This is a genomic window from Oerskovia sp. USHLN155 (assembly GCF_037145535.1).
Taxonomy (GTDB): domain Bacteria; phylum Actinomycetota; class Actinomycetes; order Actinomycetales; family Cellulomonadaceae; genus Oerskovia; species Oerskovia rustica.
In genome coordinates this window covers 169,441-220,886 of sequence record NZ_JBBCXG010000010.1, presented here as the reverse complement: position 1 = coordinate 220,886, position 51,446 = coordinate 169,441, and the positions used below count along the sequence as shown (strand labels likewise).

General features: G+C 73.7%; 51 protein-coding genes (1 of these 51 running past the window's edge). 19 read left to right on the top strand and 32 right to left on the bottom strand.

The genetic code is table 11. The features are described 5' to 3' along the window. Nucleotides 1–458: 458 nt before the first annotated feature. On the bottom strand, nt 459–1,640 hold the full coding sequence (locus tag WFH32_RS15815) for a helix-turn-helix transcriptional regulator (protein WP_336708266.1): 1,182 nt from the start codon (nt 1,638–1,640) through the stop codon (nt 459–461). A gap of 85 nt (nt 1,641–1,725) precedes the next feature. Between WFH32_RS15815 and WFH32_RS15810 the strand changes: the two genes are divergently transcribed. Beyond that, nucleotides 1,726–2,778 carry an ATP-binding cassette domain-containing protein gene (locus WFH32_RS15810; RefSeq protein ID WP_336708265.1) on the top strand — a complete coding sequence of 351 codons (1,053 nt, stop codon included), beginning with the start codon at nt 1,726–1,728 and terminating at the stop codon, nt 2,776–2,778. Continuing rightward, a complete protein-coding gene (locus WFH32_RS15805; protein WP_191794927.1) occupies nt 2,775–3,662 on the top strand; it encodes an ABC transporter permease in 888 nt (295 codons plus the stop codon). Before WFH32_RS15810 ends, WFH32_RS15805 begins: the two co-directional genes overlap by 4 nt. 23 nt (nt 3,663–3,685) lie before the next feature. Here the strand turns inward: WFH32_RS15805 and WFH32_RS15800 are convergent, their stop codons facing one another. After that, nucleotides 3,686–5,191 (bottom strand): hypothetical protein, encoded by a 1,506-nt coding sequence (locus tag WFH32_RS15800; RefSeq protein WP_191794924.1) that lies wholly within the window; start codon nt 5,189–5,191, stop codon nt 3,686–3,688. Between the two features lie 136 nt (nt 5,192–5,327). Then, on the bottom strand, nt 5,328–5,627 hold the full coding sequence (locus WFH32_RS15795) for an MTH1187 family thiamine-binding protein (protein WP_138827129.1): 300 nt from the start codon (nt 5,625–5,627) through the stop codon (nt 5,328–5,330). 163 nt (nt 5,628–5,790) lie between these two features. Here WFH32_RS15795 and WFH32_RS15790 point away from each other — a divergent pair, with 163 nt between their 5' ends. Continuing rightward, nucleotides 5,791–6,573, top strand: coding sequence for a deoxyribonuclease IV (locus tag WFH32_RS15790; protein ID WP_336708263.1), 783 nt, complete (start codon nt 5,791–5,793; stop codon nt 6,571–6,573). 165 nt (nt 6,574–6,738) lie between these two features. On the opposite strand, the gene WFH32_RS15785 is transcribed toward WFH32_RS15790, so the two are convergent. From WFH32_RS15785 to WFH32_RS15765, 5 genes are all read right to left on the bottom strand, one after another. Further along, a complete protein-coding gene (locus tag WFH32_RS15785) occupies nt 6,739–9,417 on the bottom strand; it encodes a phosphoenolpyruvate carboxylase (RefSeq protein WP_191794919.1) in 2,679 nt (892 codons plus the stop codon). 157 nt (nt 9,418–9,574) lie between these two features. Beyond that, nucleotides 9,575–10,375, bottom strand: a complete 801-nt coding sequence (gene thiD, locus WFH32_RS15780) for a bifunctional hydroxymethylpyrimidine kinase/phosphomethylpyrimidine kinase (RefSeq protein ID WP_336708262.1) — start codon at nt 10,373–10,375, stop codon at nt 9,575–9,577. Nucleotides 10,376–10,542: 167 nt separating this feature from the next. Beyond that, nucleotides 10,543–11,328, bottom strand: coding sequence for a response regulator (locus WFH32_RS15775; RefSeq protein ID WP_191794914.1), 786 nt, complete (start codon nt 11,326–11,328; stop codon nt 10,543–10,545). Then, nucleotides 11,325–12,512 (bottom strand): sensor histidine kinase, encoded by a 1,188-nt coding sequence (locus WFH32_RS15770; protein ID WP_336708260.1) that lies wholly within the window; start codon nt 12,510–12,512, stop codon nt 11,325–11,327. The genes WFH32_RS15775 and WFH32_RS15770 overlap by 4 nt, the downstream gene beginning before the upstream one ends. A 535-nt stretch (nt 12,513–13,047) precedes the next feature. Further along, a complete protein-coding gene (locus tag WFH32_RS15765; protein WP_191794910.1) occupies nt 13,048–14,385 on the bottom strand; it encodes an ion channel protein in 1,338 nt (445 codons plus the stop codon). A 176-nt stretch (nt 14,386–14,561) separates the two neighbouring features. Between WFH32_RS15765 and WFH32_RS15760 the strand changes: the two genes are divergently transcribed. Both WFH32_RS15760 and WFH32_RS15755 read left to right on the top strand, forming a co-directional pair. Further along, nucleotides 14,562–15,074, top strand: coding sequence for a hypothetical protein (locus tag WFH32_RS15760; RefSeq protein ID WP_336708259.1), 513 nt, complete (start codon nt 14,562–14,564; stop codon nt 15,072–15,074). Further along, entirely contained in the window at nt 15,071–16,225 is a 1,155-nt protein-coding gene (locus WFH32_RS15755; protein WP_336708257.1) for a hypothetical protein, read from the top strand. Before WFH32_RS15760 ends, WFH32_RS15755 begins: the two co-directional genes overlap by 4 nt. Here WFH32_RS15755 and WFH32_RS15750 read toward each other — a convergent pair. The 5 genes from WFH32_RS15750 to WFH32_RS15730 all read right to left on the bottom strand — a co-directional run bounded on the left by WFH32_RS15750 (nt 16,146) and on the right by WFH32_RS15730 (nt 19,995). Continuing rightward, the gene (locus tag WFH32_RS15750; protein WP_191794904.1) at nt 16,146–16,652 is read right to left on the bottom strand and encodes a DoxX family membrane protein; all 507 of its coding nucleotides are present in this window, start codon (nt 16,650–16,652) and stop codon (nt 16,146–16,148) included. The genes WFH32_RS15755 and WFH32_RS15750 overlap by 80 nt on opposite strands. A 252-nt stretch (nt 16,653–16,904) precedes the next feature. Beyond that, the gene (locus tag WFH32_RS15745; protein ID WP_191794902.1) at nt 16,905–17,528 is read right to left on the bottom strand and encodes an FMN reductase; all 624 of its coding nucleotides are present in this window, start codon (nt 17,526–17,528) and stop codon (nt 16,905–16,907) included. A gap of 157 nt (nt 17,529–17,685) precedes the next feature. Then, the gene (locus WFH32_RS15740) at nt 17,686–18,897 is read right to left on the bottom strand and encodes an LLM class flavin-dependent oxidoreductase (RefSeq protein WP_191794899.1); all 1,212 of its coding nucleotides are present in this window, start codon (nt 18,895–18,897) and stop codon (nt 17,686–17,688) included. 190 nt (nt 18,898–19,087) lie between these two features. After that, the gene (locus WFH32_RS15735) at nt 19,088–19,612 is read right to left on the bottom strand and encodes a GNAT family N-acetyltransferase (protein WP_336708255.1); all 525 of its coding nucleotides are present in this window, start codon (nt 19,610–19,612) and stop codon (nt 19,088–19,090) included. Nucleotides 19,613–19,659: 47 nt separating this feature from the next. Then, nucleotides 19,660–19,995, bottom strand: coding sequence for a YnfA family protein (locus WFH32_RS15730; RefSeq protein ID WP_336708254.1), 336 nt, complete (start codon nt 19,993–19,995; stop codon nt 19,660–19,662). Nucleotides 19,996–20,119: 124 nt separating this feature from the next. Between WFH32_RS15730 and WFH32_RS15725 the strand changes: the two genes are divergently transcribed. After that, a complete protein-coding gene (locus WFH32_RS15725; RefSeq protein WP_191794893.1) occupies nt 20,120–20,851 on the top strand; it encodes a hypothetical protein in 732 nt (243 codons plus the stop codon). Between the two features lie 151 nt (nt 20,852–21,002). Here WFH32_RS15725 and WFH32_RS15720 read toward each other — a convergent pair whose 3' ends face one another. Then, nucleotides 21,003–22,190 (bottom strand): SLC13 family permease, encoded by a 1,188-nt coding sequence (locus WFH32_RS15720; RefSeq protein WP_336708253.1) that lies wholly within the window; start codon nt 22,188–22,190, stop codon nt 21,003–21,005. A 149-nt stretch (nt 22,191–22,339) separates the two neighbouring features. Between WFH32_RS15720 and WFH32_RS15715 the strand changes: the two genes are divergently transcribed. After that, nucleotides 22,340–23,341: an NAD-dependent epimerase/dehydratase family protein gene (locus WFH32_RS15715; protein WP_336708251.1), complete on the top strand. Its 1,002-nt coding sequence runs from the start codon at nt 22,340–22,342 to the stop codon at nt 23,339–23,341. 168 nt (nt 23,342–23,509) lie between these two features. Here the strand turns inward: WFH32_RS15715 and WFH32_RS15710 are convergent, their stop codons facing one another. The 5 genes from WFH32_RS15710 to WFH32_RS15690 form a co-directional block, all read right to left on the bottom strand. After that, entirely contained in the window at nt 23,510–24,445 is a 936-nt protein-coding gene (locus WFH32_RS15710; RefSeq protein ID WP_336708250.1) for a hypothetical protein, read from the bottom strand. Nucleotides 24,446–24,539: 94 nt separating this feature from the next. Then, nucleotides 24,540–25,205 carry a response regulator gene (locus WFH32_RS15705; protein ID WP_191794885.1) on the bottom strand — a complete coding sequence of 222 codons (666 nt, stop codon included), beginning with the start codon at nt 25,203–25,205 and terminating at the stop codon, nt 24,540–24,542. Continuing rightward, the gene (locus WFH32_RS15700; RefSeq protein ID WP_191794883.1) at nt 25,202–26,314 is read right to left on the bottom strand and encodes a sensor histidine kinase; all 1,113 of its coding nucleotides are present in this window, start codon (nt 26,312–26,314) and stop codon (nt 25,202–25,204) included. Before WFH32_RS15700 ends, WFH32_RS15705 begins: the two co-directional genes overlap by 4 nt. Nucleotides 26,315–26,442: 128 nt before the next feature. After that, complete coding sequence (locus tag WFH32_RS15695) at nt 26,443–27,279, bottom strand: CPBP family intramembrane glutamic endopeptidase (protein WP_336708248.1); 837 nt, start codon at nt 27,277–27,279, stop codon at nt 26,443–26,445. Between the two features lie 142 nt (nt 27,280–27,421). After that, nucleotides 27,422–27,904, bottom strand: a complete 483-nt coding sequence (locus WFH32_RS15690; protein WP_191794879.1) for an Lrp/AsnC family transcriptional regulator — start codon at nt 27,902–27,904, stop codon at nt 27,422–27,424. 190 nt (nt 27,905–28,094) lie between these two features. Here WFH32_RS15690 and WFH32_RS15685 point away from each other — a divergent pair, with 190 nt between their 5' ends. Further along, entirely contained in the window at nt 28,095–29,432 is a 1,338-nt protein-coding gene (locus WFH32_RS15685; RefSeq protein ID WP_336708247.1) for an NAD(P)/FAD-dependent oxidoreductase, read from the top strand. 81 nt (nt 29,433–29,513) lie between these two features. Here the strand turns inward: WFH32_RS15685 and WFH32_RS15680 are convergent, their stop codons facing one another. After that, on the bottom strand, nt 29,514–29,900 hold the full coding sequence (locus WFH32_RS15680; protein WP_191794874.1) for a MerR family transcriptional regulator: 387 nt from the start codon (nt 29,898–29,900) through the stop codon (nt 29,514–29,516). 66 nt (nt 29,901–29,966) lie between these two features. On the opposite strand from WFH32_RS15680, the gene WFH32_RS15675 reads away from it, so the two are divergent. Next, nucleotides 29,967–31,343, top strand: coding sequence for an MFS transporter (locus WFH32_RS15675; RefSeq protein ID WP_336708245.1), 1,377 nt, complete (start codon nt 29,967–29,969; stop codon nt 31,341–31,343). 155 nt (nt 31,344–31,498) lie between these two features. Beyond that, a complete protein-coding gene (locus tag WFH32_RS15670) occupies nt 31,499–31,873 on the top strand; it encodes a hypothetical protein (protein WP_336708243.1) in 375 nt (124 codons plus the stop codon). Nucleotides 31,874–31,991: 118 nt separating this feature from the next. Here the strand turns inward: WFH32_RS15670 and WFH32_RS15665 are convergent, their stop codons facing one another. Beyond that, a complete protein-coding gene (locus tag WFH32_RS15665) occupies nt 31,992–32,831 on the bottom strand; it encodes an aldo/keto reductase (protein ID WP_336708241.1) in 840 nt (279 codons plus the stop codon). 28 nt (nt 32,832–32,859) lie between these two features. Further along, entirely contained in the window at nt 32,860–34,152 is a 1,293-nt protein-coding gene (locus tag WFH32_RS15660; RefSeq protein WP_191794866.1) for an MFS transporter, read from the bottom strand. Nucleotides 34,153–34,312: 160 nt separating this feature from the next. Between WFH32_RS15660 and WFH32_RS15655 the strand changes: the two genes are divergently transcribed. After that, nucleotides 34,313–34,795, top strand: coding sequence for a MarR family winged helix-turn-helix transcriptional regulator (locus WFH32_RS15655; RefSeq protein WP_191794864.1), 483 nt, complete (start codon nt 34,313–34,315; stop codon nt 34,793–34,795). A 168-nt stretch (nt 34,796–34,963) separates the two neighbouring features. Further along, complete coding sequence (locus WFH32_RS15650) at nt 34,964–36,157, top strand: RDD family protein (RefSeq protein WP_336708239.1); 1,194 nt, start codon at nt 34,964–34,966, stop codon at nt 36,155–36,157. A 58-nt stretch (nt 36,158–36,215) separates the two neighbouring features. Here WFH32_RS15650 and WFH32_RS15645 read toward each other — a convergent pair whose 3' ends face one another. Further along, nucleotides 36,216–37,079, bottom strand: coding sequence for a UbiA family prenyltransferase (locus WFH32_RS15645; protein WP_336708238.1), 864 nt, complete (start codon nt 37,077–37,079; stop codon nt 36,216–36,218). A gap of 106 nt (nt 37,080–37,185) precedes the next feature. Here WFH32_RS15645 and WFH32_RS15640 point away from each other — a divergent pair, with 106 nt between their 5' ends. The 4 genes from WFH32_RS15640 to WFH32_RS15625 all read left to right on the top strand — a co-directional run bounded on the left by WFH32_RS15640 (nt 37,186) and on the right by WFH32_RS15625 (nt 40,420). Then, nucleotides 37,186–38,355, top strand: coding sequence for a type III polyketide synthase (locus WFH32_RS15640; protein WP_336708237.1), 1,170 nt, complete (start codon nt 37,186–37,188; stop codon nt 38,353–38,355). Continuing rightward, nucleotides 38,355–38,903 carry an isoprenylcysteine carboxyl methyltransferase family protein gene (locus tag WFH32_RS15635; RefSeq protein WP_225227667.1) on the top strand — a complete coding sequence of 183 codons (549 nt, stop codon included), beginning with the start codon at nt 38,355–38,357 and terminating at the stop codon, nt 38,901–38,903. The genes WFH32_RS15640 and WFH32_RS15635 overlap by 1 nt, the downstream gene beginning before the upstream one ends. Beyond that, complete coding sequence (locus tag WFH32_RS15630) at nt 38,900–40,069, top strand: NAD(P)/FAD-dependent oxidoreductase (RefSeq protein ID WP_318243964.1); 1,170 nt, start codon at nt 38,900–38,902, stop codon at nt 40,067–40,069. Before WFH32_RS15635 ends, WFH32_RS15630 begins: the two co-directional genes overlap by 4 nt. Before the next feature lie 195 nt (nt 40,070–40,264). After that, the gene (locus WFH32_RS15625) at nt 40,265–40,420 is read left to right on the top strand and encodes a hypothetical protein (protein ID WP_191794856.1); all 156 of its coding nucleotides are present in this window, start codon (nt 40,265–40,267) and stop codon (nt 40,418–40,420) included. Nucleotides 40,421–40,438: 18 nt separating this feature from the next. Here WFH32_RS15625 and WFH32_RS15620 read toward each other — a convergent pair whose 3' ends face one another. From WFH32_RS15620 to WFH32_RS15590, 7 genes are all read right to left on the bottom strand, one after another. Continuing rightward, entirely contained in the window at nt 40,439–40,813 is a 375-nt protein-coding gene (locus WFH32_RS15620) for a cytoplasmic protein (protein WP_191794854.1), read from the bottom strand. Between the two features lie 129 nt (nt 40,814–40,942). Beyond that, on the bottom strand, nt 40,943–41,194 hold the full coding sequence (locus WFH32_RS15615) for a helix-turn-helix domain-containing protein (RefSeq protein WP_138827093.1): 252 nt from the start codon (nt 41,192–41,194) through the stop codon (nt 40,943–40,945). Nucleotides 41,195–41,361: 167 nt separating this feature from the next. Next, complete coding sequence (locus WFH32_RS15610; protein ID WP_336708236.1) at nt 41,362–42,024, bottom strand: response regulator transcription factor; 663 nt, start codon at nt 42,022–42,024, stop codon at nt 41,362–41,364. Continuing rightward, entirely contained in the window at nt 42,021–43,127 is a 1,107-nt protein-coding gene (locus tag WFH32_RS15605) for a sensor histidine kinase (RefSeq protein WP_336708234.1), read from the bottom strand. Before WFH32_RS15605 ends, WFH32_RS15610 begins: the two co-directional genes overlap by 4 nt. A 140-nt stretch (nt 43,128–43,267) precedes the next feature. Then, nucleotides 43,268–45,388: a hypothetical protein gene (locus WFH32_RS15600; RefSeq protein WP_336708232.1), complete on the bottom strand. Its 2,121-nt coding sequence runs from the start codon at nt 45,386–45,388 to the stop codon at nt 43,268–43,270. Between the two features lie 184 nt (nt 45,389–45,572). After that, nucleotides 45,573–46,769, bottom strand: coding sequence for an MFS transporter (locus WFH32_RS15595; RefSeq protein WP_336708231.1), 1,197 nt, complete (start codon nt 46,767–46,769; stop codon nt 45,573–45,575). A gap of 116 nt (nt 46,770–46,885) precedes the next feature. After that, on the bottom strand, nt 46,886–47,536 hold the full coding sequence (locus tag WFH32_RS15590; RefSeq protein ID WP_191794846.1) for a GntR family transcriptional regulator: 651 nt from the start codon (nt 47,534–47,536) through the stop codon (nt 46,886–46,888). A gap of 134 nt (nt 47,537–47,670) precedes the next feature. On the opposite strand from WFH32_RS15590, the gene WFH32_RS15585 reads away from it, so the two are divergent. Continuing rightward, entirely contained in the window at nt 47,671–48,093 is a 423-nt protein-coding gene (locus WFH32_RS15585) for a hypothetical protein (RefSeq protein ID WP_191794844.1), read from the top strand. 24 nt (nt 48,094–48,117) lie between these two features. On the opposite strand, the gene WFH32_RS15580 is transcribed toward WFH32_RS15585, so the two are convergent. Beyond that, entirely contained in the window at nt 48,118–50,040 is a 1,923-nt protein-coding gene (locus WFH32_RS15580) for a cation:proton antiporter (protein WP_191794842.1), read from the bottom strand. 62 nt (nt 50,041–50,102) lie between these two features. Continuing rightward, nucleotides 50,103–50,735, bottom strand: coding sequence for a TetR/AcrR family transcriptional regulator (locus tag WFH32_RS15575; RefSeq protein WP_191794840.1), 633 nt, complete (start codon nt 50,733–50,735; stop codon nt 50,103–50,105). A gap of 144 nt (nt 50,736–50,879) precedes the next feature. Here WFH32_RS15575 and WFH32_RS15570 point away from each other — a divergent pair, with 144 nt between their 5' ends. Continuing rightward, on the top strand, nt 50,880–51,266 hold the full coding sequence (locus WFH32_RS15570) for a DUF1304 domain-containing protein (RefSeq protein WP_336708228.1): 387 nt from the start codon (nt 50,880–50,882) through the stop codon (nt 51,264–51,266). A gap of 122 nt (nt 51,267–51,388) precedes the next feature. Then, nucleotides 51,389–51,446, top strand: the 5' portion of a protein-coding gene (locus WFH32_RS15565; protein WP_191794836.1) for an NADP-dependent oxidoreductase. 944 nt of this gene lie beyond the right edge of the window; 58 of the gene's 1,002 nt are visible here — the first part of the coding sequence; its start codon is at nt 51,389–51,391; the stop codon falls past the right edge of the window.

Genomic DNA, 51,446 nt, shown 5'->3' with positions numbered 1-51,446 from the left:
ACAATTGGCATTAACTATCAAGCACACTGTTGAGTTCTCAAGCAACCGACACGCACCGACTCCAACCCACCAGGGGCCTTCACTCGGGGCAACTTCTCTAACCTACCAGACCGGCTTCTTCGTTTCAAACCCGGCGTACCGGGTCAAACTCGGAGGTCGATCCCCGACGTCAGGCTCTGGAGGCGCGAGGCATCCAGATCAAGATGTCGGATTTCAGTCCGGGGCAACAGCCACTTCGCGGCGGCTCCGAAGAGCTTCGCAGTGGTGTCTGTCTCTCCCTGCCGGGCTGACTTCGAGAACATTACGGGGAGGTGAACGCTCCGGTCAACCCGGCCCCGCGTGACCCCGGTCACCGAGCAAGGCCGCCGAGCAAGGCCACCGAGCAGGGGTCGTCAAGCAGGTCACCACCTCACATCACCACACCACCGACAGGCCGCCGCCTGCGCACCTCGACCAGGTCACCGACCTGCGCCACCGTCCGAGTCACCTTCCGAGCCGCCGACGGCCCCCCGGTACCGCTCCCCCATCTCGCGGACCGCGGTGCGCAGCTCGGCCGGCCCGACGACCTCGAACGGGACGTCGAACATGCCGACCCACGCGGCCAGCCCGCGCCACGACCACGACCCGGCGACGAGCCGGGACCGGTCGGGCCCGAGCGGCTCGATCAGTCCCTGGTCCCCCACCCACGGCGCGAGGTCGTCCGCCCGGGCGTGCAGGACGACCTCGCCCTCGGCGGGCCACCGCGGACGGGAGAACTGGTGCGCGACGTACGCGGCGACGTCGGGCACAGGGCCCGGCACACGGGTGCGCCGCGACCTCCCCGCACCGTCCCCCCACGCTCCCCCGCCGTTCCCCGGACGCGCACCCGGCGCTCCGTCCGCACCACCGCCCGCCGGTCCGCCACCGCGCGACGTCCCGGCCGCTCCTCCACCGGCGGCCCCACCGCCCGCCGGCACCGCCGGCAGCTCCCGCGGCGCGAACCGCGGCCCCGTGGGCGTCCGCGGGGTCATCCGGTCGACGCGGAACGTACGCCAGTCCTGGCGCTCGAGGTCCCACGCGACGAGGTACCAGCGCCCGCCCCACGTCACGAGGTGGTGCGGCTCGGCGCGGCGCGGGGGCCGGAAGGCCGCGTCGCCCGAGCCGAGCAGCGGCGTGGACCCGCCGTCGTAGTCGAAGCGCAGCACCTCGCGCGCCCGCACGGCGCTCCCCACCGCGACCAGCACGGCCGGGTCGACGTCGGGTCGCGCGGCCTGCGCGGACGACCGCACCACGGTCACCTCGAGCGCGTCGATCCGACCCCGCAGCCGCGCGGGCATGACCTGGCGGATCGTCGCGAGCGCCCGCTGCGCCGGTTCCTCCAGTCCGCCCACCTGGGAGGTCTGGAGGGCGACGGCGACCGCGACGGCCTGCTCGTCGTCGAACAGCAGGGGCGGGAGGTCGGCACCGGCGTCGAGTCGGTACCCGCCGTCGGGCCCCTTGGTCGCGCGCACCGGGTAGCCGAGCTCGCGCAGGCGGTCGACGTCGCGCCGCACCGTGCGCGGGCTGACGCGCAGGCGCTCGGCGAGCGCCTCCCCCGGCCAGTCGCGGCGGGCCTGCAGCAGGGAGAGGAGGGCGAGGAGCCGGGCCGAGGTCTCGAGCATGGTCCCAGCGTCGCACGAGGTAGCGGACAGAACCTGACCGCTACCTCCACCAGGGTGGAGTCATCACCCACTCCTGGAGGACACCGTGATCCACACCCGCTCCCTCACGAAGGACTTCGTCGTGAGCCGCCACGAGACCGTGCACGCCGTGCGCGGGATCTCGCTCGACATCGAGCCGGGCGAGCTCGTCGCCGTCCTGGGCCCCAACGGGGCCGGCAAGACCACGACCCTGCGCATGCTCACGACGCTCGTCGCACCCACCTCGGGCAGCGCGACCGTCGCGGGGTACGACGTCGTCGCGCACCCCGCGCAGGTCCGTCACCACATCGGGTACGTCGGGCAGGGCAACGCCGCGGGCCACAACCAGCGGGCCGTCGACGAGCTCGTGACGCAGGGCGTCGTGTACGGCCTGGACCGCCGGGCCGCGCGCCGCCGCGCCGACGAGCTGTTCGAGGCGCTCGACCTGACCGCGCTGCGCACACGCAAGGTCGCGGACCTCTCGGGCGGGCAACGTCGCCGTCTCGACGTCGCGATGGGCCTGGTCCACTCGCCCTCGCTCCTGTTCCTCGACGAGCCCTCGACCGGGCTCGACCCGCACAACCGCGCCAACCTGTGGGAGCACGTCCTGCGCATGCGGGCCGACGCGCTCGCCACCACGGGCGACCCCATGACGATCGTCCTGACCACGCACTACCTCGACGAGGCCGACACCATGGCCGAGCGTGTCGTCGTCGTCGACCACGGCGAGGTCATCGCGGACGACACCGCGGAGGCGCTCAAGTCGAACCTCGCCGGGGACCGCGTGGTCCTCGACGCCACGACGCCCGACGACGGCGCCCGCCTCGCGCAGCTCGTCTCCCGCGCGGACGGGGTCCGGGAGGTCGAGGTCGTCGGCGCCCAGGTCACGGCCCGCGCCGCGGACGGGCCCGCGCTGCTCCCGGCGCTCCTGCGCGCGGCCGACCACGGGGGCGTCGTCGTCGCCACGGCCCAGGTCCACCGCCCCACGCTCGACGACGTGTTCCTCGCGCTGACCGGTCGCAGCCTGCGCGAGACGGGGACGCCGGACGTCCCCGGCGCGACCTCACCCTCCGCACGAACCACCGAGAGCGCGACGCTCTCCGGGAAGGACGCAGCATGAGCACCGTCGACACCACCACGGGCCACGGCCCTTCTCCCACGCGCACGCAGCGCGGCACCGGCCCGACCGCAGGACGCCCCGGCGCCCGCCCCCGTGGGCGGCTCGCGAACCTCGCGCGCGACACCTCGATCGTCCTGGTCCGCGAGCTGCGCCCGCTGCTCCACGACCCGTTCTCGGTCGTGTTCGGCCTCGTGCAGCCGCTCGTGTTCCTCGCGCTGTTCGGCCCCCTGCTCGTCGGCACGCTCAGCGGGCAGGACGGCGGCGCGGACGGGACGCTCGGAGGCAGCGTCTGGCAGTGGTTCGTGCCGTCGATCCTCGTGATGACGACGCTCTTCGGCACCTCGACCACGGGCGCCAACCTCCAGCAGGAGCTCAACACCGGCGCGCACGAACGCATGCTCGTCTCGCCGCTCTCCCGGCCGTCGCTGCTCGTGGGACGTGCCCTCAAGGAGATGGTGCCGATCGCTGCGCAGTCCGTCGTGGTCGTGCTCGTGATGCTGCCGTTCGGGTTCGAGCTCTACCCCGTGGGCGCGGTGCTCGGGCTGCTCATGCTCGCGATCTTCGGGATCGGGGTCGGGTCGCTCAGCTACGCCCTGGCCCTCGCCGTCCGCAAGCAGGAGTGGATGTTCTGGCTCGTGCAGCAGACGCTGCTCTTCCCGCTCATGATCCTGTCCGGCATGCTGCTGCCCCTCGAGACCGGCCCGTCGTGGATGCGGGCCGCGGGCCACCTCAACCCCCTGACCTACCTGGTCGACGCCGAGCGCTCGCTCTTCGCGGGCGACCTGACCTCGTCGACCGCCGCCTGGGGCTGGGTCGCCGCGCTGGTGACCGCCGCCGTCGGGCTGGCCGTGGGGATCCGGACCATGGTGCGCAGCACGGACTGACGCCGCCCGGGACGACGGAGGGTTCAGGCGTACTGCTCGCGGAACGCGTCCGTGAGCGTCGGCCCGCCGTCGCCCAGGCGCCACACGCTCCACCCGTCGGCCGTCGCCGTGCCCGACGCCGCGATCGCCGCCGCGTCCGGGTGACGGAACCGCGCGCCGTCGGTCAGCTCGATGAAACCGTCCGGGTACAGGACCGCCTCGAAGCGCTGCCCGCGGCGCGGGCGCGACCACACGAGCGACACGGGCGTGCCGAAGGCGCGGGCGAGCGCGTGCAGGTCCGGGTCGTCGTCCGGGTCGTCGTCCAGGTCGAGGCCGTGCGCCGAGACGGACGCAGCGGGTGGAGCCGGCACGAGGTCCTGGCCCAACGGGTCGATCGTGCTCAGGGCGTCGACCACCGGGACGTTCACGGGCGGCTGGTACGACAACGGGTCGTACGCGGGCGCCTCGGCCTCGTACGACTCCCGCGTCAGCACCGACTCCCGGGTCCGGATCGACTCGCGCGTGCGGATGGACTCGCGCGTCAGGATCGAGGCGCGGCTCGGCGTGCGCGACGACAGGGCGTCCTCCGCCGACTGCGTCGACGAGTAGCGGCCGAACTCCGCCGCCTCGTCCGCGGGCGGCGACGCGAGCAGGGGCACGGGCGGCACCGGCGGTACCTCCGGGACGGGCGGCACCGAGAGCTCGGTGGGCAGACCGCGGTCCGCGCCGAGCAGCGGTTCGTGGATCGGTTCGAGCGGCCCCGTCACGTCCGTCGAGCCCGCGGCGCTCCCGTAGACGGTCGCGGCGGCCTCGAGCTCCGAACCTCGACGACGGTCGGCGCGCGAGCGCTGCGTCACGATCGGCAGCTTGCCGGTGAGCGCGCGCCCCACCGCGACGCCCTCGGCGAAGTCCGCGGTGCGCTGCGCCGAGCGCGTGGGCTCGACCGCCGCCCGGCGAGGAGCGGCCGGGGCTGCAGGACGCGCCGTGCGCTCGGGCACCAGGGGCGAGACGTCGACGAACCGGCGGCCGTCCGCCCCGTGCATCACGCCGAGCTTGAGGACCGACACCGACGACCCGGGCTGACGCAGGAAGTCGAGGGCGTCGACGATGCCGTCCTCCGCGCTCGAGCAGATGACGATCAGGCGGGCCCCCGTGGCCCGCGACGTCGCCTGCGAGCGTGTGAGCGGCACGTTGTCGTAGAACGTCGTGACGTCCTGCTGGAACCGCGCTGCGCCCCCGACGTAGCGGCTCGCGAGCTCGGCCCGCGTGAGCTGCCCCGCACGGCCGGCGTGGTTCATGGCCCGGGTCAGGGTCTCCTCGGTCAGCTCCGAGACGACCTCGATCACGACGGGCAGGCCCGCGGCGTCGAGCGCCAGCAGGTGCGGCTCGTCCGTCGACGACCCCTGCCTGACGGGGAAGATCTGCTCGCCGAGCAGGCCGTCCAGGTGGCCGTCGACCACGCGCTGCGCGACCGTGCCGAAGCCCCCACCCGCCGGCTGCGACGGGCGGACGAGAACTGGACGCTCGGCGTCCACCTCGAAGAGGGGCATCTGGGTCTCCTGCGGCTCGGGAAGCGACCTCGAACGCTGCCCGGGACGGCGGCGTTGCCGCATAGCCTACGACGCCCGTGCGAGCGACTCGAACGAGCCCGTTTCACCCACTGGGACGAGGCCGTCCCGGCCGGTCTCAGTCCTTGGCCAGGCGCTCCTCGACGCGCTCGACCTTGCCGGTCAGCTCCCCCGTCCGACCTGGGCGGATGTCCGCCTTGAGCACGAGCGAGACGCGGTGCCCGCCAGCCCCCACGGCCTCGGTCGCTCGCTTGACGACGTCCATGACCTCGTCCCACTCACCCTCGATCTCGGTGAACATCGACGTGGTCCGGTTCGGCAGCCCTGAGGCGCGGACGATGCGGACGGCCTCGGCGACGGCGTCAGTGACGGACTCGCCGGCACCGAGCGGGGCGACGGAGAAAGCGAAGATGGCCATGAGGCCATCATGCCGCTTCTCGGGGGCTGGGCGGGGGCGGAGGTCACCGAGCGTGCAGTTCGGGTCGTCCCTGCGCCGAGAAGACGACCCGAAGTGCACACTCGGCGACACGTCTCGTCCCCCGCCGAGCCGAGCGTCGCCCGCTGCACGTAGCGTGGGCCACATGCGTATCGGAGCACACGTCGACCAGGCCGACGCCGTCAACCAGGCACGAGCGATCGGCGCCGACCAGGCCCAGGTCTTCCTGGGCGACCCCCAGGGCTGGAAGGGCGCCGAGTTCACGTACCCCGGCGGCGCCGAGGCCCTGCGCGCGGACGCCGCGGCCGCGGACCTCGACCTGTACGTGCACGCGCCGTACGTCATCAACGTCGCGAGCACCAACAACCGCATCCGGATCCCGAGCCGCAAGTCGCTCCAGAAGATCGTCGACGGTGCGGCCGAGATCGGTGCCAAGGGCGTGATCGTGCACGGCGGCCACGTGACCGCGACCGACGACGTCGCGGTCGGCTACGACAACTGGCGCAAGGCGATCGACGCGCTCGACGCCAAGGTGCCCGTCCTGATCGAGAACACCGCGGGCGGCGCCAGGTCGATGGCCCGCACGGTCGAGAGCATCGGGCGGCTGTGGGACGCGATCGGTGCCGCGGAGGGCGGCGACCAGGTCGGCTTCACGCTCGACACGTGCCACGCCTGGGCGGGCGGGATCGACCTGAGCACCGCAGCGGACCAGGTCCGCGCAGTGACGGGCCGCATCGACCTGGTGCACGCGAACGACAGCCGGGACACGTTCGACTCGGGCGCCGACCGGCACGCCCACTTCGGTGACGGGCTCATCCCGCCCGACGAGCTGGTCGCGGTCGTCGCCTCGGCCGGGGCGCCCGTGATCTGCGAGACGCACGGCGACATGGGCCCGGACATCGCCTGGCTGCGCGCGCGCCTGGGCTGAGCGGCCCGACGGCGTCACCTGAGCCAGGCAGGGCGGGTACGGCAGGAGTCGAGATCGACCGCGCGGCGAACTCGCGGGTGGCGTCGCCCGAGCATGCGGTGGGCGTCCGTCTCAGGGTAGAGACGGACGCCCACCGCATGTTCGGCACCGAGAGGGCAGCGCAGGTCAGCCCGTGTTCTGCAGGCCCGCCGCGACGCCGTTGACCGTGAGCAGCAGCAGGTGCTGCAAGCCGTCCTTGTACTGGCCCTCCGCGCCCGAGCGCAGACCGCGCAGAGCACGGAGCTGGAGCAGCGACAGCGCGTCGACGTACGGGCTGCGGAGCTGGACCGCGCGCCCCAGGACCCGGCGGCCGGCCAGCGGCCACTCGTTCCCGGAGATCTTCAGGACCCACTCGCGCGTCAGGCGCAGCTCGTCGAGGATCTTGGCCGCGAGGTCGTCGCGGTCGCCGAGCGCGAGGTAGCGCTCCGCGATCCGCTCGTCGGCCTTGGCGAGCGACATCTCGACGTTGTCGATGAGCGTCGCGAACAGCGGCCAGTCGCGGTGCGCCTCGCGCAGGCGCTCCAGGTCGCCGAACTCCTTGAGCGAGGTGCCCAGGCCGTACCAGCCGGCGAGGTTGATGCGGGCCTGCGACCACGAGAACACCCACGGGATGGCGCGCAGGTCCTCGAGCGACTCGACGGAGAGCCCGCGGCGGGCCGGGCGCGACCCGATCGGCAGCAGGCCGACCTCCTCGAGGGGCGTGACCTCGGAGAACCACTGCGGGAAGCCCTCGCTGCGGACCAGTGCGTGGAAGTGCTCGCGCGACGACGCATCCAGAGCGGCTGCCACGTCGGCGAAGCGCGCGGTCGCCTCGGCGTTGCGGCGCTCGACCGACGGTGCGGAGGCCAGCAGCGTCGCCGCGGCCACCTGCTCGATGTGGCGGGCCGCGATCGTCGGGTCGCCGTACCGGGCCGTGATGACCTCGCCCTGCTCGGTCAGCTTGAACCGGCCGTCGACCGAGCCCGGGGGCTGGGCGAGGACGGCACGGTTCGCGGGACCGCCACCACGACCGAGGGCACCGCCGCGGCCGTGGAACAGCGTCAGGTTGATCTCGTGGCGCTGCGCCCACTGCGCGATGCGGCTCTGGGCGGAGTGCAGCGCGAGGGTCGCGGAGACCGGTCCGACGTCCTTGGACGAGTCCGAGTAGCCCAGCATGACCTCGACCTTGCGGCCGTTCTCCGCGAGGCGGCGCTGGACCTGCGGCAGCTCGAGCGAGGCCTCGAGGATCTCGACGCTCGCCTCGAGGTCCGCGAACGTCTCGAACAGAGGGATCGCGTCGATCACGGGTGCGTCGTCGGCGCCCTCGAACGCGAGCTCGGCGAGCTGGTAGACCGCGGCCAGGTGCTCGGGCTTCTGCGTGAACGACACGATGTAGCGGCGGGCGGCTCGCACGCCGTAGCGCTGCTGGATCGAGCCGATCGCGCGGTACGTGTCGAGCACCTCGCGCGTGCGGTCGGACAGCGCGCCGTGCACGCCGTGCTCCGCGATCTCCGCGAGGGCGGCCTCGTGGACCTGCGAGTGCTGGCGCACCTCGAGCTCGGCCAGGTGGAACCCAAAGGTCTGCACCTGCCACACGAGCTGCTGCAGGTCGCCGTACGCGGCACGGGGCGCGCCCGCCGCGATGAGCGAGTCCTGGACGACCTTGAGGTCGGTCTCGAGCTGCTCGGGCACCGTGTACGCGAGGTCCGCGTCCCGCAGCCTGGTCGCGGCGATGCGACGGGCCACGACGAGCATGACCGCGCGGTGCGGCTCGGCGGGAGACTCCGCGGCGGCCTCGGCCGTGATGGCCTCGGAGAGCTGGCGCTGCTTCTGCCACAGGGAGCGCAGCCCGTCCGACGCGGGCGTGCCCTGCTCGTCGAGCGTGAGCGTGCGCCCGATGCGCTGCGCCGCACGCTCGAGGGCCTGGAGAGCGTGGTCGGCCGCGATGGCCGCTGCCTGGCGCGTGGTCTCCGCGGTGACGTTCGGGTTGCCGTCGCGGTCGCCGCCGATCCAGGTGCCGAGGCGCACGAACGGTGCCGCCTGCGGGCGGTCGTGGCCGGCCTTGTCGGCCAGCAGCCAGTCGTCGAGGCGGCGGTAGACCGTCGGGAAGACCGTGAAGAGGGTGGCGTCGAACACGCTCATCGCGGTGCGGACCTCGTCGAGCGGCGAGGGCTTCGCGGCGCGGATCGGGGACGTGCGCCACATGCCGTCGATCTCGGCGAGGAGCTTGCGCTCGTTCTCCGCGAGCGACGCACCACCGGACGGCAGGGAGTCGCGCTCGGTGAGCAGCCCGGACAGGCGGCGGATCGAGGCCGAGATCGCCCGACGCCGGGCCTCGGTCGGGTGCGCGGTGAGGACCGGGCGGAACTCGAGCCGCTGCAGGCGGGCGAGGGCCTCCTCGTGACCCACCTCGTCCGCGAGCTGCGTGAAGGCCTCGGGGAGGGTGTCGTCGACGACCGACGGCGCGAGCTCGGCCTCACGGTCGTGCAGGACGCGCACACGGTGGTGCTCCTCGGCGAGGTTCGCGAGGTGGAAGTACACGGTGAACGCGCGGGCCACCTGCTCGGCGCGCTCGTGGCTGAAGCCCTCGACGAGGCGCTCGGCCTCCTCGAGCGCGGCGTCCGCGTGCTCGCCGTACGCGCGGATCGAGAGCTCGCGCAGGTGCTCGACGTCGTCGAGCAGCGCGGGATCCCCCGACTCCGTCAGGACCGTGCCGAGCAGACGGCCGAGGAGCCGGACGTCGTCGCGCAGCGGCGCCGGGACCTCGTGCCGGGCGCCCGTGCGGCCGTTGCCGTCGGTGGATGCGGAGGAAAGGTTGTCGGTCACGGGTCCGTAGCCTAGGCGCTCGACGGCTCGGCATGTCGAGGGCGTCTGCCTGGTGGTCGATCCGTCGGACCGGACGGCGAACGCCGGGCTGCTGAGATCGAGCACGACGCCCGGGCGAGAAGACCTCGCCCGGGCGCGTGACGTCGTCGGGCCGGGGTCAGTGCGTGAACGCGCCCTGCCACACCGTGTCGAACGGCGCGTGCGAGCTCACGCGCGCCTCGATGGCCTCGGTGACCATCTGCTTCGCGACGCCCACTGCGCGCTCGACGTCGTTGCCCTTGGCGAGCTCGGCCGTGATCGCCGCCGCGAACGTGCAGCCCGCTCCGCTCACGCGCTCCTCGCCGACCTTGGGGACGGAGAAGACCGTGATCTCCTGGCCGTCGAACAGGACGTCGACCGCGTCCGGGCCGGGCAGCTCGACGCCCCCCTTGACGACCACGAAGTCCGGGCCCAGGGCGTGGATGCGCTCGGCGGCCTCGACCAGGTCGTCGACCGACTCGATCTTCTCCATGCCGGACAGGATCTTCGCCTCGAACACGTTCGGGGTGATGACGGTCGCGAACGGCAGGATCTTCTCGCGCAGCGCGGTGTCGGTGTCGAGGGCCGCGCCCGGCTCCTGGCCCTTGCAGATGAGGACCGGGTCGAGGACCACGTGGTGCCAGCGCTTGCTCGCGAGCGACTCCGCGACCACGTCGATCGTCGCGGGCGTGCCGAGCATGCCGATCTTCACGACGTCGAGGTCGTACGTGGCGTTCGCGGCCTCGAACTGGTCCGCGATGACCTGCGGCTCGACCGGGGCGAACCGGTGGCCCCAGCCGTTCTTCGGGTCGAACGACACGATGCACGTCAGGGTCCCGACGCCGTAGACGCCCAGCTCCTGGAACGTCTTGAGGTCGGCCTGGATACCGGCTCCCCCGGTGGCTTCCGATCCGGCGATGACGTACGCGAGGTTGACCATGGTGCTGCCTGTGTCCTTCGAGGAAGAGTGGTGGGACCGGGCCTGGCCCCCGGGAAAGCGTACGCCGCACCGCCGGGGCGGCGGTGGTGGGGCGGCGGTGGTGGGGCGGCGTCGGCGCCCGCTCGCGCCCGTCGGCGCCGTCAGCGCCGTCAGCGCCGTCGCAGCCCTCACCGCCCCGGCCGCACCAGCTCCGCCTCGTACGCGAGGATCACGAGCTGGACCCGGTTCGTGAGCCCCACCTTGGTCAGCAGCGAGCGGACGTGGCTCTTGACGGTCGCCTCCGAGAGGAACAGCTCGTCCCCGATCTCCTTGTTGGACAGGCCACGAGCGACGGCGAGCAGCACCTCGCGCTCGCGCGGCGTCGCGAGCTCGAGCCCGGCCCCGGCACGCGGGGCCGCCGCGACGCCCGAGCCGGCGTGCCAGTCCGAGAGCTCGACGTACCGCTCGATGATCCGCCGCGTGACGCCCGGGTCCAGCAGGCTGTCCCCCGCCCGGACGCGGTGGACCGCGTTCACGAGGGCCTCGGGGTCGGCGTCCTTGAGCAGGAACCCCGCGGCCCCCGCGCGCAGGGCGCCGTAGACGTACTCGTCGTCGTCGAACGTCGTCAGGACGAGCGTGCGCACGCCCGCGAGCGCCGGGTCCCCGGAGATCTGCGCGGCGGCGTCGATCCCGTTGAGGTGCGGCATGCGCACGTCCATGAGGACGACGTCGGGCCGCAGGGCGTGGGCCATCCTGACGCCCTGGGCGCCGTCGGCGGCCTCGCCCACGACCGTGATGTCGGGCTCGTTGTCGAGGATCATGCGCAGGCCCAGGCGGATCGTCGCCTGGTCGTCGACCACGACGACGCGCACGGGCTCGCTGAAGGCTCGGCTCTCGGCGACGACGTGGCCGAGGACGAGCCCGGGCAGGGCGCCGGGCTCCGGAGGGGGAGGCGGGACGGGGGCGTGGGTCATGAGGCCTCTCGGGGCAGGACGGCCTGGACGCGCCAGCCGCCGTTGTGGTCGGGTCCGGCGGACAGCGTGCCGCCGCACGACAGCGCGCGTTCGCGCATGTTCAGCAGCCCGTTGCCGCCGTGCAGGTCGGGGTTGTCGGGCAGGGGCGGGCCGGGGTCGCTCACGGCGACGCGCACGTACCCGGGCGTCGCGACGACCTCGAGGCTCAGGCGCGGGGCGAGCGAGTGCAGCAGCACGTTGGTCAGACCTTCCTGGGCGATGCGCACGACGGCGAGGCTCACCTCGGGTCGCAGGTCGCCCAGGTCGTCGGGCAGGTCGAGCTCGACGTCCCGTCCGGACGCGGTCAGACGTGCGGCCGCAGCCCGGACGTCGACGAGCGCCGGGGCGGGCGCGAGCTCGAGCGCCTCCCCGGTCTCACGACGCAGCACGTGCACGACCGAGCGCATCGAGGTCAGCGCCTTCTTGCCCTCCTCCGCGATCCACGTGACCGCCTCTGCCGGGGCCCGGGGCTGGTTGGGGGCGACACGGTCCGCGGCCTGCGCCCGGACGACGATCGCGGACATGTGGTGCGCGACGACGTCGTGCAGCTCGCGTGCGATGCGCGTGCGCTCGGCGAGCACCGCCTGCTGTGCCAGCACCCCCTGCAGTGCCGTGAGCTCCTCGTTGCGCGCGCGCAGCTCCTCCCCCGTCACGGCGATGCGCCGGACCATCCACCCGAGCGCGACGGCCGCGAGCGCCAGCGCGACCGTGGAGAGGACGTCCGAGGGGGTCGCCCACGAGTTGATCTTCCCGTACCCGAGCAGGGACTGGAGGTACAGGTTGAGCGCCCACCCCGACAGGACGGCCCCGATCGCCGTGAGCGCCGGCGGCACGGCTCCCTGCCGGGTCGCGCAGAAGCCCGCGACGAGGAACGGTGCGAGGTGGAACAGGCTCGACGAGACGCCGGACTGGAACAGGGGGTAGAACATCGCGGTGCCCCAGAACGCCCACCCCGGCGCGACGCGCCGCAGGGCGAGCACCCCCACGAGCCATGCCCCCGTCCACCAGTACGGCTCGATGAAGTGCGGCCTCCAGTAGTCGCCCCGGTACATGTACCCGACGAACCCGAACCACACCGCACCGACCGCGAGGGCCGCGAGGAGGTCCTGCGCCCAGACGGGCGCGCGGCGGAGGGCGAGGTGCACGGACCCACCGTAGCGAGGCGGGGTCCGCTCCGGCACCGCCCTGGGGCGGGGGCCCGACGGCGTCGCGTCCGCCCTGGGAGGGAGCGCGCCCGGGCGGGACGCGCCCTGCGGCCAGGGGCAGGGCCGCCCCGGGGTCGATGCCCGGGGGGCGTGGGCCGGGAGAGGGTCGGGACATGTCCCGTGCTGCGTCTCCCCCACCCCCGGCCCACCGATGCCGACCGTCCCTCGCGGACCGCGTGTACGCGGCGGTCATCGGGGCCGGGATCCTCGCGAGCGCCGTGTCGGCGTACGAGCTCGTGGCGCAGGGCGCCCCGGTGTCGACATCGTCGATGTCGGTGCTGTCGGTGCCGGCGGACCCGGCGGAGCCGGTGGGACCTGCGGGACCGTCGGTGCCCACGTCCACGCCCGGGACCGGGGACACGTCCGGTGGGACGTGCCCCGCGCGCGGCGACGGCTCGTCCGGCGGGTGAACCGTCGGGTGACCTGTGGAACCGGCGGGTGCACTGCGGCGCCGACCCCTGAGGCCGACGACCCGCTACGCGACGCCGGGCTCGCGCCGCGGCACGGCGTGGTCGGTCACCTCGGGGGCCGCGAGCATCTCCGGTGCGCCTCGCACGAGGAGCCAGGCCGGCAGGATCGCGAGGCACAGCACGGGCAGGACCCCGACGTCTCCGACGACCGCGACCGCGACGAACAGCGCGATCCACCCGTCGCGTCCCACGGCCAGGACCACGCCCAGGACGCCGCTCGCGACCGAGAGACCGAGCGGCGCGCCCGGGAAGGCCGCGTTGACGGCCACCCCGGCGGCGACCCCGATGAACACCGCGGGGAAGATCCGCCCGCCCCGGAACCCCGCCGCGGCCGCGATCACGAGCGCCACGAGCTTGACCGCGAAGATGAGGACCAGGTTCCACGTCGAGAAGTCGGCGCGCTGCTGGACGAGCTCGAACGACTGCTGGGAGCCCTTGAACAGCGTGAGCGGGCCACCGATCGCGCCCAGGACGCCCAGGAGCACGCCGCCGAGCGTCACGTACAGGACCGGGTTGCGCATGCCGTGGAAGAACCGGTGCACGTGCGGGAACGCGAGCACGCCCAGCAGGGCGGCGCCTGCGGCGAGCGTCGCGACCGCGAGCGAGATCCCGACGTCGCCGATGTCCGGCACCCCGAGGTCGGGCAGGTCCATCGACGCGAACGGGCGACCGAACGCGTCCATGGTCATGGCCCCCGCACCGGCCGAGACGAGCGGGAGGAACAGCCGGTCGAACAGCGGGCCGCCCCGGGGGAAGCCCGCGACGACCCCGGTGAACACGAGCGCGGCCGCGACGGGCGTCCCGAACAGCGCGCCGATCGTCGCGGCCGCCGCGAGCATCACCACGAGGTCCGTGGGTACCTGGGGCCACAGCCGCGCGACCAGTGCCACGAGCAGCGCGGTGTTGATCGCGATGATCGGGTTCTCGGGCCCCAGGCTCACTCCCCCGGCGAGGCCCAGGACCGTGACGACCACGAGGCTGGGCAGCACGCGCAGCGGCAGCGGGGGCGCGATGAGCTCGGTCGTCGCGGAGTCGCGGCCGCCGTGCCCCGGGACGAGCCACACCACGAGCCCCACGAGCAGGCCCGCACCGGTCAGCATCGCGAAGATCCACCAGCGCGAGTCCGGGTCCATGCCCAACGACCCCGGCAGGTCCGTCCACAGGAGGTCCTCGGCCTCGGCCGACAACCAGTCGAGGGCGTAGAGCACGAGCGCCGAGATCATCCCGACGAGCACCGCCGGGACGCTCAGCCGCAGCAGCGTGCGCAGCGCAGGGGCGTCCGGCTGGCCCGCGGCGGCAGCGGGCACCGGGTGGGGGGTCGCATCCTCGTCCCGCGCGGGCATGCGCCCAGCGTGGCACGCACGAGGTCGGTGCGCGCCCCGGGGCCGACGCCGGTCGCCCGACGGCGACGCATCAGCCCCAGGGCTGAGCCCACCCCGCGAGGTCCGCGCCCTGAGGCGAGGGCGCGTGCCGCCGTCGGGCCGATGTCCCTGGCGCGAAGCCTTGGGAAGGTCGACGGGTGCCCCTCCGCAACGACGCCCGCACCGCGCGCGGCCACCGCCCCGCATGGACCGCGCCCTGGCCCGACGCCGCCACCCGCGCCGCGCAGGCGACGCGCCACGACCTGCACCGAGCCCGCGCCGTGACGTACGGGATCGTGCTCACGCTGCTGGTGACGGCCGCCGTCGAGGCCGAGGTCTGGCCGCTCACCGCGTACCGGCTCTTCAGCACGGTGCGGACCGGCACGACCGTGAGCCTCGAGCTCGTGGCCGCGACCGACGACGGCGACGTCCTCGTCCAGCCGGCCGACCGCTCCGAACCCCTCGCCACGACGGCCCGCCAGTACCCGGACCTCTCCCCGGCCACGCCCGAACGGCGCCGCGAGATGGTGACCGCGTGGCTCGCCCTGGCCGGGATCGACCCTGCGGCCGTGACCACGGTGCGGCTCGAACGCGCGGTGCGGACGCTGCCCGACGGGACCAGCACCTGGGTCGAGCGGTCGCGCGAGACGGTCCTGGAGGTCGTGCCGTGAGCGGCCCCGCGGGCTCGTCGCTGTGCCGGGCGGCGCGCGTCGTCGACCGCGCCCTCGTGGCCCCCGGGCCCGCCCACCGGCTGCTCGAGGTGCGCACGCTGCTCGCTCTCGTGATCGGGCTGCGCCTGGCCACCCGCGACTGGACCAGGATCGCCGACCGACCGGCCGCACTCACCGACCACGGGACCGTCATGGGCTGGCTGCTCCTCGCCCCGCCCGCGTGGCTGCTCGTCGTGGTGCAGTGCGCCGGGCTCCTGGGGGTGGCGCTCGTCGTGGCGCGCCGCTCCGGACGCGCGGGGTTCGTGCTCGCCTGGTGCGCGTACACCGCGCTCGCTGCCCTGTGGGGCAGCTCGGGCAAGGTCCTGCATCCCGACGTCCTGACCGTCACGGTCGGGTTCGTCCTGCTCCTCGCCGCCGACCCGCCGCAAGCGCTGCCCGCCACCGGGCGGAGCCCGCACTGGGGATGGCCACCGCGTGCCGCGCTCGCGGCGCTCGCCACCGTGTACTTCCTCACCGGCGCGCAGAAGCTGCGGCACAGCGGCACCGGGTGGGTCTTCAGCGACAACATGTCGTGGGTCCTGCGCCAGGGCGGGAGCGGGTCCCCGTTCGGGGAGGCATGGGTCCACGCCGTCGCCGACCAGCCGTGGCTCACGCAGGCGCTCGCGGGCGGGGCGCTCGTGCTCGAGCTGACAGCTCCGGTGTGGCTCGCGATCCGGGTCACGCGCGTCCCGTTCGTGCTCGCGGTCGCCGCGATGCACGGCAGCATCTGGGCGTTCCTCGGGCTGGACTACTCGGCGTGGGTCCTGACGGCCGCGGCCGTCGCGGTGCCGATGGCGCTGCGGCCCGGGCGACGGCTGCCGGGGCGGTGGTTGTCGGGGCCGGGGTTGTCGGGGCCGGCGCACGAGGACGGGGCGCGCCCCGCTGCGGGAGCCGTCGTGGGGGTGGGGGGGAGGGGGGGGGGGGCGCGCCCCCGGGCCCCCCCCGCCCCCCCCCCCCGGGGGGGGCCGGCCGGGGGGCCCCCCCCGCCCCCCCCCCCCGCGGCCCCCCCCGTCGCCGCATCTCGCGTCGGGCTCAGGCCGTGCGGCGCAGCCGGGCGCCCAGCGCGTAGGCCCCGACGACGGTCGCCGCGGCGACCAGCACCACGTCCTTGAGGACGTACTGGCCGAGCAGCGTCATGCCGGAGCCGAACAGCTCGTCGAAGAACAGCACGGTCGGGGCGAGGATCCCGACGAACGCGCCGGCCATGACCACGAGCCCCGCCCGCAGCCAGTACCCGCTGACGAGCGTGAGGCCGATGAAGCACTCGACGACCGCGGTCACGACCACGGCGACCGTGCCGTGGACGAGCCCCAGGGTCAGGGTGTCGATCGTGCGCTCGGCGACGACCTCGGCCGGGCTGGCGCCGGGGAAGAACTTCAGGACCCCGAACCCGAGGAAGACCAGGCCGAGCGCGACCCGCAGGGCCGGGACGGACCAGCGGGTCAGGAAGCGTGCGAGGGCGTCGACGGCGTCGCTCACGTGGGTCGAGACGGAGCCTCGGCGGGAGATCGCCGGACCGTTGACGGAGAGGGTGGACATGGACGTGCCTTTCGGGAGGTGGTGGGTTGTCGGCGCCTCGTCGTCGGGCGCACACCCAGAAGGAGCCCTCCCGGGCGACGGGTGATGCGGGTCACACCACGTTTCACCCACCCGCCCGCTCCGGCACCACGAAGGCCTCGACGGCTCGGCCGTCGAGGCCTTCGTCGCCCGCACCGCTGCGGGTCCCCGGCGCGCACCCCGGTCCCTCAACCGGGTCCACCACCCGGCGCGCCGGTGGGTCTTCGGGCGCCCCTACTTGCCGAACATCTGCGCGAACGACGGCACGCCGTCGAACATGCCCGTCGCGGTGCGCGGCTCGCGGGCCGCGACCGTGGTCGCGAGCTCCTTGGCCGCCCGGCGGATGCGGGCCGGGAGCGGGCCTGCGTCGTGCGTGCTGTCGCCCTCGGCCGCCCAGTCGTCGGTGGCCGCGAAGACCGAGGTCGTCGCGACGTCGGCGTGCAGGTACGTGAACAGCGGGCGCATCGAGTACTCGACGGCCAGCGAGTGGCGGGACGTGCCGCCCGTCGCGCCCAGCAGCACGGGCACGCCCTGGAGCGAGTCCTTGTCGAGGATGTCGACGAAGGACTTGAACAGGCCCGAGTACGTGGTCGTGAACAGCGGGGTGACCAGGACGAGCGCGTCGGCGCCCGTGACCTTCTCGTTCACCTCGGCGAGGTCACCGCTCGCGAAGCCCGTGAGCATCGCGTCGGTGATGGCGTGGGCGACGTCGCGCAGCTCGACCGTCGTGACCTCGGCGGCGACGCCCAGGTCGCCGAGCTCGGCCACCGTGGCGGCGGAGAGCCGGTCGGCGAGGAGGCGGGTCGAGGACGGCTGGCCGAGGCCGGCGGAGATCGCGACGATCTGGCGAGCGGTCATGAGGTGGTGCTCCTGGTTCGTGAGGGTTCTTCGAGTGTGCCGCACGGTGCGTGCGGCGGGTGGTGCGTGGTGCGTGGCCGGTGGTGCTGAGGAGCCGGGCCGCCCCTGGCCACAAGGGCGGCCCGGCCCGCCCGGGTCACCCCGGGCGGACGGTCGGTCAGAGACCGAACGCGGAGCCCTTGCGGGCGGTCCCCGCACCCTCGGCGGCCTCGGCCGCGAGGATGTCGTCCTCGGCGGTCTTGCCCGTCCAGTGGTCCGCGGCCGCGACGACCTGCTCCGCGATCTTGCCCTCGGCGCGGGCCTTGGCGACGCGCTGGGCGTGGCTCGGCGGGTCGCTCGGGACGTGGGCGGGGCGCTTGGCCTCCATCTCCTTGCGGAGCACGGGCACGACCTCGCCGGCCAGCAGGTCGATCTGCTCGAGGACCGTCTTGAGCGGCAGGCCCGCGTGGTCCATGAGGAAGAGCTGGCGCTGGTAGTCGCCGACGTGCTCCCGCATGGCGCCGTAACGGTCGATGACCTCCTGCGGGCTGCCCACGGTCAGGGGGGTCTGCGCGCTGAAGTCCTCGAGCGACGGGCCGTGCCCGTAGACGGGCGCGTTGTCGAAGTAGGGCCGGAACTCGCGGACCGCGTCCTGGGAGTTCTTGCGCATGAAGACCTGGCCACCGAGCCCGACGATCGCCTGGTCGGCCTTGCCGTGGCCGTAGTGCTCGAAGCGCTGGCGGTAGTACTGGACCATCTGCTTGGTGTGGCTCATGGGCCAGAAGATGTTGTTGTGGAAGAAGCCGTCACCGTAGTAGGCGGCCTGCTCGGCGATCTCCGGGGTGCGGATCGAGCCGTGCCAGACGAAGGGCGCGACGCCGTCGAGCGGGCGCGGCGTGGCCGTGAAGCCCTGGAGCGGCGTGCGGTACTTGCCCTGCCAGTCCACGACCTCCTCCTCCCAGAGGCGGCGCAGCAGCGCGTAGTTCTCGATCGCGAGGTTGACGCCCTCACGGATGTCCTTGCCGAACCACGGGTAGACGGGGCCGGTGTTGCCGCGGCCCATCATGAGGTCCATGCGACCGTCCGAGATGACCTGGAGCATCGCGTAGTCCTCGGCGATCTTCACCGGGTCGTTCGTGGTGATGAGCGTCGTGGAGGTCGACAGGATGATGTTCTTCGTCTGCCCGGCGAGGTAGCCGAGCATCGTCGTCGGGGACGACGGGACGAACGGGGGGTTGTGGTGCTCACCCGTGGCGAAGACGTCGAGGCCTGCCTCGTCCGCGTGCTTCGCGATGGTGAGCATGGACCGCACGCGCTCGGTGTCGTTGGGCGTGCGACCGGTGACGGGGTCGGTGGTGACGTCGCCGACGGTGAAGATTCCGAACTGCATGGGGGTTGCTCCCTCGTCCTTCAAGTTGATGCATTTGCATGTACTTGGAGGAGAACCGGGAAGGTCCCGGGGTTATTCCCCGAACCTGGAGGTGGCGTGGGTCACGCGACACCTCTCCCCGCGGCCCGACGGCGGAGCGCACCCGGGGCGATCGGGCGCCCCGCGCCGTCGGGCCAGGGGTGGGCGGCGGCTACGGGCGCAGCGCGAACGAGTGCATGCCGTCCTCGTCCTGGGGATCGGGCTCGGCCGCGTGCTCCCAGCCCAGTGCCGAGAAGAACGCGAACGCGGCCAGGTTCTCCCGGTCGACGAACGCGACCCAACCGTCGGGGGCGTCCCGCTCGACGTGAGCCACGACCTGGTCGAGGGCCACGCGCCCCAGGCCCGTCCCCCGGCGCGCCGGGTCGACGGCGATGTCGGTGACGGCGTGCGCCGTGCTCTCCCCGTTCGCCCACACGATCCCGACCACCGCGACCGGGACTCCGTCCGACAGGACGACCAGCTCCTCGCCCGTCTCGTCGGCCAGGACGTACTCGAGCCACTCGTCGTCGAGCGGGCCGAGCTCCTCGTCGAGCACCGGGTCCTCGTACCAGACCCGTAGCCACGAGTAGTCGGCGGCCGCGAAGGCGCGGACCGAGAGCGCGGCGCCCTCGCCCCCCACGGTGCTGGTGGACCCGTCGGTGCCGGTGGACGAGGGACGCGGAAGGCGGGAAGGCATGGCCGACATCCTGGCGAACGCCGCCGTGGCCGTCGAGGACATTTCGTTCACTGCGGACGCGGGGCGTACATGATGACCGCGACGCCCACGAGGCACAGGAGCGCCCCGAGCACGTCCCAGCGGTCCGGCCGGAAGCCGTCGACGGCCATGCCCCACACGAGCGAGCCCGCGACGAACACTCCCCCGTACGCCGCCAGGATCCGCCCGAAGCTCGCGTCGGGCTGGAGCGTCGCGAAGAAGCCGTACAGCCCGAGCGCCACGACCCCCGCCCCGATCCACACCCACCCCTTGTGCTCGCGGACCCCCTGCCAGACCAGCCACGCGCCACCGATCTCGAAGAGGGCCGCAGCCCCGAAGAGCAGGATCGAGCGCAGGACGGTCACGGTGGTCTCCTCGGGCGACGACGGGTGAGTGCAGGGTCGCGCCCATCCTCTCGCGCACAGCCCCCTCACAGGCGGACGGGCGAGACTGGCAGGAGGTCGCAGTCCCCGAAGGATCGGAGCCCCGATGCCCACCCCAGAGACCGAGCATCCCGAGCAGGGCGACGCGCACGACGTGGCACCCTCACGGGCGGCGCAGGTGACCGTCAGACGCGCACGCTTCGTCGACGTGCCCGGCGTGGCCCGACTGCTCACCGCGGACCACCCCGTGGTCGACCTCGACGGCGACGGCACCCCCGACGCCCCGGTCGACCCCGAGCAGCTCTCGTCCGCGACCCGGCTCGTCCTGAGCCACGGGATCATGGAGCAGGGCGAGATCTGGGTCGCCGAGGACGCCGACGGGCTGCTGGCCACGACCGTGTGGCTCCCGCCCGAGGTCCCGGCCTTCGAGGACGAGCTGCGCGGGGTCCTGGTGCGCGAGGTGGGCGTCGACCCGCTCGACGAGCCCGCCGACGACGAGCCGGTCCGCGTCGCGACCCGTCAGGCCCTGGACGTCGCCCAGTCCGTGATCGCCGACGCGCTCGACGCCGTCCGTCCGCGCCTCATCCTCGTCGCCGCGGCCGTCGCGCCCGACGTCGAGGGCACGGAACGCGCCGCCACCCTGCGCCTGCTCGTGGACGCGCCCGCGCGCGCCGAGCGCACGCCCGACGGCGTCCCGGTGGCGCCCGCGGACGGTCCGCTGCTGACGGCCGTCGTCGACCCCGCCCGGGTCGAGGGGATGCAGCGCATCGGCTTCGAGGAGCACCGGAGCGTGGACCTCGTGCCGCACGGGAGGCTGTGGATCGGCGTGCGCGCCTGAGGGGCGGCTCGCGACGACCTCGCGTCGTCGACCCACGGGTTCCGTGCGCGCGAGAACGGGGCTGAGGTCGCCAATCCCTCGATGACGGCCTCAACCCCGTTCTCGGCACCGGGACGCTCGGCACCGGGGGCGCGCAGCGCGGGACGCTCAGCTACACGACCGCCGCGACCGCGAGCGCCCCGGCGACCACGGCGAGCGGCGCGAGCACGAGACCCTGCCGGACGAGCGGCCACCAGCCGACCTCGCGGAACCCCATCCAGTGCCGGGAGCACTGGACCCACCACAGCACGGTCGCGACCGACGCCCACGGCGTGATCAGCGGACCGGCGTTCACGCCGACGAGCAGGGCCGCGAGCCGTGCGGGGTCGTCCGCAGCGGCAGGCTCGAGCGCGAGGTAGGCGGGCAGGTTGTTGACGACGTTGGCCGCGACGGCGCCCGCCCCCGCGACCTGGAGCAGGTCCCCCGTCCCGGTCCCGGTGCCCGCGAACCGTGCGAGCAGGTCCCCGAGGCCGTGCACCTGCCACGCCTCGACGGCCACGAAGAGCGAGGCGAGGACAAGGACGGTCCGCCAGGGCACGAGCTCGCCCACGGGCGCCACGAGGTCTCGGCGCCGCGCGAGAGTCACGGCCAGCAGCACGACCGCGCCACCCACCGCGACGGCGGCCACGGGCAGCCCGACGGCGAAGCACACCCCGAGCGCGAGCGTCACGAGCGCGGCGAGCGGCAGGAGCACGCGGTCGCGCTCGGCGACCAGGGGGAGCGCGTCGAACGTCCCGCGCAGGTCGCGGTGGTGGACCACGAGCAGGTAGGCGACCGTCACCGCGACGACCACGAGCGCCGGCAGCCACATGGTCGCGGCGTACGGTACGCCGGGCTGGAGCCCTGCGAGGCGGTGGGCGGCGAGCAGGTTCGTCAGGTTGGAGACGGGCAGCAGCAGCGAGGCCGTGTTCGCGAGCGCGAGGACGGTGAGCGCGAACGGCAGCGGCCGGGATCCCGTGCGACGCGCGATCGTCAGGACCACGGGCGTGACCAGGACGGCCGTGGTGTCGAGCGACAGGACGACCGTGCACGCGCTCGCGAGGATCACCACGAGCCCCCACAGGCGCAGGCGGCCGCCCCGGGCGAGACGCAGCGCCCAGGAGGCTGCGGCGTCGAACAGGCCGGCGGCCGCGCACATCTCCGCGACCACCGTGATCGCGACGAGGAACAGCAGGATCGGCCCGACGCGGGCCGCGAGCCGGCCTGCGGCGTCGAGCGGGAGCCACCCGACCGCGACGACGGACGCGGCCACCACGACGGCCACCGCCCACAGCGGCACCCGCACCCGTCGACCTGCCACGACGTCCTCCCTCCCGGCTCACAGCCTGCTCGTCCCGCCCTGCGAGCGCCCGCTGGACGAGCGGCCGGGTCACTATCGCACGCGCCCGGGCCCGTGCCCTGTGCGGCGTGCGCTTTCGCACCACGCCCGCAGCGGGCAGAGTCGTGGGTATGACGGACGGGACACGGTTGCTGGTGCTGGGCGGGACCGAGTTCGTGGGCCGGGCGGTCGTCGACGACGCCCTGGCCCGCGGCCGGGACATCACGACGTTCCACCGGGGCACGCACGAGGCCCCGCACGGGGTGCGGGTCCGGCACGGCGACCGCACCGCCGTCGGGGGCCTGGACGCCCTCGCCGACGGCGAGTGGGACGTCGCGGTCGACACGTGGTCCGGGGCCCCGAGCGCGGTGCGCGACGCCGCGCACCTGCTCTCCGACCGCGTGGGCCGCTACGTGTACGTGTCGAGCCGGTCGGTGTACACCTACCCGACCGAGGCAGGCGCAGGCGAGGGTGCTCCCCTCGTGGACGCGTCGCCCGACGACGGCGCCGACGTCGACTACGCGCGCGCCAAGCGCGGCGGCGAGCTGGCCGTCGAGGACGCGTTCGGGCACCGCGCGGTCCTCGCCCGGGCGGGACTGATCCTGGGGCCGCGGGAGAACGTCGGGCGCCTGCCCTGGTGGTTGCAGCGGATCGCCCGCGGCGGCCCCGTGCTCGCGCCCGGGCCCAGCGCGCTGCCCCTGCAGTACGTCGACGCGCGCGACCTCGCCGCGTTCGTGCTCGACGCGACCGAGCAGGGCCTGAGCGGGCCGTTCAACGTCGTGAGCCCCAGCGGGCACGCGACCATGGGCGAGCTGCTCGACGCGTGCGTGGCCGCGACCGGCTCGGACGCCGAGCTGCGCTGGACCACGCCCGAGCTGATCGAGGCCGCGGGCATCGCGCCCTGGACCGAGCTCCCCGTCTGGCTCCCCCCGGGCGAGCTGCACGACACCCTGCACCGCGGCGACGTGTCGCGCGCGGTCGAGGCGGGCCTGCGCAACCGGCCCGTCGAGGAGACGGTCGCGGACACCTGGGCCTGGCTGGAGACCCTGCCCGACGGCGCCGCTCCCCAGCGCGCCGACCGCCCCCGGGTGGGTCTCGACCCGGACAAGGAGGCGCGGGCGCTCGCGGGCTGACGGCCCGTCCCCCCCTCCCCCTGGGGGCGACCACGGACCCGTCGTCGGGACGTGCCGGGGTGTCCCCCGGTGCACTCCCGACGGCTTGTCCGTGGCGGTGGTCGGTCGTGCCGGAGCGTGCGCGGCCTCGACGTCACGCTCGCCCCGGCACGAGTCTCTGGGGCGGTGCTACCGCCGCGCGCTGCGCCGACGTGCGGCGCGCCGCCGCGTCGGGCTCGCGAGGTGCAGGAGCACACCGCCGAGGACCACCAGTGACGTGCTCGCCACGACCAGCGGCATGGTCTCGGCGCCGGTCTGGACGAGCCGTTCGGTGGGTGCCTCGGCCTGGGTGACCGCCTCGGCCTGCGCGGCGGCCTGCTGGGTGGTCGCGGCCGGGGCCGGCGTGCCGTCGGCGACCTCGGCCACGTCTCCGGGGATCTCGGGCTGGACGAGCGGCGTCGCGGGGGTCGTCGGCTCCTGCGTGGTGGCGGGCGTCGTGGGCTTCCGGTCCACGAGGGTGGTCGGCTCGTCGGTCGGCTCGAGGATCGTCGACCCCTTCGTAGGGACGGTCGCCGTCGGGGTGGTCCCGGGTCGCCCGGCGATCTGCGTCCACGGGGTCGTGGTGGGCTCCTCCAGGTCCGTCCACGGGGTCGTGGTGGGAGGGTCGACCTGCGTCGTCGGCACCGTCGTCGGCGTGGTCTCGGGAACCTCGACCTGCTCGGTGACCGGAGCCTCCCAGCAGACCCTCACGTGGTCGTAGGTCGGCGCGTTCAGCTCGTCGTGCGCGTCCGCCCCGACCCCCCAGCCCGGCAGCTCTCGCCCCTCGGCCGTGACGACCGTGAGGCTGCGGACGTCCGGCCCGTCCCCCTCGACCGACACCACGGAGCGGTGGAGGACGAGCACGAGGCCCGTCGTGCCGATCTCCACCCGCCCGTCGTCACCACGTCCGAGGTCGGCAGCACCGACGTCCTGGCACGTCGGTTCGCCCGGCGCCGTCTCGGCGTGGGCGGTCTGTGCAACCAGCGGCAGCGTGGCGGTGACGGCGAGCGCGAGCGCGCCGACCTGCAGGGTGCGGGCGACGGCGGTGCGGAACGTGTGGGGGCGGGGGGCGTCTGTCGAGGACATGTCTCCAGCGTCCCGCTCTGCCGCTTCCAGCGGATCGACCCGGCGTCGACCGGGACGCCCGACTTTGGTCGGTGTCCGGTTCGGGACTGCGACCTCAGTCGGCGGCGTCGCGGACCATGAGGGCGATCTGCACCCGGTTGTCGACCCCGAGCTTGTCGAACAGGTGCCCGATGTGGGACTTGACCGTCCCGATGCTCATGAAGAGCTCGGCCGCGATGCCCGCGTTGGACAGTCCACGCGCGACCGCCTGCGCGACCTCCGCCTCGCGCTCCGTGAGGGTCGCCAGGCGCTCGCGTGCGTCCGTGACCGCGCCACGGTCCGCGCGCTGCGACACCGCGGCGATGAGCTGGGCCGTGACCGACGGAGAGAGGATCGGCCGACCGGCCGAGACGGCCCGGACCGCCGCGAGCAGGTCGGGCGGTGCGGTGTTCTTCAGGAGGAAGCCCGTGGCCCCGTCGCGCAGCGCGGTGAGGACCATGTCGTCGGTGTCGAACGTGGTCAGCATGATCACGGCAAGGTCCGGGTGGGTTGCCCGTAGTCGCCGCAGCGCCTCCAGGCCGTCCATGCGCGGCATCCGGATGTCCATCAGGACGACCTGCGGCGACGTCTCCCCGACGAGCCGCAGGGCCTGTGCTCCGTCGTCCGCCTCGCCCACGACGTCCATGCCGGGGTCCGCGCCGAGCATCATGCGCAGACCGGCCCGGACCAGCTGCTCGTCGTCGACCAGGAGGACGCGGATCGGTACCTCGGGAGTCGTCACGAGTCCTCCTCGGGCCAGGGCAGCACGGTCCGCAGCACGTAGCCTCCGTGCCTGTCCGGGCCGTGCTCGAGCCGGCCCCCGGCCAGCCGTGCTCGTTCGGCGATCCCGACGAGTCCCATGCGTCCTCCCTCGATCTGGTGCGGTGTGCGTGCGCTTCCCGGGGCGTTGAGCACCTCGACCGTCAGCAGCCCGCCCGGTGCGCCGTCGACCCGGACGACGACCTGCGCTCCGGCCGCGTGCTTGCGCGCGTTGGTGAGTGCTTCCTGCACGATCCGGTACCCGTCCCTGCTCAGCTGCCCCGGCAGCCCGGGCAGGTGCTCCCGCGTCGCGGCGGCGACCTCGACGCGCACCGGTGTGCCGGCGTCGACGGCCTCGCGAGCCAGATCGTCCACGTCGGCCAGCGTCGGCTGGGGACGGTCGGGGACGGGCGTGCCCTGGTCGGCGTCGGACGACCGGAGGACCCCCAGGACCTGCCGGAGCTCGACCAGCGCGAGGTTCGCGTTGTCCCGGACCACACCTGCCGCCTCGGCGACCTGGTCCGCGGGGAGGTCGGGACGGAACGCGAGCACGCCCGCGTTCATCGCGACCAGCGAGATCCGGTGCGCCAGGACGTCGTGCATCTCGCGCGCGATGCGCGTGCGCTCGGCGACCTTCGCCTGCTCGACGCGCGCCGCCTGCTCCCGCTCGGCAGCCCGGGCTCGCTCGCTCAGCGCCTCGACGAGCTCCCGCCTGTTCCCCTGGTACGCACCGAGCCCGACGCAGGTCGCGTACACCGCGACCGCGACGAGGACCCGCGTCCACCACTGCTGCGTGGCGTCCCCCGACAGCTCGTCGACCAGGATGCCCGCCACGAACAGGGCCCCGACGCCCGCGACGGGCCACCACCGCCGCCACGTGGCCAGCGAGGCCACCGCGACGAACATGGCTCCCAGCGCCGACGAGCAGAACGCCGCGGCGACGACGAGCAGGACCGCGACGAGCACCGGCCGCGCACGACGAAGCCTCAGGAGCGCCAACGCGGCGACACCCGCAGCGGCGTCCGCGAGCCAGCGCAAGGCCGGGGCGTCGGGCGACTCCGCCACGGCGAAGGCGAGGAAGAGCGCACCCACGCCCGCCGCGAAGGCGAACGTCGCGATCTCGCCCTGGGCCGAGCGGCCGGCCGTCGCCGTCGTGCCCGCGCGCTCCGCAGCGCGCCGCGACCGGTCGCCGGGCGGCGGCGCGGGCGACGCTGCTGTGGTCAGGACGGCGCTCCCGGGCTCGGCGATGCCACGGAGACCGGCGTGATCGCCTCGTGCGCGGGCCGCGTGCGCTCGCGCACGACCAGAACGACGAGAGTCACGGCGGCGAGGACGTAGACGACCGGGATGAAGAAGTTCGCGGCGAACGTGGCGCCGGCGTCGGACGGGTGGACCCCGGCCAGGAACGAGGAGAAGTCCCACAGGGCGTGCAGCGCCATGGCCGCGATGATCGTCCCCGTCCCGCGCCGTGCGAGGTACAGACCTGTCCCGGTGAGTGCCGCGAAGAAGATCTGGATGACGGCGCCCGGCTCGTTCAGCAGCAGGTTGGTGAGGTGGAACCCTCCGAACCACAGCGTCGTCCAGAGGATCGCCATGCCCTCGGAGCGGTCGCCCTGACGCATCGCGCGCAGGACGACGCCGCGGAACAGGGTCTCCTCGGTGAAGCCGACCAGCAGGCTCGCCAGGAGGACCGCGAGCAGGTGCTCGGGAGCGAACAGCGACCAGTCGAGCCCCGCGAGGTGCAGCACGGCGACAAGGACCATGACGGCCGGCAGGGTCCACAGGAACCAGCCCGTCGGCAGCCGGCGCGCGTCCCGGAAGACGTGGTCCCAGCGTGCCCAGGCGAGGAAGGCCACGAGCCAGACCGCCCCGGCCGCCAGCGGCAGGACCACCGAGCGCATCGTGGACCCGGCGGTGTCGAAGAAGTCCTCGTACCCGACGCCCGAGATCCGCATCAGGCCGATCACGACCACGCAGTAGACGACGAACACGACCGCCGCGACGGGGACCGTGGGCGCGACGCGCCACCGGGACGAGAGCTCGGCACGTGAGGACATGACGCTCCGTTCGTGACGGGCCCGACCGACGTGCCGCACCCGACGCCAACTTATCCGGCACCCCCGCGCCCTGCCGGGAAGCGAGGCCGCACCGTGTCAGAGCGCGCGCGGTGCCTGGGCCACGCTCCACGCGGGCCGGGGGTCACGGCCGCAGGTAGTCGAAGATCAGTGTCGTGCTCGTGCCCGCGACCTCGGGGCGGACGCTGAGCGTGCTCGCGACGAGGTCCCGCAGCACGGTCGAGTCGCGCACCGCGACGTGCACCATGAAGTCCCGGTCGCCCGTCACGAAGTAGATGCCCTCGACGTTGGGCAGCCCTGCGAGGTAGTCGCGGAACGCCGTGAGGCCCGACCGGGCGTGCGAGTGCAGGCGCACCGCGATGAGCGCCTGGAGGCTCCGGCCCATGGCCGCCGGGTCGATCTCGGTGCGGAAGCCCTGGATGACACCGCGCTCCTGGAGCGAGCGGATGCGCGTGTGGCACGTCGACGGCGCGATCCCGACGGCCTCCGCGACGGCCTTGTTGGTGGCCCGCGCGTCGGCGTCGAGGACGGCGAGGATGCGGCGGTCGGTCTCGTCGAGCACGGCCGCCTGGACCTGCGTCGACCCGGCCCGAAGATCGTTCGGCATGGTCCCCCACTCTCGTCATCCTGGAGAAGATCGTTCGGCCAGGCACCCTTCTCACGAAGAACATGTCAGCCTGCTTGAACCCTACCGAAGATCCCTCCACCATGGGGGTGAGGCGCAACCCGTCTCCCACGACCCGGCCTCAGCATCCTCGAGGCCGGGTCGACAACGTCTCAGGGCAAAGGAGCCCCCGATGACCACCCCGTCACGCACCACCCCTGGTTCCCCCGCCCCCCGCACCGCGGTCGTCGTCGGCGCAGGCATGGTGGGTCTCGCGACCGCCTGGCACCTGCAGCGCCGCGGCGTCGAGGTCACGGTCCTCGACCGCGAGGGGGTCGCCGCAGGTTCCTCGTGGGGCAACGCCGGCTGGCTCACGCCCGGCATGGCCATGCCCCTGGCCGACCCGACGCTGTGGACCTACGCCCCCAAGGCGCTGCTCGACCCGACCGCGCCCCTGCACGTCCCGGCCCGGCTCGACCCGCGCCTGTGGTCCTTCCTCGCCCGGTTCGCGACCCACGCGACCCAGCGCGCGTGGGACCGCGCGATGGCCGCGCTCACCCCGATCGACCGGCTCGCGCTCGACGCGTTCGACGAGCTCGCCGCGCACGGCGTCGCGGCCCGCTCGACCCCCGGACCGTTCGTCATCGGCTTCGAGGACGAGAGGCAGGCCGCGCCGTTCCTCCACGAGATCGCCCAGGTCGAAGCCGCGGGGCAGGTGGTCCCGCTGCGCCGCATCGACCGGCCCGACGGCGCCGCTCGCCCCTCCGGCGCGTCGCACCCGGGCGACGGTCGAGCGCCCGAGGTGCGCGACGCCGTCGGGCGGCCTGCACAGCTCACCGACCGCGTGCGCGCCGTCTACGCGCTGGAGGGCCAGCGGTTCATCGAGCCCGGACCGTTCGTCGGCGCGCTGGGTGACGCGGTCCGCGCGCGCGGCGGACGCATCCTGACCGGCGCGGCCGTCACGGGCCTGCGCGCCCAGGAGGGGCGCGGCGTGCAGGTGCTCGTCGACGGGCAGGAGCCCGTGGTCGCCGACGTCGCGGTCCTCGCGACCGGCGCGTGGCTGCCCGGGCTTGCGAAGCCGCTCGGGGTGCGGACGCTCGTCCAGGCCGGGCGCGGCTACTCGTTCACCGTCAAGACCGACGTGCCCGTCGAGCAGCCGATCTACCTGCCGTCGCGCCGCGTCGCGTGCACGCCCTACCAGGGGCGGTTCCGCATCGCGGGGACCATGGAGTTCCGCGGCCCCGACGAGCCGTTCCAGCCGCGGCGCATCGACGCGATCCTCGCGTCCGTGCGCGACCTGTTCCAGGGCGTCGACCTCGACGACCGGCACGACGAGTGGGTCGGTTCTCGGCCAGTGACCCCCGACGGGCTGCCGCTCGTCGGCGCGACCCGGGCTCCCGGCGTGTACGTCGCGGGCGGGCACGGCATGTGGGGCATCGTGCTCGGGCCCGCGACCGGGCGGCTGCTCGCCGAGCAGATCATGAGCGGGACCGTGCCGCCGGAGATCAGGAGCTTCGACCCGCTGCGGTGAGGCGGGTACGGCCACCCGGCCGCAAAGCCGCCGACACGTGACCGGATGCCCCCTGAATCGCGCGGATCAGGGGGCATCTGCTCACGTCTCGGCGAGAGCGGCCGGTGCCGCGTCGACCCGGATGCGTTCCAGGTAGTCGGCGATCGCGTCGCGGTTCCTCGTGAGGGTGCCGATGCGCTCGGTCATCCGGGCCAGCTCGGTCTCGAGCAGCGCGATCTTGTCCGGGTAGGCGTTGTGCAGGTGGATCTCGCGCGGCTGGTTGAGGCACGGCAGCAGCTCGGCGATGATCCGCGTCGGGAACCCGACCTCGAGCAGGCCCCGGATCTGGAGCACTCGGTCGACGAGGTGCTCGCCGTACTCGCGGTAGCCGTTCTCCTCGCGCTGCGGGGTCAGGAGCCCCTGCTCCTCGTAGTACCGCAGCAGGCGCGTGGCCGTGCCGGTGCGGCGGGACAGCTCGCCGATGCGCATGTGATGCACCCCTCTCGCGGGTCGGGCTTGACCTTCACACCCATGTCAGACATTCATGCTAACCCTATGACCACCTGCACCGCTCCGACGGAGCCGTCGACCGACGCTCCCCCGACGGCCACAGCGCCCGCTTCGTCCGCAGCGCCCGCCGCGCCTGCGGGGTCCGCGACCTCCACAGCGCCGCCTGCGCCCCCGACGACCACTCCCCCCGACCGGACCGGCGCCACCACGGACGCTCCGCCGTCGGGCACGCGCTTTCCCCTGCTGCCGCTGCTCGCCCTGGCCGCGACCGGGTTCGTCACGCTCCTCACCGAGGTGCTGCCCGCGGGCGTGCTGCCCGCGCTCAGCGGCGACCTCGGGGTCTCCGCGAGCGCCGCCGGGCAGACCGTCACGGTCTTCGCGATCGGGGCGATCGTCGCCGCGATCCCGCTCAGCCGCGCCACGGCCCGCTGGCCCCGGCGCCGCCTGCTGCTCACGACGATCGCAGGGTTCGCGGTCGCGAACACCGTGACGGCAGTCTCGTCGAGCTACGCCCTCACGCTCGGCGCCCGCTTCGCGGCGGGGCTCGTCGCCGGGCTGACCTGGGCCCTGCTCGCCGGGTACGCGCGTCGTCTCGCCGCTCCGGAGCAGGCCGGGCGGGCGCTCGCGATCGCGATGGGCGGCGCCCCGCTCGCGCTGGCCCTCGGCGTCCCGGCGGGGACCGCGCTGGGCGCGACCGTCGGGTGGCGCTGGGCGTTCGGCGCCATGACGATCCTCAGCCTCGGGCTGGCGGCGTGGGTTCGCTGGGGCGTGCGGGACTTCCCGGGCGAGCCGCGCGGGACGCAGGTGCCGATCGGGCGGGCGCTGCGGCTGCCCGGCGTCGCGCCCGTCGTGCTCGTGACGGGCCTGACCGTCCTCGCCTACAACGTCTTCTCGACGTACGTCGCGGTGTTCCTCGAGGACGTCGGGCTCGGCGCGCAGACTGGCGTGCTCCTCGCGGTGCTGGGGGCGACGTCGTTCGCGAGCCTCGTCGTGATCGGCGCCCTGATCGACACGCACCTGCGCATCATGACGATCCTCGCCTCGACCCTGCTGGGGGTCGCGGGCCTGACGCTGGCCGTCGCAGCGGCCTCGCCCGTCGCTGTCTACGCCGCGGTCGCCGCGCTGGGCTTCGCGTTCGGCGGCAGCGGGACCCTGTTCCAAACGGCGCTCGCGCGAGCCGCAGGTCCCGCGGCCGACGTCGCACAGTCCGCGTTCGTCACCTCGTGGAACGGGGCGCTCGCGCTCGGCGGGATCGTGGGTGGCGTGGTGCTGGGCGCGGGCGGTTCGGGTGCGCTGCCGTGGGCGACGCTCGCGCTCGCGGTGCCCGTCGTGGGGATCGTGGTCGGGGCGCGGCGGCACGCGTTCCCGGCGGCACCGCGTGATGTGCGGTCGGTCGGGAAGCGCGGGTCGGCCCGCGCCTGAGCGGCGACCGTCGACCGTCGACCGTCGACCGTCGAGATCGGGCTCGTTGTCGCTGGATCGCCCGGTATGGCGGCAACGACCCCGATCTCGCGGTGCAAGCAACCGGGGCGTCAGGACAGAGTCAGGGTGACACCGTCACACTCCCAGGGGGACCCATGCCGCACCGCCGACCAGCACGTCCGCTCCGCGCAGGCTCGCCGCTCGCCCTCGCCGGGCCGCTGCTCGTCGGGCTGCTGCTCGTCGGCGGATGCGCCGGAGCGGTGTACGAGCCCGACCCTGGGGCCGTTCCCTTCGAGCTCACGACCCACTGCGGCATCGACGAGCTCGTGCACGAAGGCCTCCGGTACCAGCGGGTCGACGGTCCGCTCGACACCGGCGGCGGCAACCCTCCCCGCGGATGGGACAACCCCTCCCAGGAGGGGTGGCTGCTCGTCGAGGGTGACCGCGCGACCTTCACCGACGACCAGGGACACGAGGAGGTCTTCGAGGTACGCGAGGGCGCGACCGAAGCGATCGACCTCTGCTCCTGACCCGCCGAGCCCAGCCCGCCGAGCCCAGGCCCGGCGAGAAGTGAGTAGATGCCCCTGATCCCCAAGGATCAGGGGCATCTACTCACTTCTCGGCGGCAGGTGCCGCCAGACAAGCGGGTCAGCCCTCGAACTTCTCCGGGTCCGGCCCGATGCGCCCGTCGGCGCGGTCGAGCCCGTCGATCGCCGCGACCTGCTCGGCCGACAGCTCGAAGCCCAGCACGTCGAGGTTCGACGCGATGCGCTCGGGGGTCACGGACTTGGGGATCGCGACGGTCCCGGCCTGCAGGTGCCACCGGAGCACGACCTGCGCCGGGGTCACGCCGTGCGCATCGGCGATCGCGGAGAGGACCGGGTCACCCAGCACGGTCCCCTGGCCCAGCGGGCTCCACGCCTCGGTCACGATCCCGAGCTCGCGGTGGTGCGCCCGCAGCGCCCGCTGCGAGAACGCCGGGTGCAGCTCGACCTGGTTCACGGCCGGTGTCACGCCCGTGGCCGCGACGACCGCGTCGAGGTGCTCGGCCGTGAAGTTCGAGACGCCGATCTCGCGGACCAGCCCCGCCTCGCGCAGCACGACGAGCTCCTCCCACGCCTCGACGAAGCGGCCCGCCCCGGGCACGGGCCAGTGGATCAGGTACAGGTCGAGGCGGTCGAGCCCGAGCCGCTCGAGGCTCTGCTCGAACGCGGGGCGCACGGCCTCGCGCGCCATCGCGTCGATCCACAGCTTGCTCGTCACGAACACCTCGTCGCGCGGCAGGCCCGACGCGGCGATGCCCGCGCCGACCCCCTTCTCGTTGCCGTAGACGGCGGCCGTGTCGATGCTGCGGTAGCCCGCGTCCAGGGCGAGCGAGACGGCCTGGGCGGTCTCGCCGTCGGGCACCTGGAAGACGCCGAAGCCGAGCTGCGGGATGCTCGTCCCGCCGCGCAGAGCGACCGCGGGGACGGTGGTGGTGCTGGTCATGAGGGTTCTCCTTCGGGTGGTGGGTGGGTCAGTGCGCCGTGACGGGCACAGGCGGCACGGGCGCCTCGGCAGGCGTGCCGGCGGTCCGACGCTCCTGGAGCGTCGCGACGCCGAGCGCCACGACCGCGAGCAGCGTGAGCGCGGCGCCCGCCCACAGGGGCGAGGTGAAGCCGAGCCCGGCCGCGATGGTCAGGCCGCCGATCCACGCGCCGAGCGCGTTGCCCACGTTGAACGCGGCGATGTTGGCGCCCGACGCCATGGTGGGGGCGGCCTGGGCGTGGCCCATGATGCGCATCTGGAGGCCGGGCACGGTCGCGAACCCGAACGCCCCCATGAGGAACAGCGAGACCAGGGTCATGACCTGGCTCGTCGCGGTGAGCGCGAAGACCGCGAGGACCACGGTCAGCGCGCCGAGGAGCACGAGCAGGCTCGTGGTCAGGCGCCGGTCGGCGGCCTTGCCGCCCAGGTAGTTGCCGACGAACAGCCCCGCGCCGAACAGCACGAGCAGCCACGGCACGCTCGTGGTCGCGAACGAGCCGACCTCGGTGACCGTGAAGGCGATGTAGGTGAACGCGCCGAACATGCCGCCGAACCCGAGCACGGTCACGAGGATCGACCACCAGACCTGCGGGTTGCGGAAGGCCGCGAGCTCGGTCCGCAGGGACGGCGTGCCCGACGGCGCCGCTCCCGCCGGGCGAGCGGGGTCGCCGTGTGCGGTGGCCGAGCGGGCTGCGTCACCGGGGGCTGCCGCAGCGCCGTGCGCGCCGGACGCCCGGCGCGTGGACGGCACGAGCAGGACGATCCCGACGAGCGCGACGACGCCGATGACGGTGATGGCCCAGAACGTCGAGCGCCAGCCGTACTGCTGACCGAGGAACGTGCCGAACGGTACGCCCAGGACGTTGGCGGTCGTGAGGCCTGCGAACATCGTCGCGATGGCGCCCGCGCGCTTGGCCGGGGCGACCATGTCGGCCGCGACGACCGCGCCGATCCCGAAGAACGCACCGTGGCACAGGGCCGCGAGGATGCGCCCGCCGAGGAGCAGCTCGTAGGTGGGGGCGAGGGCCGAGAGCAGGTTCCCGGCGATGAACAGGATCATGAGGCTGCCGAGGACCGTCTTGCGGTCGAGGCGGATCACGGCGGCCGTGAGGCCGATGGCTCCGACCGCCACCGCGAGCGCGTAGCCCGAGATGAGGTAGCCGGCGACGGCCTCGGTCACGCCGAACTCTCCTGCGATCTCCGGCAGGAGACCCATGATGACGAACTCGGTGAGCCCGATCCCGAAGCCCCCGACGGCGAGGGCGAGAAGACCCAGCGGCATGCGCTGCTCCTTGTCTGTGTCTGGCACCTCGCGCATCGGCGTGTGTGCAACAACCGGCGCGTGCAGTAGTTGCAGGCGCCTCATAAATAGTTGCACGCGCTGGTAGTTCACACAAGCGGTATAGTTGAGAGCGACGTCACGACAGGCACAGGAGGCACGCATGGGCATCGGGGACGACGCCGTCGAGATCCGCTCGCAGGGCTGGCGCACGCTCGCCGCGCTGCACGGCATCCTCGACACCGCGCTCGAACGCGCGCTCCAGGCCGACCACGGCCTCTCGGTCGTCGAGTACACCGTGCTCGACGCGCTCTCGCGCCAGGACGGCTGGCACATGCGCATGCAGCAGCTCGCGCGCGCCGCAGCCCTGAGCAGCAGCGCCACGACCCGCCTCGTCAACCGCCTCGAGGACCGCGGCCTCCTCACGCGCATCCTGTGCCAGGACGACCGCCGCGGCATCTACACCGAGCTCACCCCGCAGGGCGAGCAGCTCCTGCGCCAGGCCCGGCCCACGCACGACACGGCTCTCGAGCAGGCGCTCACCGAGGCCTGCCAGGTCGAGGAGCTCGCGCCGCTCGTCGCGGCGCTGCACGAGCTTCCGGCCGAACCGTCGGCGAGCGCGGTGCCCGTGGGCGCGACCGCCTGAGAGCCGTTGCCCTCCCCCTCGCGGGAGGGTGCGGCCCCGTCGTCGAGTGTGCAGTTCGGGTCGTCCCGAGCGTTCCCAGACGACCCGAGCTGCACGCTCGGCGCGACGGCACGGGCCCCCACGAGGAGGTCGGCTGACAACCCGCACCGAATCTGGGACCCTCGTCCCATGGGGGACCCCGCGACGACGCCGACACCGCACGACGGTGACCACCACGGGCCTGTCCCGGCGACGGTCGGGGCCTCGGCCGCCGCCCCCGCCTACGGCTTCGCCGAGCCTGCCGCGCACCCCTCGCCCGCCCTCCCGCCGGGCCTGGCCACCTCCCTCCCGCTCGACCTCACCGACCTCGACGACGCCCCGCTCGTCGGCCCGTACGCGAGCTGGCTACGACGCGTCGGGGCGTTCCTGCTCGACAACTCGATCCTGGCCGCGATCATGTTCGTGGTCGTCGGCCCGGGGGGCGCGCCGAGCGCGCTCCCCGGTCTGGACAACAACGGCAGCATGGGCACCGCGTTCGAGGACGTGACCTGGTCCGAGAGCGCGTGGATGATCGGGGCGGTGCTCGCGATGGCCCTTCTCCAGGCGTACACGGGCGCGACGCCCGGCAAGCGGGCCGCGGGGATCGTCGTCGTCAACCGGGACTCCGGCCGACCGGTCGGCTTCCTCACCACCGTCCTGCGCTGGCTCGCGCACGTCCTCGACGCGCTGTGCTTCGTCGGGTACCTGCGTCCGCTGTGGGACGAGCAGCACCGCACGTTCGCGGACAGCCTGCTGTCGACGGTCGTCGTGAGGTCCGTCGCGCCGGAGCCCCACGCGTTGCTCGCGCCGTTCGTCCGGGAGGGACGACGCGGGTCCAAGGTCGTCACCGGAGCGGCGACCGTCCTGTGCGTGGCCGGCCTGCTGTACGCCTACGGCCCCACGACGACCACGGGCGGGAGGTTCGTGTCGTCGGTGGCCTGCACGACGTGGGAGCACGAGGACCGCCCCGACCCGGCCCGGCTCGGCGAGGCGTCCTTCAGCAGCACGACGCCCGGCACGATCAGCCGCCTCGGGGTGACCCACCCCTACCCGACCGACGGCGCGGGGCCGTCGGAGATCACGCTCGCCTGGGAGGGCGACCTCCCGGCAGGTTCCGCGGTCTCGCTCGAGGCGGTCCTCACGGCCCCGGACGACACCCGGCTGGAGTACTCGGCGCCGCTCGGCACGGACGGCGACGGGTTCGGCACCGAGCCCACGAGCCCCGGCACGATCGAGCTCCCCGCGAACGACCTCCGAGACGTCGGGGCCGGGTGGACCTGGACCGCCCAGATGCGCGTCGACGGCGTCGCGACCCCGGCCTGCGGCGGCGACGTCCCGTCCTGAGCCGGCCCGTCGAGCAGGGCCGTCGCAGCCCGCCGTGCCGCACGCCCGACGGCGCCGCTCACCCCGGCAGCGCGACGTCCGGTCCGGCCAGCACCAGCAGGATGGCGCACACCGCCGCGACGGCCATGCTGAGCGCGAACGGCAGCCGGCTCGTGGTCCGTCGCACGGCGACCACACCCGCCGAGACCGCGAGCGCCACCGCCACGATCCCGCCCACCCAGGCCGCGACGCTCGGCGGTCCGGGCGGGCCGAGCACCACGACGGCGACGGCCGCGACGAGCACGACCGGGGCCAGCACGCTCGCTCGTGTCCGGCCGAGCCGGTGCGGCAGCCCGCGGATGCCGGTGGCCCGGTCGTCCTCGAGGTCGGGCAGCGTGTTGGCGACGTGCGCGCCCACCCCCAGGAGCGCGGTCGCGGCCATGGCCCAGGGGGCTGCGACCCGGTCGCCGGGAGCCGCGAGCACCACGAACAGCGGCAGCAGCCCGAACGAGACCGCGTAGGGGGCCCAGGACCACACGGTCGACTTGAGCCACGCGTTGTACGACCACGCGCTCGCGACGGCCACGAGGTGCACCAGCCCGGCCACGAGCCCGGTCGCGACCGACAGCACGACGCACAGGGTCGCCGCGACGAGTGCCGCGGCGTGCACCTGCCGCGTCGAGACGAGGCCGGCGACGACGGGCTTGTCGGTGCGCTGCACCGCGACGTCGCGGCGGGCGTCGAGCCAGTCGTTGGACCAGCCCACCGAGAGCTGACCGGTGAGGACCGCGGCGACCACGAGCGCCGTCGTCGTCGGGCCCGAGCCCACTCCTGCGGCGAAGAAGCCGGCCAGGGCGGTGACCACGACCGTGGGCCCCGCGTGGCTCGCGAGCGCGAGCCCCCGCACCGTCGTCAGGGTCGTCTCCCTCGTCGTCCTCGTCACCGCACCGCCGTCCCTGCCGTCGCTGCCGTCCCCGCCGTCGTGGGGATCCTCGCCCGTCCGACGCTAGCAACGCGCGGCCCGCGCGTCGCCGTGACACGATGCGGGAATGTCGCGGTTGCTCGCGGTCGGTCCGGCTCTGCCGGGCGTCGCACACCCTCAGAGCGAGATCACGGACACGATCGGGCCCCTGCTGACCCCGTCGCCCTCCAAGCGCGCCGTCCTGCGGCGGCTGCACGAGGCGAGCGGCGTGCGGACCCGCCACACGGCCCTTGCTCTCGACGAGTACGCGGGGCTCACGTCGTTCGGGGTCGCGAACGACCACTTCATCCGCGTCGGCACGGACCTCGCCGAAGAGGCGTGCCGCACCGCGCTCGACGCCGCCGGGCTGGCCCCGGAGGAGGTCGACTTCCTGCTCTTCACCTCGGTGACCGGGATCGCGGCGCCCTCGATCGACGCACAGCTCGTGACGCGCCTGGGTCTGCGGACCGACGTCAAGCGGCTGCCGTCGTTCGGGCTGGGCTGCGTCGCGGGGGCCGCGGGGATCGCCCGCGTGCACGACTACCTCGCCGGGCACCCGCAGGACGTCGCCCTGCTGGTGTCGGTCGAGCTGTGCTCGCTCACGCTCCAGCACGGCGACGACTCCATGGCGAACCTGGTCTCGACCGGGTTGTTCGGCGACGGCGCGGCGGCCGTGGTCATGGTCGGCGACGCGCACCGGGCGGGCTTCCCGCCCGTGGACGGCCAGTCCGGGGACCCCCGGCCCGGGCTGCCCGACGGCGCCGCCCAGGGTGTCGAGGTCCTCGACACCCGCAGCCGCCTGTACCCCGAGACGGCCGACCACCTCGGCTGGACGATCCGCGACAGCGGCTTCGGGATCGTGCTGTCCGCGGGCCTTCCCGAGGTCATCGCGGCACACCTCGCGGGGGACGTGAAGTCGCTGCTCGCCGAGCACGACCTCGCGACCGAGGACGTCGGGACGTGGGTCGTGCACGCGGGCGGGCCGCGCATCCTCGACGTCGTCCGCGACTCGCTGGGTCTCGACGAGGCGGACCTGCGCCTCAGTCGGGAGTCGCTCGCCGCCGTCGGGAACCTGTCGTCGTCGTCGGTGCTGCACGTGCTCGCTGCGACGCTCGCGGCACGCGAGGCGTACCCCGGGCGGCGCCTCGCGGCGCCGCGCACGACCGACGGCCGGCACGGCGTCCTCATGGCGTTCGGGCCAGGGGTGAGCGCCGAGCTCGTGCTGCTCCGCCTGCCCGCGTCGCCGCTGGAGGGCTGATGCTCGTCTTCTTCTACGTCGTGGTCGGGGCGACCGCGCTCGAACGGCTCGCCGAGCTCGTCGTCTCGGCGCGCAACGCGCGGTGGTCGTTCGCACGTGGCGGCATCGAGACCGGGCGCGGCCACTTCCCCGCGATGGTCGCCCTGCACACGGGCCTGCTCGTCGCGTGCGTGGTCGAGGTCAACGTCGCGGACAGGCCGTTCATCCCCTGGGTCGGGTGGCCCGCGTTCGTGCTCGTGGTCGCGAGCCAGGCACTGCGCTGGTGGTGCATCACCTCGCTCGGGCCGCGGTGGAACACGCGCGTGATCGTGGTCCCCGGGCTGCCGTGGGTCGACCGCGGCCCCTACCGATGGATCGCGCAGCACCCCGGGCAGCGCTGGTTCCGCCACCCCAACTACGTTGCGGTGGTCGTCGAGGGGTTCGCGCTGCCGCTCGTCCACTCGTGCTGGACGACCGCGCTCGTCTTCACGGTGCTCAACGCCGTGCTGCTGCTGCGGTTCCGGCTCCCGGCCGAGGAGCGCGCGCTCGACGCGCTCCCGCGCACGTGACCGACACCGACGTGCTGGTCGTCGGCGGCGGGCCGGTCGGGCTGGCCGCCGCGATCGAGGCGCGGCTCGCGGGGTACGACGTCGTCGTGGTCGAACCGCGCACAGGCCCTGTGGACAAGGCGTGCGGCGAGGGCCTCATGCCCGGCGCGCTGCGGGCGCTCCAGGCCCTCGACGTCGACCCCGACGGTCACGTCCTGCGCGGCATCAGCTACCGCGACGCACACCGGCACGCCGACCACCTCTTCACGGCCGGGCAGGGCCGGGGCGTGCGGCGGACCACGTTGCACGCCGCGCTCGCGGAGCGCGCGGCGTCGCTCGGAACCACGACCGTGACCGGCCGGGTCGAGAACATCGACGAGACCGCGGACCGGGTGTCGGCCGCCGGGATCAGCGCGCGCTGGCTGCTCGGCTGCGACGGGCTGCACTCGACCGTGCGCCGCCTCGCGGGTCTGGAGGTCGGGGCCGACGCGCCGGCGCACGAGTCGCTCCTGGCGCGGAGCCGCCACGGCGGCGAGGGCCACGACGGGGCGGACCGCCCCGGGGACGAGGCGGCGCCGCACGCCGCGCGCATCCCCAGCGAGCTCGGTGGCACCGCCCCTCCCGTTCGCCCCGGCCCGGACCCGCGGCGCCGCTTCGGCCTGCGCCGCCACTTCCGCGTGCCCGCGTGGACGGACCTGGTCGAGGTCCACTGGGGCGACCACGTCGAGGCGTACGTGACGCCCGTGGCGCGCGACGTCGTCGGGATCGCGATGCTCGGCCCCACCGGGACGCACTTCGACGAGGCCCTCGCGGGCTTCGCCGGGCTGGCCGAGCGCCTGGGGGACGCCGAGCCGTTGGGCCCGGTCCGCGGTGCCGGCCCCCTCCGCCAACGTTCCCGACGGCGCAGCACGGGCCGGGTGCGCCTCGTCGGGGACGCGTCGGGGTACGTGGACGCCCTGACGGGCGAGGGGCTGCGCGTGGGTCTCGCGCAGGCGAGCGCCGCCGTCGGGCACCTGGACGACCCGGGCGCGTACGAGCGCGACTGGGCGCGCGTCACGCGCGACTACCGGGTGCTGACCTCGGGGCTCGTCGCGTGGGCGACCTCACCCGCGCGCCGGGCGATCGTGCCGCTTGCGGCGCACGTGCCCTGGCTCTACGGGAAGGTCGTGGAACGGCTCGCGCGCTGATCGTGTCCGCGTCGGAGCAGGTCGGAGAAGTCTCCCCCACCCCGTATCCGCGGACCGTCGCCAGGGGCTACGATCAGCGACGGCGACGCGAGCCCCTGCCCGCGTCGCCACCTCAGCGAGACAACGCCCCTGACCGGCCGTCGGTCAGGGGCGTTTGCGACGGCCGTGCTCTACCCGCAAGAACCGAGGATCGCGATGCCGCACCGCCGATGGAAAGAACAACGCCTGTGTCCGCAGTGCCAGGAGGTGGTGCTGGTCGAGATGCGCTTCGTCGCAATGCCCTCCGCCCCGGGCGAGGACGTCACGATGGAAGCAGTCGGCACCGACGACGCGGGTCACGAGTTCCACTGACCCCGTCGCGGCGACGGGTCAAGAAGTGGCCCCGAGCCTGCCCCCTCCGTGCTCACCCCGTGCCGGGTGGTCGGGGGCCGCTTCCTTGAGCTCGACGAAGACGGCGTGAGTCGCTGTCGTCCCGGTGTTCTCCCCGACGTGCACCTGTTCGGGGAGCCAGCGCGTCTCCCCCGCCTCCAGCACGACGTCCATGACCCGATCACCCGACGAGATACGCCGCTCGAAGCCGCTCAGCGTGTACATGACGCTGTCGGGGTGATGGTGCGGGTGCGTCCGCGTACCTGGCTGGTCCTCGTACTCCAGCACCCGGATGCGGTCGTTCTCGAAGACCACGCGATAGTGGTCGGGATCCGTGACCGTCGGGTCGTCCGGCTCCTGCCGTCCCTGTCCCATGCTCGCCTCGGAACGTCGTGGCCCGTCGTCGTCGACCGGCGCGTCCCTCGAGCATCCCACCATCTGACCTGCACGCACCTCGGGTGCGCCCCCGCCCGCCCGTCGGCGAGCCCGGTGCCGGGGCCGGGCCTAGGAGATGCCGCGGTCCCGCGCCCAGCGCAGGATGTCGGCCCGGTTCGAGACGCCGACCTTGCGGTAGATGCTGCGCAGCTGGGACTTGACCGTGTTCCTCGTGACGAACAGGATCGCCGCGAGCTGCTCCAGCGTCATGTCCTCCGTGAGGTGCGTGAGCACCACCAGCTCACGGCGGGACAGCACGACCTCCTCCTGCACCTCGTCAGGAGGTGGGGACTTCGGGGACGTTCGCTCCGTGATGGACATGGTTCCTCCGTCAGTGGCCGCCGCACGTCGCCCACTCTTGTGATCCGGTCTCTTCCGGCTCCTGTAGATGAGACCGGATGGAAACGGATCCATGACGCGAGTTCGTGACATGTTGTCGCCCGGCAGGCTCTCGACCCTGCCGCCCGGCGGCTCTCGACCCGACGGGATCAGCCGGCGCCCTCGCCGGGCAGGCCCGCGTCGTGGCCGAGGATCGCGGCCTGCGTCCGGTTCGTCACCCCGAGCTTGACCATGGCGTGGGTCAGGTGGGTCTTGACCGTCGGCTCGGCCATGTAGAGCGCCCGCGCGATCTCGGCGTTCGACAGGCCCGTGGCAAGGAGACCGACGACGGCCCGCTCCCGCTCGCTCAGCTCCCCCACCCTGGCCCGCGCCTCCGCCTGCCGCGTGGTCATGGCCGGGCCGAGCGAGTCCAGCAGCCTGCGGGTCACGGCCGGCGACAGCATCGCGTCCCCCTCCGCCGCGGCCCGGATCCCGCGCTGCACCTCGCTCACCGTGCTGTCCTTGAGGAGATAGCCTGCGGCACCGGCCCGCAGCGCGGGCACGACGTACTCGTCGTACTGGAAGTTCGTGAGGATGACGACCGCGACCTCCGGCGCCACGCGGCGGATCTCCTGCGTGGCCTCGATGCCGTTCATGACGGGCATCTGCATGTCCATGAGGACGACGTCGGGGCGGCGCGCGATCACCGCCTCGACCCCCAGGCGGCCGTTCGCGGCCGTCCCGACGACGTCGAGGTCGTCGGCTGCGTCGACGAGGGCGGCCATCCCCTCGCGGAAGAGGCTCTCGTCGTCGACGACCACGACCCGGGTCATGCGGGCCCCCACGGCAGCACGGCCTCGACCCGGAAGCCGCCGTCGGACGTCGGTCCGATCGTGGAGCTCCCACCGACGAGCTGGACCCTCTCGCGGATGCCCTGGAGCCCGTGACCACCCGTGGGCAGCTCGATCTCGGGGATCGCCGTCGGACCGTTGCGGACCTCGACCCGCAACGAGTCCGCCTCTTCGCGGACCGCCACGGAGGTCTCGGCGCCGGGCGCGTGCCGCACCGCGTTCGTCAGCGCCTCGCGCACGATGCGCACGGCCGTGCGCTCGGTGACGCCCGGGGGCTCTCCCGGGTCGACGTCGGCGTCCACCTCGACCGGTTGACCCACGGCTCGCGCCTCCGCCACCAGCACGGCGACGTCCCGGAACGACGGCTGCTCGAGCCCCGCGGGGCTCCCGTCCCGGCTGAGCAGGTGCAGCACGCCCCGCATCTCCTCGAGCGCCTCGCGCGCGGTGTCCCGGATACGGTCCACGTCGTCGCGGACCTGCGGGTCGTCGACCTTGGTCTCCAGGAGGTTGGTCTGCAGCACGACGTAGCTGATCCGGTGGGCGACGACGTCGTGCATCTCGCGGGCGAGCCGTTCGCGCTCGGTCGTGCGCACCTGGGTCGCCACGTGCTCCGCGGCCTCGATGCCCCGGTCCCGGATCGCGGCCTCCGCGACCCGCTCCGCACGTCGGCTCCGACCCGCGAGCCACGGCCCGAGCACGAGCAGGACCAGCACTGTCGCGATCGCGACGTCAGACCTGCCGAACGCGAGCGGCGCAGCGGGCAGGACCAGGATCGCGCCGGTCACCGCCCACGCCGTGCTGCGTCGTGGACCGAGCCGCTCTCCTGCGGCGAACGCCGCGAGAACGAGCGCGGGGATCGGCGAGATCCAGGACAGGAGCGCACAGCCCACGAGAGCCGGTCCGACGAGCGCCGGCCGCAGGAGAAGCGCTGCGCCCAGGAGCTGCGCAACCAGCTCGGCCCACAACGGCGCGCCCTGGACGCCGACCACCGAGCGAGAGACCGCCACGGCGACCCCTGCCAGCGCGGCGAACGACGCGACCGCGACGTCGCGGCGCGTCGTCCAGGCCCGAGCGGGCATCTGCATGCTGCCAGGCTAGCCAGGAACGCCGGGGGACGGCGGTCGAAGCGGGACGACCTTGCCCAGAGGCAGGTACGCGCGCAGGGCGCCCCTCCGTGTCGGAGGGAGCGCCCTGCGGTCGCGTCATGCGGTCGGACAGCGAGCGCTCATCGGTCCGTGCTGGTCGCCGTCTTGCGACGCCCTGCGAGGACGAGCCCCGTGCCGGTCAGGACGATGAACGCTCCTGCGACGGCGAGCAGGCCGGTGTTCACGCCGGTCGTGGCGAGGTTCGCAGCCTCGGTCCGCTGGGCCGCGGCGGCCACCGGGACGGTGTCCGTCAGACCCAGGTTCGTCGGGTCGGACGAGGCGACGGTCCGGACGGTCCCGTCGGTCCCGACGAAGACGGGGTCCACCGCGTCGATGACGACGGGTGCCGTCGGGTCCTCGGGCACGACCGGGTTCTCAGGATCCGTGGGGTCCTCGGGCACGACCGGGGTCGTCGGGTCCTCGGGCACGACCGGGGTCGTCGGGTCCTCGGGCACGACCGGGGTCTCAGGATCCGTGGGGTCCTCCGGGGTGACGGGCGCCTCGGGCTCGTCGGCCAGGCTGATGCCGACCCAGTCCCACGCGGTCGAGGGGCGGTCGAGCTCGCCGAGGCCGATCAGCCAGTGCGGGAACGTCGCCGGCATCCACTGGCCGTTCTCGTCCGTGGTCCCGTGGTTGTTGTGGTCGTTGCCCGTGTAGAAGTGCGGGCTGCCCTGCTCGGTGCCCTGCGCCGAGCCCCAGAGCTGGAACTGCGGGAGGGTCGCGACGTCGAGGCCCGCGGGGACGCGGACGAACACGCGCTGCCCCGGCGTCACGGACGAGACCGGGTCGCCGTTGGCGTCGACCAGGGTCACGCCGGCGGGCACTGCCGAGCCGTCGGCGGTGCGCAGCTCGACGTGGACGTCACCCGTCCCGCCGACGAGCGAGGCCGTGAAGCCGTAGTCGGTCGAGCCGTCGGTGTTCCGGACGTACCCGTGCGAGACGAACCCCGGCTGCGGCATGACGACGTTCGCGGTGAGCCCCTGCTCGATGAGCCAGGCCGCGGTCTGCAGCGTGGCCATGCGGTCGCTCTGGCTGTTCTGGTCCCAGTTGCGCGTCCAGTCCTGCTGGAAGGTCTCGTCGGGGTTCTCGGGGACCTCCTGCGCGGTGAACTGGTCGAGCGCCTTCTGGCTCAGGGTCACGTGCCCGGCGGCGTCGACGTCGAAGAACAGGCCCATGACGTCGTGGCCCGTCGAGAAGTACCAGACCGCGAACTGCGTGGCCTCGTACGCGGTGTAGTCGGCACGGCGCGCGTTCTCGGACGCGACGTACTCCTCGGCCTGGGCCTGCGTCCACCAGCCGTTGTCGATGTACGACTGGTACTGCTCGATCGTGACGGGGTTCTGCACGACACCCGCCCGTGCGAAGAGCGCCTGGGCGTCGATCCCCCGGGCCGCCTCGTCGGAGCCGCCCTTGTAGCCGTTGACGAGCACGGTCTGCTGGGCGGAGGTGTTCTCCCAGTGGATGCCCTCGGCGTCCGGGGTCACGGTCTCGTCGCCGGACCACACGTGGTACCAGTAGTTGGCGATGTCGCGGTCGTAGACCATGTGGACCGTGCCGTCGTCGTCCTTGAGCGTGTGGTGCAGGATGTGCAGCTGCGGGGTGCCGCTCCAGCCCTGCCAGTCACGTCCCGAGGTCTTGTCCCCGAGCTCCATGAAGTACCAGTAGTCGCACCCGAAGCCGTCCTCGCCGCCGTCCTCCCAGTGCGGGTGGTAGTCGGCGTCGGGGTAGACGGGCGTCGACTGCAGCGCGCCGAACGCGGAGGTGGCGGCCAGCGGGGTGGCGGTCGGCCCGGCCGCGGACGACGCGTCCGTCGCCTGCTCGACGACGCCCACGTCCGGCGCGGTCTCGTCCCCGGGGTCCGCCGCGGGTGTCTCGGCGACGGGTTCGTCCTCCTCGACGGGCGCCTCGGGCGCCGCCTCGGCGGGAGCGGCCTCGTCGGCCGGCACGGCGGGGGCTGCGGGGACCTCGGCGGCCGGGGCGACGACCGGGTCGACCGGCGTCGTGCTCTGCGGGGCGGGCACCTCGGCAGCGGGTACGTCCGCGACGGGCGCGGCCTGCTCGGCGGGTGCCTCGGGGTCGGTCGTCGTGGGGGCGCCGGCCTCGGGGACGTCGGTCCCCTCGGCGGCGAACGCTGCGGCTCCACCACCCAGCACGAGCGCGGCGGAGACAGCAGTGGTGGTGACGGTGCGAAGGACCTTCATGATCGTCGAGCTCCTACGTGAGGGGTGTGTGCGCTGGTCGCGCCCTGACCCCTCTACGTTCTCGTCCGGCAGGGGGTCGCCGACTCACCCCTTCGGATCGACCGCCCTCGTCCGAACGTCTCGACCTTCGCCCGCTCGTGCCCGACGGCTCCGTCACGCCGTCGGGTGTCTCACGCCGTCGGGCTCACGCGGTCGCGCGCAGCCCTCGCGCGACCGCCACCAGGCAGCCCGCGCAGGCCAGCGCGACCACGACGAGGAGCAGCGTGTACCCGGCGAGCGCCGTCGCCCCGGCCAGGACCACGGGCAGCAGGAAGCCCACGTAGGACAGGCTGTAGTAGACGCCCGTGAGACCCGCGAGGTCGGTGGGCGTCGCGACGGCCTGCACCTCGATCAGGCCGGCCACCACGCAGATCCCGTACGCGGCGCCGAGGGTGACCGCTGCGAGCCCGCCGAGCACGGGCGACAGGACGGTCGCGTTGGTCGCGGCCAGCGCCATCCCGAGCAGCATCAGGCCCATCCCGACGACGAGCGCCCGTCCGCCCGTGACCCGGTCGATCGCCGCGACGAACGACTGGACCACCGCGCCCGTACCCAGCGTGAGGACCGTGAGCAGGGTCGCGTAGGCCAGCGACAGGTCGCCGGTCTGCTCGGTCACGAGCTGCGGCATGACGGCGTAGGCGATCCCGGCGGCCCCGAAGATCCAGGGGGCGGCAGGCACGACGACACGCACGAACCGGCGGTGCGAGGCGGCGGGGACCCGGAGGTCGGCGAGGAGCGACGTCGTCGACCGGTGTCCCCCGATCGTCTCGGTGGCGGTCGCCAGCAGGACGAGCGCGACCACGCTGAGGGCGACGTGGACCACGTAGGGCGTGATCGTCGGCCACGGACCCCACTGGGCGAGCACGCCCGAGACCCCAGCGCCGATCCCGAACCCGAGGGTCAGGGACAGCGACGGGCGGCGAGCCCCGGCCGTCGGGTCGGTCCCCAGGTCGAACGGCGCGCTCGACAGCTCCTTGACCCAGCTCGTGCCGACCGACATCGCGACACCCACGCTCAGTCCGGCGAGCAGACGCCCCAGGCAGATGACGACCTCGCTGCCGAAGCCCAGGGCCAGCAGGGCGCTGGCCCCGATCCCGCCCAGGACGCCGACGACGGCGAGCGGCTTGCGCCCGTACCTGTCGGACAGCGGTCCGGCCACGAGCAGTCCCGGCACGAGACCGAGGACGTACATCCCGAGGAAAAGGTCGACCATGACGACGGAGTAGTTCCCGAGGTCCTGGTACATGTGCAGGAGCGGCGTGAAGTGGTTCCCACCCCACGCCATGACGACGAGGGCCGGGGCGACACGCAGCCAGCCGGGGAACGAGCGGTGGCGGTTCATGATCTTTCTCGGGGACGAGGACGGTGGGACGGCAGCCCGTCGACGGGCATGGCACGGCCACGACAGGCGGCCGAGCGGAGGGCGAGGTGATGGTGACCAGGCGGGCGACGCGCCCGTCAGCCGTAGTTGCCTCGCTGGACGTGCGCGCGCAGCGCGGCCTCGTAGGCCTGTGCGTCCCCGGCACGCGCCAGCGTGGCGAGCACGCGGTGGTCGGCGAGGAGTCGCGTGGGCGAGGTCGCGTCGCGTCGGACGGCGCGGTGGGTCAGGAGCTCGAGGCGCGGGCCGAGCTGCGCGAAGAGGTCTTCGATCACGTCGTTGTCCCCGGCACGGATGACCCGGGAGTGGAACGCGAAGTCCGCCTGAGAGAAGGCGAGCAGGTCGCCGTCGTGCTCGGCGACCACCTGCTGGGCGACGAGGTCGTCGAGGTCGTGCGCGACGTCGTCGGGCAGGGGGTTCCCGTCGAGCGCGCGGATCGCGGACGACTCGAGCATGATCCTGACCGCGAGGAGGTCCGCGACCTCCTTGTCCGCGACCGTGGCGACGACCGCTCCCCGCTTGGGGAACAGCGTGAGCAGGCGGCACGTCTGGAGCTGGAGGAACGCCTCGCGGACGGGGGTGCGACTGATGCCGAGCTCGTCGGCGACCTCCCCCTCGGTGATGAGCGCCCCGGGGGCCGTCTCGCCCGTGATGATCGAGGCGGACACCGCGGCGAAGGCGCGCTCGACGGCGCTGGGGGCCTGGTCGTCGGACTTCCTGCGAGGCGACATCTTGCGACCATAGCATCTTAGATGCAAGGGGGCAGCCGGCTACGTTCCGGTCACGGTCTGGCGCGCCCGCTCGCCCGTCCCAGGGAGCACGCATAGCCTCGTTCGACCAGCCGACCGACCGGATGGAGCATTTCGTGCAGAAGACCCAGACCGACCCCGACGAGTACCTGACGACCCTTCCCGAACGGTTCCGCGACGACGCCCTGCGCCTCGACGCCGCGATCTCGGAGGTGATGTCGGGCCGCTCCCGGGTCCTGTGGGAGGGCGTCTTCTGGGGCGGGACCGACCAGCGGATCGTCGGGTACGGCGACCTGCTCCAGCCGCGCCCGCGCGGTGGGAGCGTCGAGTGGTTCGTCGTCGGCCTCGCCGTCCAGCAGAACTACCTCAGCGTGTACGTCAACGCCGTCGAGGACGACCAGTACGTCGCGCAGAAGTACGCGCACACGCTGGGGCGCGCCAAGATCGGCAGCTCGAGCGTGGGCTTCAAGTCGCTCGCCGACATCGACCTCGACGCTCTGCTGCACCTCGTGCGGATCGCACGGGAGCAGACGGCGTAGCGCGCCCCGCAGTACCGCGCAGGGCTACCGCTCGGCGGCCGGCGCGTGCATCTCGACGCTGATCTGGCTCGCGTCGAGCACCTTGAGCGTCTCGTCCATGGCCCCCGAGCTGTAGGTGCCGTGGTCGCGCACGTGCAGCAGCTCCTCGCGCTGGGCCGCGAGCACCGCGAGCCGCAGCTCGCGGTACTGCCGGTGCTGCTCGTCGGCCTCGGTCGCCTCGCGGTCCACGAGGTCGTCGTGCGCGATCTCCTGGCGTACGCGCTCGATCGTCTCGGGCGCGTAGGGCGTCCCGTCGGGGCGCGCAAGGCCGGGCGCGTCGATCGCCTCGGAAGCGACGCGCGAGAGCTCGCCGAGGAGCGCGAGCCGCTCGTCGTTCTCGGTCGACGTGTCGACCGTCAGGTCGAGGCGCCGCACGACCCACGGCAGCGTGCCGCCCTGGACCAGGAGCGTCCCGGCCGCGACGAAGAACGCGATGAGGACGAGCAGCGCCCGGTGCGGGGTGTCGGCCGGGAGGGACTGCGCCGCCGCGAGCGTCACGACGCCGCGCATCCCGGCCCACACGAGCAGCACGCCCTCGCGGCGCCCGAGCGGCTCGGCCGCCAGGTAGTCGATGTCGGCGATGCGGCGCGTGAGGAACGTCTGGACGCGGGCCATGCGCGTCTGGACGCGCGGGTCGTCGAGCGAGGGCGCCTCCCCCGGACCGGTGCTCCGCCCGGCGCCGCCGCGCGCCCCGGCGAGCCCGCCCGGGCCGCCCAGGCCGGGGATGCGCGCGCTCGTCCGGTCCGCGCCCGGGCCGCCTGCCGCGGCGACCTCCGGACCGCCTGCCGTGTCACCTCGCGGCGCACGGCGACGCCGTCTCCCTCGACCCGGCCCGCGGTCCTCGACCGTCGGCAGCTCGCCGCGGTCGAGCTTGTCGGTCACGGCCGAGAGCTTCTCGCGCACCTCGGGGTTGCGCCGGTTGGAGCGCTTCATGAGCCACAGCAGGACCGCGACGAACACCGAGCGCAGCGCGACGACCACGACCGCGGCCAGGAGCGCGAGCCCCGCGGCCGTCCACAGGCTGCCGTGCTCCTCGCGGACCTCCTCGACGAGGCCGAACACCTCGAGCCCCATGAGCAGGAAGACTCCACCCTCCAGGAGGAGCTCGACGGTCCGCCAGTTCGCCTTCTCGGCGATGCGGTCCTGCGGGCTCAGGTGCTTGGGCGCGCCGAGGCCCGTGACGATCCCGGCGACGACGACGGCGACGAGCCCCGAGGCCCCCAGGTGCTCCGAGGGCAGGAACGCGATGAAGGGGACGACGAAAGAGATCGCGGTGTTCGACGTGGCCTCGCGCACGCGCGAGCGCAGCCACAGGTTGGCCTTGCCGACGAGGAAGCCGATGACGACCGCGACCGCGACCGCGTAGACGAAGTCGCCCGCGACCTGCCCGACCGAGACCGTCGCGGCCGTGGCCGCGATGGCCGAGCGCAGCAGCACCAGGGCGGAGGCGTCGTTGAGCAGGCTCTCGCCCTCGAGCACGGTCACGACGCGCGGCGAGACGCCTGCCTTCTTGACGATCGAGGTCGCGACCGCGTCGGTCGGGCTGATGATCGCGCCGAGCGCGATGCCCGTCGCGAGCCCGATCCCCGGGACGAGCAGGTGGAACAGGAAGCCGAGCACCACGGCGCTGATGACGACGAGCACCACCGACAGTCCGCTGATCGCCTTGAGGTCTCGCCGGAAGTCCATCGCGGGCATGCTCACGGACGCCGAGTAGAGCAGCGGGGGCAGGACGCCCGCGAGGATCCACTCGGGGTCGACCTCGACGGCCGAGACCGCGGGCAGGAACGACACCGCGACGCCCAGGAGCACGAGGACGAGCGGGGCGGCGACCCCCAGGCGGGGCGCGAGCGCGGTCACGCCGACGACCGCCAGGACGCCGGCGATCAGGTAGGGGGCGAACTCCATGGGCTTCTCGTCTCGCTCGGGGAATTACTTCCTATCAGACGAAGCACCTGCGCCCCGCACCGCTACGCGTCGCGCGGAACCCACTCTGCCGCCTGGCCGCGCGCGGCGTGCAGCATCGCGACGGCCTCGTCCTGGTTGACGCGCGCGAGCGCGAGCGCGCTGAGCTGGAGCGAGAGCAGCAGGCGCGCGCGCTGCTCGACGACGTCGTCCGCGAGCGCCGGGTCCGCGGCGCGCAGCGCCCCGACGAGGGCGTCGGTCAGCTCGGCCCGGTAGGCGTCGACCGCGGCGCGCAGCGCCTCGTCGTGCCCCGCGGCGCCGGTCGCACATCCCACGAGCAGGCAGCCGAGCCGCGGGGAGTCGGAGGGAAGCTGCCCGACGGCGGAGGCGAGCCGGTCGAAGTACGTCACCACCGCGCGTCCGGCCTCGGGCGAGCCGGCGCTCCCCTGGCCCGGGGCGTCCTGGCCTGCGGCGACGAGCGGGCGCAGCCGAGGTCGGATCACGGTGTCGAGGTAGTCGTCGACGGCGGCGTCGAACAGCCCGCGCTTGGAGCCGAACGCGTGGTAGAGGCTCGAGCGGTTGAGCCCGGTGGCGCGCTCGAGGTCCGGGAGGGATGCTCCGTCCAGGCCCTGGTCCCAGAACACGTCCCTGGCCGCCTGGACCACCGTGGTGGTGTCGAACGACTGCGACCTGCCCATGTGGACCGCCTCACCTTCCGCTTCTCGAATTGCACCGACCGGTACACAACTGTACCGTCGATTAGTAGACCGATCAGTTCAGAACACCGTTCCCGCCGGCAGCGGCAGGCGCGAGAGCCCGCCCCTCACCCAGGAGGACACCCCATGACCGCGACAGCACTGGTCTTCGCAGGCCTCGCCGCGCTGATCCACGTCTACATCTTCGTGCTCGAGTCCGTGTCCTGGACCTCACCGCGGACCCGCGCCACGTTCGGGACCACCGAGCAGGAGGCCCGCGACACCAAGGAGCTCGCGTTCAACCAGGGCTTCTACAACCTGTTCCTCGCGGCCATCACCGCGATCGGCATCGTGCTGGTCACGAGCGGTCACACCGACGTCGGCGCGGCGCTCGTCCTGAGCGCGACCGGCTCGATGGTCCTCGCCGGGCTCGTGCTGATCGTCTCCTCGCCCGCCAAGGCCCGCGCGGCACTCGTCCAGCTCGTCCCACCCGCGATCGCGATCCTGCTGCTCGTGATCTCCCTGGTGTCCTGACCGCCACCAGCCCCGCACACCGACCACCCGCCGCCCGAGCCACCACTCCCGCCGCACCGGCCCACCCGGCTGTTGCGACGCCGTCGGGCGTGCTCCCCCAGAACCGCAACCGAAGGACCCTCATGACCTCCACGCAGATCCAGCTCGTCGCCCGCCCCACCGGCTGGCCCACGCACGACG

Coding starts and splice junctions, on each gene's coding strand:
- WFH32_RS15815 (WP_336708266.1), bottom strand. CDS start 1,640: ATGCTCGAGACCTCGGCCCGGCTCCTCGCCCTCCTCTCCCTGCTGCAG.
- WFH32_RS15805 (WP_191794927.1), top strand. CDS start 2,775: ATGAGCACCGTCGACACCACCACGGGCCACGGCCCTTCTCCCACGCGC.
- WFH32_RS15800 (WP_191794924.1), bottom strand. CDS start 5,191: ATGCCCCTCTTCGAGGTGGACGCCGAGCGTCCAGTTCTCGTCCGCCCG.
- WFH32_RS15795 (WP_138827129.1), bottom strand. CDS start 5,627: ATGGCCATCTTCGCTTTCTCCGTCGCCCCGCTCGGTGCCGGCGAGTCC.
- WFH32_RS15790 (WP_336708263.1), top strand. CDS start 5,791: ATGCGTATCGGAGCACACGTCGACCAGGCCGACGCCGTCAACCAGGCA.
- thiD (WP_336708262.1), bottom strand. CDS start 10,375: ATGGTCAACCTCGCGTACGTCATCGCCGGATCGGAAGCCACCGGGGGA.
- WFH32_RS15775 (WP_191794914.1), bottom strand. CDS start 11,328: ATGACCCACGCCCCCGTCCCGCCTCCCCCTCCGGAGCCCGGCGCCCTG.
- WFH32_RS15765 (WP_191794910.1), bottom strand. CDS start 14,385: ATGCCCGCGCGGGACGAGGATGCGACCCCCCACCCGGTGCCCGCTGCC.
- WFH32_RS15750 (WP_191794904.1), bottom strand. CDS start 16,652: ATGTCCACCCTCTCCGTCAACGGTCCGGCGATCTCCCGCCGAGGCTCC.
- WFH32_RS15745 (WP_191794902.1), bottom strand. CDS start 17,528: ATGACCGCTCGCCAGATCGTCGCGATCTCCGCCGGCCTCGGCCAGCCG.
- WFH32_RS15740 (WP_191794899.1), bottom strand. CDS start 18,897: ATGCAGTTCGGAATCTTCACCGTCGGCGACGTCACCACCGACCCCGTC.
- WFH32_RS15735 (WP_336708255.1), bottom strand. CDS start 19,612: ATGCCTTCCCGCCTTCCGCGTCCCTCGTCCACCGGCACCGACGGGTCC.
- WFH32_RS15725 (WP_191794893.1), top strand. CDS start 20,120: ATGCCCACCCCAGAGACCGAGCATCCCGAGCAGGGCGACGCGCACGAC.
- WFH32_RS15715 (WP_336708251.1), top strand. CDS start 22,340: ATGACGGACGGGACACGGTTGCTGGTGCTGGGCGGGACCGAGTTCGTG.
- WFH32_RS15710 (WP_336708250.1), bottom strand. CDS start 24,445: ATGTCCTCGACAGACGCCCCCCGCCCCCACACGTTCCGCACCGCCGTC.
- WFH32_RS15695 (WP_336708248.1), bottom strand. CDS start 27,279: ATGTCCTCACGTGCCGAGCTCTCGTCCCGGTGGCGCGTCGCGCCCACG.
- WFH32_RS15690 (WP_191794879.1), bottom strand. CDS start 27,904: ATGCCGAACGATCTTCGGGCCGGGTCGACGCAGGTCCAGGCGGCCGTG.
- WFH32_RS15685 (WP_336708247.1), top strand. CDS start 28,095: ATGACCACCCCGTCACGCACCACCCCTGGTTCCCCCGCCCCCCGCACC.
- WFH32_RS15680 (WP_191794874.1), bottom strand. CDS start 29,900: ATGCGCATCGGCGAGCTGTCCCGCCGCACCGGCACGGCCACGCGCCTG.
- WFH32_RS15675 (WP_336708245.1), top strand. CDS start 29,967: ATGACCACCTGCACCGCTCCGACGGAGCCGTCGACCGACGCTCCCCCG.
- WFH32_RS15670 (WP_336708243.1), top strand. CDS start 31,499: ATGCCGCACCGCCGACCAGCACGTCCGCTCCGCGCAGGCTCGCCGCTC.
- WFH32_RS15665 (WP_336708241.1), bottom strand. CDS start 32,831: ATGACCAGCACCACCACCGTCCCCGCGGTCGCTCTGCGCGGCGGGACG.
- WFH32_RS15660 (WP_191794866.1), bottom strand. CDS start 34,152: ATGCCGCTGGGTCTTCTCGCCCTCGCCGTCGGGGGCTTCGGGATCGGG.
- WFH32_RS15655 (WP_191794864.1), top strand. CDS start 34,313: ATGGGCATCGGGGACGACGCCGTCGAGATCCGCTCGCAGGGCTGGCGC.
- WFH32_RS15650 (WP_336708239.1), top strand. CDS start 34,964: ATGGGGGACCCCGCGACGACGCCGACACCGCACGACGGTGACCACCAC.
- WFH32_RS15640 (WP_336708237.1), top strand. CDS start 37,186: ATGTCGCGGTTGCTCGCGGTCGGTCCGGCTCTGCCGGGCGTCGCACAC.
- WFH32_RS15635 (WP_225227667.1), top strand. CDS start 38,355: ATGCTCGTCTTCTTCTACGTCGTGGTCGGGGCGACCGCGCTCGAACGG.
- WFH32_RS15625 (WP_191794856.1), top strand. CDS start 40,265: ATGCCGCACCGCCGATGGAAAGAACAACGCCTGTGTCCGCAGTGCCAG.
- WFH32_RS15620 (WP_191794854.1), bottom strand. CDS start 40,813: ATGGGACAGGGACGGCAGGAGCCGGACGACCCGACGGTCACGGATCCC.
- WFH32_RS15615 (WP_138827093.1), bottom strand. CDS start 41,194: ATGTCCATCACGGAGCGAACGTCCCCGAAGTCCCCACCTCCTGACGAG.
- WFH32_RS15610 (WP_336708236.1), bottom strand. CDS start 42,024: ATGACCCGGGTCGTGGTCGTCGACGACGAGAGCCTCTTCCGCGAGGGG.
- WFH32_RS15605 (WP_336708234.1), bottom strand. CDS start 43,127: ATGCAGATGCCCGCTCGGGCCTGGACGACGCGCCGCGACGTCGCGGTC.
- WFH32_RS15600 (WP_336708232.1), bottom strand. CDS start 45,388: ATGAAGGTCCTTCGCACCGTCACCACCACTGCTGTCTCCGCCGCGCTC.
- WFH32_RS15595 (WP_336708231.1), bottom strand. CDS start 46,769: ATGAACCGCCACCGCTCGTTCCCCGGCTGGCTGCGTGTCGCCCCGGCC.
- WFH32_RS15590 (WP_191794846.1), bottom strand. CDS start 47,536: ATGTCGCCTCGCAGGAAGTCCGACGACCAGGCCCCCAGCGCCGTCGAG.
- WFH32_RS15580 (WP_191794842.1), bottom strand. CDS start 50,040: ATGGAGTTCGCCCCCTACCTGATCGCCGGCGTCCTGGCGGTCGTCGGC.
- WFH32_RS15575 (WP_191794840.1), bottom strand. CDS start 50,735: ATGGGCAGGTCGCAGTCGTTCGACACCACCACGGTGGTCCAGGCGGCC.
- WFH32_RS15570 (WP_336708228.1), top strand. CDS start 50,880: ATGACCGCGACAGCACTGGTCTTCGCAGGCCTCGCCGCGCTGATCCAC.